Source organism: Pseudomonas sp. NPDC089918 (genome assembly GCF_050280605.1).
GTDB lineage: Bacteria > Pseudomonadota > Gammaproteobacteria > Pseudomonadales > Pseudomonadaceae > Aquipseudomonas.
Genome location: NZ_JBNNVP010000046.1, coordinates 1 through 50,856, shown reverse-complemented (window position 1 = coordinate 50,856; position 50,856 = coordinate 1). Strand labels below are relative to the sequence as shown.

Sequence of the window (50,856 nt, the reverse complement as noted above, 5' to 3'; positions counted from 1 at the left end):
CTCACCGGCCTCGGCGCCTTCACCGTGGTCGGCAATGACCTGAACAACACCCTGCTCGGCAATGCCTCCATCAACACCCTGCAAGGCGGGGCCGGCAATGACTGGCTGGATGGCGGCGTGGGCGCTGACATCCTCAGCGGTGGCAGCGGCGATGACACCTACGTCATCGACAACGCCACCGACAAGGTCATTGAACTGGCCGACGAAGGTCGTGACCTGATCAGGACGGCAGTGAGCTACACCCTGTCGACCAACGTCGAAGACGGCGTGCTGCTCGGCGCCGCCGCGTTGAACCTCACGGGCAACGAACTGGACAATAGCCTCACCGGCAACGCCGCCGCCAACGTCCTCGACGGCAAGGCCGGGGCCGACACCCTGGACGGCGGCCTCGGCGCCGACCTGATGATCGGCGGCACCGGCAACGACACCTACATCGTCGATAACCTCAAGGACGTGGTCACCGAGACCAGCACCCTGGCAAGTGAAATCGACACCGTACGTTCCTCGGTCAGTTGGACCTTGAGTGCCAACGTGGAAAATCTCATCCTTACCGGGACCAATAACCTAAACGGAGTCGGCAACGCCCTGGACAACGTGCTGAACGGCAACAGTGGGAACAACGTGCTCAACGGTGGTACGGGGCTGGATACGCTGAGCGGTGGTGCTGGCGACGACACTTATACCCTCGACCAAGCCGGCGAACTGGTGCTGCTGCAGGAAACTGCCGACCAGGGTCGCGACCTGCTGAACATCACCTATGCCTCGACTCCGACCACCAGCATCATCGACCTCAGCCAAAGCAACCTGCAGAACGTCGAGAACGTGACCCTCACCGGCCTCGGTGCCTTCACCGTTATCGGCAACGACCTGAACAACACCCTGCTCGGCAATGCCTACGTCAACGATTTGCAAGGCGGGGGCGGCAACGACTGGCTGGATGGCGGCGTGGGCGCTGACATCCTCAGCGGCGGCAATGGTGATGACACCTATGTCATTACCGATAACGCCGCTAATGTCACCGAATTGGCCGATGAAGGCCACGACCTGATCCGCACGACGGTGAGCTATATCCTGTCGGCCAACGTCGAAGACAGCGTGCTGCTCGGCGCCGCCGCGTTGAACCTCACGGGTAATGAGCTCGACAACAGCCTGACCGGCAACGCCGCCGCCAACCTCCTCGACGGCAAGACCGGCGCCGACACCCTGGACGGCGGTGCCGGCAACGACACCTACATTGTCGACAATGTCGGCGACACGGTGATCGAACGCGGCACCTTGCTGACCGAGATCGACACGGTACTGTCGTCGATCAGCTATACCTTGGGCAGTAACCTCGAGAACCTGACCCTCTCCGACACTGACCACCTCGATGGTACCGGCAATGCTCTGAACAACCGTCTGATCGGTAACTCCGGCAACAACGTTCTGGATGGCGGAATCGGCGCCGACGTGATGAGCGGCGGCAGCGGCAATGACACCTATATCGTCGACAACCTCAAGGACGTAGTCACCGAGAGCAGCCTCCTGGCGAGCGAAATCGACACCGTGCGCTCCTCGGTCAGCTGGACCCTGGGTGCCAACCTGGAAAACCTCACCCTCACCGGCAGCAATAACCTCAACGGTGTCGGCAACACCCTGAATAACGTACTGACCGGCAATAGCGGCAATAACCAACTCAATGGCGGAGCGGGCAACGACCTGCTCGACGGCGGTGCGGGCAATGACCTACTGGTGGGAGGTCTGGGCGCAGACACCCTCACGGGGGGCTCTGGTGCCGACCGGTTTATTTTCAGTTTGATAAGCGAGCTGGGCAAAGGGGCGAACAGCGATTTCATCACCGACTTCAGCAGCCTGCAGGGTGACAAAATCGACCTGTCGAAACTCGATGCCAATATCCTCACCACCGCGTTCAACGCCTTCACTTTCATTGACTCGAATGCATTCACAGGGGCAGGACAACTGCGTTTCGAAGATCATGTGCTGTACGGCAACGTCAACGGCACGCTGGGTGCAGACTTCGAAATTCAGCTGGTAGGCGTGGACACCTTTAGTGCCAACGATCTGGTGGCATGACAACGGCAGTACAATGAAAACGCCCCGACTTGTTCGGGGCGTTTTCCTTTAAGAGATGCAGTTGTCCCTCAGTTAAGACAGAACGCCCAACTCCTTCGCCCTTGCCACCGCCTGGGTCCTGCGTTCTACCCCCAACTTACTGTTGATATGACTGGCATGGGTTTTCACCGTGTGCAGCGAAATAAATAATTGATCGCTGATTTCCTGGTTCGAACACCCTTGGGCGATCAGTCGCAGAACGGCCAGTTCACGCGTACTGAGCTGTTCGGCAGCTGGCGATGATTCCATCACCGGCCGAGAGGCCATGGCTGGAAGTTTTTCCGAGAGACTTTGCGAAACGGCCGTCGGTGCACAGAGTTGAAGTTGCCCGCGCAGCCAGTCCGAGTGCTCGGTCAGCAATGGATCAAACGGTTGCAGGACGCCTCCGGCGGCCGCTTCCAAAGCCTGGGCCAGCGCCTTGCGCGCCTCGGATTCGCGCCCGCCCGCCAGCAACAGCATGATTTTCTGACTGAGCGCCATCACGCTGAGCATCTGCCGGCCGCTGTGCTGACCGTGTTCATGCAACGCATTCAATCGCCCTTCGGCGAGCATGGGCTGGCCCTTCATCATGTCCAGCACCGCCTGTTGCAGTTCAATGTGCAGCGGCAGTTGCGGATGGAACTCCGGGGGGGCCGCCGGATGCTCGCCGTTGTAAGTCTGACCCAATCGCGTGAGCCAGGCTTCGGCGAGGTCGGTGCGGCCCTGGGCCAGCCAGAGTTCGCATTTGACCAGAGTGATCATCGCCAGGTAGTAAATCGGCGGGACGTCCCAGATGTGCATCAGGCGCTCGGCCTCGGCGAGTTCGGCGAAGGCTTTTGCGAATTCGCCGTTGTGGCCATCCAGCCGTGCGATCACGCAATGGCCGATCAGTACGCTGATGTCGCGACAGGCCCGGGCTTCGCCCAACCCTGCTTGCAAACGTGCCCGCGCAGCTTGGGGTTGCAAGCGCAGAGCCAGCAAAAATCCCTCGTATAAAATCAGCCGCGCGCGCACTGCGTACAGCCGTTGCGGGGATAAGCCTTGCAGGCGTTGCAGCCCCTGGCGGACTTCATCCAGTGAGCGAAGAATCTCCCCACGCGCCTGCAGCACACGGGCGCGGTCGTAATGGGCCAGCGCCTCGAACAATGGATTGCCGACCCGTTGTGCCAGTTCAAGGGACTCACGATTCAGCCCCCGGGCACGCCAGAGGTCGCTGTCGGCAATGGCCAGGTTCGACAATGTAGAGAGGCACATCAGGCGTTGCCCATAGCGTTTGGCCGGCAGGCTCTCCAGCGCTTCGGTGCAATAGCGCAACGTCAGCTCGCGATTGCCTCGGCCCCGGGCGATGATGCCGCTCAGGGCCAGCCATTGCGCCAGCATGGATTTTTGCGCAGTAGCCGACGGCGCCGGCAAGAAGTGGCTCAAATGGCTGGCCAGCTCCTCGGCGGCGTCCAGCTGGCAGGCCAGCCCCAACGCCCAGCTGTAGAGCACGATCAGCCGTGGTGTGCTGATCAGCAAGCTGTCGGGCAGGTCCATTTTCCAGCGCAGCAGCATGCCGACGTTCTGCTCGGCCAGCAGCTGTTCTTCGGAGAGGTTTTGCACCAGATTCGCCGCAACATCCAGATGCCCGGCACGCAACGCCTGCTCCACCGCCTCATCGAGTAACCCTTGAGAGTTGAACCAGCGGCAGGCACGCAGATGCAGGCTGGCCGTCGGCACTATCGCCTGGGCGGTGGGCCGGCTGCGCAGCAGGTCGGAAAACAGGTGGTGATAGCGATACCAGTGACCGTGTTCGTCCAGCGGCACCAGAAACACCTGATGCGCCAGCAGGAAACGCAGGATCTCGGCACTGTCATGGGCTTCGCGCACGGCGTCGCACAACTCGCTGCAAAAGCGCTCTTGGGGCGCGGTCTCGTACAGGAATGACTGCACCTCGGCGGGCAGGCAATCGATCACTTCTTCGAGCAGGTAATCGCGAATCAGCCCTTCCCCACCGTACAGCGATTGGGGCAATGCGCCCTCGCTGCCCGCCTCAGAGGCCGCCAGCAACCAGAAGCGCAGCCCGGCCACCCAGCCTTCACTGCGCTGGATCAAACTCTCCAGCGCCTCGCCACGCAATGAAATGCTGTGCCGATCAAGCAGGCTCAGGGTTTCATCGTGGGTCAGTCGAAGATCCTGTTCATGTAACTCGAGCAGTTGCCGCGACAGTCGCAGGCGTGCCAGATGCCAGTCGGGACGTTGCCGACTGGTGACCATGACCAGCAGACCATCGGGTAAATGATTGAGAAAAAATTGCAGGCAACGATCAAGCACCGGGCCCTGGGCCAGATGATAGTCATCGAGTACCAGTAACAGCGGCGTAGCGGGTGAAAGGTGCACAGCCAGTTCATCGAGCAAACCGTCCAGCCATTCTTCGAAGGCGAACGGCTGATGACGTTGGCGCATTTTCAGCAGCCCCAGCGCCTGGCTGCCCAGTTGCGGAAAATATTCCTGAAGACCTTCGAGCAGGCGCTCAAGAAAACGACCGGGATCACTGTCCCGAGGGCTCAACCCTAGCCACAGGCTTTGCCAGTGACCCGGCAACCCCTGGCAAAACTCCACCGCTAATGAACTCTTGCCGAACCCCGCTGGCGCGCTGACCAGCAATAGCCTGCCACCGAGGCCGGCGCTCAGACGCTCGCACAAACGCGGCCGCAGCACATGGCCGTCGGGCAGCGGAGGCCGGAAAAAGCGTCCGTCCAATGCTGCGACGGCAACGCTTGCAGGGCCCGGAAGTGGGGACAGATCAGTCATGGCCGGCTCTTGTTTGAAAGGCTGATGGCGGCGTTACAGATGTCCGCAGCCTAGCGGTAAACGAAGAGCTATTGAAGGTCATTGCTACAAATGGCTACAAAAAGACTACGAACAGAAGTTGCCAAGCCTGAGGTGCAGTTTTTTCGACAGACCGTGTCGTTCCCTTCGCGAGCAAGCCCGCTCCCACACTGGATCTCCATTGCTCACAGATTTGTATGTCCACCGAAGATCAAATGTGGGAGCTGGCTTGCTCGCGAAAGGGCCATCACAGTCACCGACTGTTTCGCGAGTCCCCCCACGTTAACAAGTGCGCCCTGATACAAAATTCCGATAAAAAAACGCCCCGAACCAGTCGGGGCGTTTTTCGAGGATGCGGCCTCGGGTTACACCGTATTAGCGAACGCCTTCCTGACGCAATGCTGCCGGCGTGAAGTCTGCGGTGCTGGCAGTGAAGCCGAAGTTATATGCCGACTTTTCTTCGTTCTTCATGCCCAGGGCCAGGTAGCGGCCCGATTGCAGGTCGTACAAGGTTTCGAGGGCGTACCACGGCACTTGCTTGTCGTAGTAGTTCTCGGAGTGAGCCTCGGCGACACGCCACAGTTGTCCGCGACCGTCGTAGTGGTCGACCACAGCTGCCTGCCAGGTGTCTTCGTCGATGTAGAAGTCACGTTTGGCGTAAATGTGACGTTGACCTTCCTTCAGGGTCGCGACCACATGCCAGACCCGACGCAGTTCATAGCGAGTCAGGTCCTGATTGATGTGACCGGCCTTGATGATGTCGGCGTACTTCAGTTGTGGTGAATCGAGCTTGTAGCTGTCGGAGGCGATGTACATCTCTTTCTTGCCTTCGAGCTTCCAGTCATAGCGATCCGGCGCACCGTTGTACATGTCCAGGTTGTCGGAGGTACGCAGGCCATCGGCAGCGGTACCCGGCCCGTCATAGGACACTTGCGGCGCACGACGCACACGGCGTTGCCCGGCGTTGTAGACCCACGCCGAACGCGGTTCTTTAACCTGGTCGAGGGTTTCGTGTACCAGCAGCACACCACCGGCCAGACGCGCCGGCGCGGTCACTTTCTGCTTGAAGTAGAACAGGATGTTGCCCGGATTTTTCGGGTCGTAATCCTTCATTTTGTCGCGGAACACGAACTGGTCCTCGAAGTACACCAGGCTGAACGAGCCGTTCGGCTGCGGTGTGGCCTGGGTTATCAGACGGGTCACACTGCCGCCGCGATAACGGGTGATGTGGTTCCAGATGACTTCAACGCCGCTTTTCGGAATCGGGAACGGGATCGCGGTTTCGAAGTTTTCCAGACCGTTGCCACCGGACACCAGGTTAGTGTTGGTGGCGTTCTTCTTGATCGAGGCGAACACTTCGTCCGGCACGGTGGCACCGCGATGGGACGGGTAGACCGGCATCTTGAAGGTTTCCGGGTAGCGCTTGAACATCGCGTACTGACCCGGCGCGAGCTTGTCCTTGTACTGGTCGACGTTTTGCGCGGTGATGGTGAACTGCGGTTTTTCACTCGCGAACGGATCAGACAGAAAACCCTTGCTGTCCACGCTACCGGCGTTTTTCGGCATGGGTTTCCAGGCCGGGATCGAACCGTCGGCGTTACCCGCCATCTCGGCGCCCATCGGGGTCAGGCTCTTGCCCAGCTTGTCCGCTTCGGCCGCAGGAACCGCCGCCATGACACCGGTTGCCAGCAGCGACAGCCCCAGAACGCCAACGTGGAACAGACTCTTTGTTATTTTCATAAATGTGTTCGTCCTGAAAATACAGTGCTTAGAAGTTCACGCCGAAGCTGAGCGCAACGAAGTCGCGATCATCCACGGTGGTGTACTTGCCGTCGAAGAAGTTGGTGTACGCCAGGCTCGCGGTGTAGGTGTTCTGGTATTCGGCGTCGACCCCCAGGCTCACCGCTTTACGACCTTCCTCGAAGTTGCCGCCAGGGCCAGGCGAGTAACCGCTCACGTCATGGGACCAGGCCACGTTCGGCTTGAGGTTCACACCGGCGAACACATCGTTGTAATCCCAGATGGCGCGACCGCGATAACCCCACGACATCGACGTGGTGAAGCCCTCGTCTTCGCAATTACGGCTGCGGTTGTTGGTTGCAGTACCTGCGCCGGCACCGTTGATGGTGCTGGTGTTGAGGATCGCCGAACAGGTGTTGAGGCCGCCGGTAGCCGGCAGTTCACCAGGACCGTAGACCGGGTCACGGCCGTAACGGATTTCGGAGCTGCTTTCCAGGCCGCCAACATGGGTCACGCCCACTTCGCCCACCAGGGTCAGACGGCTGGCGCCCATGACCTGATCGAAGAAGTGCGTCAGCGTGGTCTGGAACTGGGTGATTTCCTTGCGGCGATAGCCGTGCAAATCCTGACCCGGTACACCGGGGAGCAGCGAAGCGTTGGCCAAGGCACCGCCCAATGGGCGTACGCCGGCAAACAGGATATCGGTGGAGTTGAGCTGCACCGGCGCGTTCGGACGGTAGCTGATCTCACCGCTCCATGCCGTACCGGTAGGCAGCGTGGTGGAGAAGCTCAAGCCGTAGAGACGGATGTCTTCCGGGTATTCGACGAAGTACTCGGAATTACCGGCGACCACCAGCGGCCCCAGCGCACGGAACGCCGCCGGCAAAGCTGCCACGCCGTTGTAGATCGATTGCGGAGCTCCCGTGGCGCTGAAGATCGGTGCACGGCTGTGGTAGTTCATGAAGTACGCGCCGAACTCGGTATCGAGCGGATCGAACATGTACTTCAAGGACGCGCCCCACTGGCCGCTGTCCCGCGCATCGCGGTCAGGACCACGACGCACCAGTACACCTTCTTCGTTGACGTCGACGCCCGCGTTGGCCAATGGGCCCAATGCGATGGCCGGAATGGTCGAGCGCTTGTTCAGCACGCGCAGGTTATTGTCGCAACCGTCGGCAATGATGTCCGGCTGGGAGAAGAAGGTGCCGCAGTTATCGACAACCGTCTGGTCCCATTCGAGCTGATAGAACGCTTCAGCCGACAGGTTGTCGGTCAGGCTTTGGGATACATAGAACATGTTGACCGGGATCAGGCCTTCCTTGACCTCGGCGCCAGGACGACGGAACGCGGACACGTCAATCGGGTTGATCGAGTTGATGCCGCCGCCGATGAAAGTACTTTCCCCCCAGCTCACGACCTGCTTGCCCAGACGCACGGAACCCGGCTGATCGGCGATGGCGTAGTTGTGGTAGACGAAGGCGTCGAGGATCTGGCCGCCGGAGGACTTGGCGCCCTCCTTGCGGTTGCTGTCGCTGATGTCTTTGAACTCGCGGCTTTCATCCTTGAGCTCGAAGTCGTACCAGTATTTGCCCCGGACGAAGACACCGGTGTCGCCGTATTTCAATTCAAGGTCATGGATGCCCTTGAAGATCTTCGAGAAGGTTTCGCCGCTCTTGAAGTTGTTGTGACCGTCATCAGACGTCTGGGACAGGCCGTGGCCCCCGTTATTGACGCCGATGAGGTTCTTGTTCGGGCTCTGAGTAGACCAACTGGCTCCGATCGACAGGGATGAGTCGAATTGACCCTCGATCTCACCGACGTTGAAACTGACGCCGAATGCAGGCCCGGCGAGCGAAGAGGCAAGACTGACCGCCAGGGGCAGTTTCGCCCGGCGCCAGAACTGGTTTACTGATGTCATCGACGCTACTCCATGTGCATTATTGTTATGGCTGAGTACTTTTAAAAACGTTGTGGGTGACCGCAAGCCAAGTGGTTCCGACGTCACGCCAAAGTTGCATCGCCCCGTTTTGTGCGCGCGCTCCGTTCTTAAAAATTCCTTGAGCGGACTATAGCCAGCAGGTAGTAGTGCTTGATCCCTCTAAAGTGTGATTTGCAGCTGCCGGCCACTCTGGAACAGTCCTTTCGCCAGTCCGACACATGTCGGCACGGCAAGGATGGCTGAAAATTCGGATTTCACAAGCCAAGCGCTTGCTTGGTGGGTCTGGCGCGCCGTTTTCGGCGCGCCAGATGACGCTTAAAGCGTCGAGAGGAAGGTACTGTTGTTAGCCTGCCATTCGGTGATGTCGACGCGGATGCGCTTCTTGTCGAGTTTGCCGACACTGGTCTTGGGAATTTCAGTAACAATGGCGATTTGGCTCGGGATGGCCCACTTGCTCAGGTGCCCCTGCTCAACGAACGGCTTGAGGTGCTCCTTGAGTTCCTTGGCCCCGATCTCATGCCCTTCCCTGACGACCAACAGCGCAAACGGCCGCTCGCCCCACTGCGGATCGGCGATGCCCACCACTGCTACTTCGCGTACCGCAGGGTGGCGGCTGATCAGGTCTTCCAGGTCCAGGGAGGAGATCCACTCGCCGCCGGTCTTGATCACGTCCTTGATCCGGTCGCGAATGTCGATCACGCCCATGCTGTCCAGGGTCGCCACGTCGCCGGTGTGCAACCAGCCCCCGGCCCAGAGCTCTGCGCCTTTCTGCGGTTCGTTGAAATAGCCCTCGGTGAGCCACGGTGCTCGCAGCACCAGTTCGCCCTGGGTCTCACCATCGGCAGGCAGGAAGTTGCCGTCGGTGTCGACGATCGCCGCCTCGACCAATGGGCCCGGCACACCGGCCTTGATCCGGTAGGTGGTGCGTTCGTCTTCGGTGCCTGCCATCAGCTCATCGTTGAGGTGCGCGCACGATACCAATGGCCCGGTTTCCGACATGCCGTAAGCCGCGGTCAACTGAATGCCTTTGGCTTTGGCTGCTTCATACAGCGCACGGTTGAGCGCACTGCCGCCGATGACGATTTTCCAGCCGCCGAAATCGGTGTTTTGCGCCGCTTTGGCATTGAGGAGCATTTGCAGAATGGTCGGCACGCAATGGGAAAAGGTCACCTTCTCCTTGCGCCACAGTTCCACCAGATACTCGGGGTCGTAACGGCCGGGGTAGACCTGCTTGAGCCCGAGCATGGTTGCTACATACGGCAAGCCCCAGGCATGCACATGGAACATCGGGGTGATCGGCATGTACACATCGTTGGTACCCAGCAGGCGCACGCTGTCGATGGAACCCATGATGGTCGACACGCCCATGGTGTGCAGCACCAGTTGGCGATGGGTGAAATACACGCCTTTGGGGTTACCCGTGGTGCCAGTGGTGTAGAACGTGGTAGCGACCGAGTTTTCGTCGAAGTCTTCAAAGTCGTACTGCGGGCTCGCGGCGGCCAGCAATTGCTCGTACTCGCCAATCAGGTTCGGCAGGTCGGCGGTTTTTTCCGGCAGGTCGGTCAACAGCAGGGTTTTCTCCACTGTGGTCAGGTGCCCGGCAATCGCCTTGTACAGCCCGACGAACTCGCTGTTGACCAGCACGAAGCGGTCCTCGGCGTGGTTCATGGTGTAGAGAATCTGTTCCGGCGACAGGCGCACGTTGATGGTATGGATCACCGCACCGATCATCGGGATGGCAAACATGCATTCCAGATAGCGATGGCTGTCCCAGTCCATCACCGCCACGGTATCCCCGGCCTTTACGCCTGCGGCCGTCAGCACATTGGCCAGCCGCGCGACCCGCTCGATGAGGGTCGGATAGCTGTAGCGCAATTGATCGCGGTAGATGATCTCGCGGGTTTTTTCGTAACGGGCACCGGACATCAGCAGCCGTTTAATCAACAGCGGATACTGGTAAGCGCCCTCGGCTGGGGGGATAACGCGAGTCTGCAACATAAGAGTCCCTTTTCTGACTGCACGGTCTTGGTTTCTAAAGCTAAGCACTCTAGAGCCCTTGAACGCCAGCCAAATCAGCCAAAGGGATGATTTGCACAGCTGTATAAATGCTAGCTTTGCGCCATTACTTGCAGGAATTCATCAGCCGTTACACCGCTTTTCCCACGGCCGCCTCGGATGGTATCCGGGGGAAAACCACTGCTGCCACGAAGGTCAACGCGGCAAAAACCGCCAATATCAGGTAAAGGCCTACAAAACCTTGGCGCGGTTCGACGAACGAAATCAGCGGAATGGCGCTAGCACTGGCACCGAACGATAAACAGTAACGCAGCGCGAAGACTCGGGACTGCCATTGCGGCGCGACGAAGTTGGCGACCATCGCATCATTCACCGTGACCTGGCCAAACACCACGAACATGAACGCCGCGCCCAGCGCTATCACGGCCCAACCGTCGACATAGGCCAACCCGAACAACAGCGGCGCCTGGCACAGCGTCAACACCATAAACGGCCATTTCAGACTGAAATGATGCAAGACCCGACCGATGCTCAACTGCGCCACGGCACCGAAGGCATACGCCAGGCTGACCACGACGCCAAGAGTTTGCGGTGAAGCGAACAAATCGTGCAGGCGCTCCTGAAACAGTTTCGGATAGGTCATGGTCGTGGCGTTGAACACCACACCGCCGGTCGCGGTCGCCAAGGCCAGTACGCCGAACACCATGAACATGGAAATCCGCTGGCCAGCCGCACCTTTGAGCGGCATATGCGGACGCATCGGGATCGGTTCTTCGCGCACCTGAAACACGAAACCGATGCCCAGCACAATCGCCACCACGCCGGGCAAAATGAATGCCGAACGCCAGCCGAACTGCGCCACCAGCAACCCGGTGATCAACGCCGAAAATGCCACGCCGAGGTTGCCCCACATACCGTTGATACCGATTTCCCGGCCGCGATGCTGCGCGTAAGCCACCAGCATCGCGGTGCCTACCGGGTGATAGATCGCGGCGAAAATTCCGATCAGCGTCAGGCCGAGTACCAGCATCGGTGCGCTGCTGCTCACGCCGGTAAAGATTGCCGAGGCGCCAATGCCGAAAAAAAATACCAGCATCATTTTCCGTCGGCTCCAGTGATCCCCCAGCCAACCGGCCGGCAGCGAACAGGCGCCAAAGGCAATGAAACCGCCGAGGGACAGGCCGATCAGCGTTGCGTAGTCCAGCGCGAAGGCCTGGGTCATGCCGAGAATGGCGGCGGGAAAAATCAGCATGAACATGTGATCGATCACATGGGCTGCGTTGATATAGCGGAGGACATTTCTAGTCTGGTTCATCGCGGCACGCTTACGTTGTAGTGAGCGGCTTATGCTAAGTTGGCGAAAAAGAGCATTCCTGACAACAAAGTCATTGGATCTGACATGTTAATCAGCCATTTCCTGCACGGGCCGGTCAGCGCCTATCCGCGAGATTACGCGGACGGCGCTCACCAGGAGCTACATCAACACCGCGAAGCGCAGTTGCTGTACGCCGTTTGCGGCACCATGCGAGTGGTCACGGAGCAAGGTGCCTGGGTCATTCCACCGACCCGAGCCATATGGATTCCGCCATTGGTGGCGCATGAGATTTTCATGTCGGGCGCGGTGCGCATGCGTTCGCTGTTCATTGCCCCCGAACTGTCGCCGTCAACTCTGCAACAGTGCTGTGTGCTGGCCGTCACACCGCTGCTGCGCGAGCTGATCCTGCGCGCGGTGCAAGGTCCGCGACACGCGGAAAACTCACTGATTCAGAAGCTGATGCTGGAAGAGATCGCCAGCCTGGAAAACCTTCCGCTACACATTCCAATGCCCGAAGATCGACGCCTGCTGGGCATCTGCCTGGCGCTGATGCGCGCACCGGAGCATTCCAACACCCTGGAAGACTGGGCACAGCAGGTCGGCGCCAGTTCTCGAACCTTGGCGAGGCTGTTCCAGCAACAACTGAAGATGAACTTCAATGCCTGGCGCCAGCAACTGCGCCTGATGGAAGCCCTGCCGCGCCTGCTCGCCGGGGAAAGCGTGCAGAGCGTGGCGCGCGATCTGGGCTACGGCAGTGCTCGGGCGTTCAGCGCGATGTTTCGCCGTTTGCTCGGGGAAAACCCTCGGGAATACCTGAACGCGCTGAACAAATTGAGCGAGCTCAATCCCCCGTAGACACTCAGCGCGATCAATGCATCTCGGTGAACGCGAGTTTCACGCCGATGGCAATCAGCACCGCGCCCATGGTCCGGTCGAACCAGTGGCCCATGCGGGCGAAACCGGCGCGCACACGTTGTTGGCTGAACAGCATCGCCACCAGGCAGAACCAGACTGCCGTCGCTGCGGCCAGATAAATCCCGTAACCGGCCTGTACCGCCAATGGTGTGTGCGGGTTGATCACCACGGTGAACAGCGACAGGAAAAACAGCGTGGCTTTCGGGTTCAGGCCGTTGGTCACGAAACCCGAAGTGAAGGCGCCCCGTGCGGTGCGCTCGCCGGCTTCCTGGTGCAGATCATCCGCTACCGGTTTGGCCGGTTGCGCGCGCAGGGCCTTGAAGCCGATGTACAGCAGGTACGCGGCGGCGGCCCATTTCAAGGAATTGAACAGCACGATCGACTGGGACACGATCAGCCCGATGCCCAACAACGAATAACCGACGTGCAGGAAAATCGCCGAGCCGACGCCCAGTGCTGTCCAGGTCCCGGCACGGCGACCGTGGGTCACGCTCTCACGCACCACCACGGCAAAGTCCGGGCCGGGGCTGGCGACGGCCAGCAGGTGAATCAGGGCAACGGTCAAGAACTCTGTCCAGTACATGGGGGCTCCTTTTGGGCAGGGCGATCAATAAAAAATTCTGAGGCCGACTTCGCCTCTGTGGCGAGGGAGCTTGCTCCCGTTCGGCTGCGAAGCAGTCGTAAAACCGGATGACACGGTATGTCTGACAATACACGGTCGCCTGGGTTGGGGCCGCTGCGCAGCCCAGCGGGAGCAAGCTCCCTCGCCACAGGTTTGTGCCAGGCCAGACAATGCGTAACTGTTTATTTCATCTGGTAGGCTCGGCAGATTACGCCTTCAGTTCAATGCACAAAAGGTACAGTTGATGACGAACTCTCGCCGCGCCGTTTTCCTCGACCATCCGTCCCTGGACCTCGGCGATCTCGATCTCAGTCCGTTGCGTGATTGCTTCAGCGAATTGGAGTTGTTCGCGCAGACCACGCCTGATCAGGTGATCCAACGCCTCAAAGGCGCCAGCGTCGCCATCAGCAACAAGATTGTGATCGACGCAGCGGCCATGGCGGCCAGCCCCGAATTGAAGCTGATCCTGATCACCGCCACCGGTACCAACAACGTCGACCTCGCCGCCGCTCGCACCCACGGGATCACCGTTTGCAACTGTCAGGGTTACGGCACGCCGTCGGTGGCTCAGCACACGATCATGTTGTTGCTCAATTTGGCGACGCGCCTGGCTGACTATCAAAAAGCCGTCGCCGAAGGTCGCTGGCAACAGGCGAAACAATTCTGCCTGCTTGATTACCCGATCGTCGAACTCGAAGGCAAAACCCTCGGCCTGCTTGGCCACGGTGAACTCGGCAGTGCCGTGGCGCGGTTGGCCGAGGCGTTCGGCATGCGCGTGTTGCTGGGGCAGATTCCGGGGCGCCCTGCCCGACCGGATCGTTTGCCGCTGGATGAACTGCTGCCGCAAATCGACGCCCTGACCCTGCACTGCCCGCTCAACGAACACACTCGCCACTTTATCGGCGCTCGTGAACTGGCCTCGATGAAACCCGGTGCTTTCGTGGTCAACACCGCGCGCGGCGGTTTGATTGACGAACAAGCATTGGCCGACGCCCTGCGCAACGGTCACTTGGGCGGCGCGGCCACCGACGTGTTGAGCGTCGAACCACCCACCGCGGGCAATCCGTTGCTGGCCCAGGATATTCCACGGCTGATCGTCACCCCGCACAACGCCTGGGGCAGTCGCGAGGCGCGGCAAAGAATCGTTGGCCAGTTGACCGAAAACGCCCAAGGCTACTTCAGCGGTCAAGCGCTGCGGGTCGTCAGTTGATAAACTGCGGCACTTTTTTTCCAGGAGCAGAGTATGGATCCGCGCAGTGAAGTACTGCTTCGTCAGGCCGAGTTATTCCAGGGTTCGGTGCTGCTGGCCGGTTTGCCCGCCGATGATTTGCTGGGCCGCTTACCCGATGCCCATGGTTGGTGCTGGCACGCCGGCGATCAAGCAGCGCTGGACGCCCGTTTCGCCGAGCGCAGCCATTTCGGCGTGAATGCGCCGGAGCGCGAGTTCGACAGCGCCGTGGTGTTTCTGCCCAAGGCCAAAGACCTGACCGACTACATCCTCAACGCCCTCGCCTCTCGTTTGGCTGGCCGTGAGTTGTACCTGGTGGGCGAAAAACGTAGTGGTATCGAAGGCGCGGCCAAGCAGTTGAACCCCTTCGGCAAACCCCGCAAGCTCGACAGCGCACGGCATTGCCAGCTCTGGCAAGTCACCGTGGCCAATGCACCAGAAGCCAAGTCGCTGGAAAGCCTGGCCCAGGAATATGAACTGCCACTGGCCGAAGGCCCATTGAAAGTCATCAGCCTGCCGGGCGTATTCAGCCATGGGCGACTGGATCGCGGCAGCGCCCTGTTGCTGGAACATCTGGACAAACTGCCCAGCGGCCACTTGCTGGACTTCGGTTGCGGCGCGGGTGTGTTGGGGGCGGCGGTCAAGCGGCGTTATCCACACAACCAGGTCACCCTGCTCGATGTGGACGCGTTTGCTGCCGCCAGCAGTCGCCTGACCCTGGCCGCCAACGGCCTGGACGCGGAGGTGATGACCGGTGACGGCATCGATGCCGCGCCCATGGGTTTGAGCGCGATTCTGAGCAACCCACCGTTCCATGTCGGCGTACACACCGATTACTTCGCCACCGAGAACTTGCTGCGAAAAGCGGCCAAACATCTGAAAAACGGCGGTGAACTTCGGCTGGTAGCGAACAGCTTCCTGAAGTATCAACCGCTGATCGAAGAGCACTTGGGCGTGTGTGCAATCAAGGCTGAAGGACAAGGTTTCCGAATCTACCGGGCCAAACGCGGCTGAAACCGCTTTTACAAAAGAGGGCTTGTCCCAGAGCGACGAAGATCCTTGTGGGAGCGTGGCTTGCCCGCGAAAAATGCACCGCGATTTTTCAGGTGTTACTCGGCATCGTTCTTCGCGGGCAAGCCTCGCTCCCACAGGTTCTGCAAACTAACTACCGACATTGGGGCTTGCCCAATCGGATTTGCCTAGGCAGAATCCGCTCCGTCCTAGGGGAGTAGTCTCCCACGAGCGCCATGCTCGTCCGGCATACGTCAACATACTTGGTCAAAAGACCATGGCGTATGCGACCCAAGCGTCCGCATCAGACGGATCGCAGGGTTTGACAAGACCTATGACACGAACACCTTACCCGGGGCGGGAAGGCTGTACGTGTCATAGCCGTGTCGACCCGCCCCTTAGGAAAACCCTGATGATGTTGGACTCTCTACTCGTTCCCACCGCAATCGTTGCCTTGGCCGAAATCGGCGACAAGACGCAACTGCTCGCGCTCATTCTTGCTGCCCGCTTTCGCAAACCCTGGCCGATCATCGCCGGCATCGTCGCCGCGACCCTGGCCAACCATGCGGCCGCCGGCGCGGTAGGCGCCTGGTTCGGCAGTTTCTTCTCGAATGCGACGTTGCACTGGATCCTCGCCGCGAGCTTTACCGCCACGGCCCTGTGGACGCTGGTGCCGGACAAGATGGACGAAGACGAAGCCAGCACCGCCCGCAAATTCGGGCCGTTCCTGACCACGCTGATTGCGTTCTTCCTCGCGGAAATGGGCGACAAGACCCAAGTCGCAACCGTGATGCTCGCTGCACAATACCCGGACCTGTGGCTGGTGATCATCGGCACAACCGCCGGGATGTTGATTGCTAACGTGCCGGTGGTACTGGCAGGTAACTTTGCGGCAGACAAACTGCCCTTGACCCTGATCCGTCGCCTGGCGGCGTCGGCATTCCTGATCCTGGCGATTGTTGCGGTGTACAAGGCGATGCAGAGCAGTGGGTGGGTTTGACGCGGTAGGTCGTTAGACCGCGTTATCGTTCTTCGCGAGCAAGCCCGCTCCCACAGTTGATCGCATTCCAATGTGGGAGCGGGCTTGCCCGCGAAGGCGTCAGCGGCATCAACACATATCTATCAGGATTTCGATGCTTTCTCGTACAACGGCATCACCTTCGGAATCGCCGCCTGCAAGGCAGCAATCCGACTGGCCGACGCCGGGTGAGTGCTCAAGAACTCTGGCGGCGCGCCATTCGAGGCTTTGCTCATTTTGTTCCACAGGGTAATCGCCGCGTTCGGGTTGTACCCCGCGCGGGCAGCCAATTCGAGACCGATCAAGTCTGCCTCGTTTTCATTGCCGCGACTGTTGGGCAAGGTCATGCCATATTTCGCCACGGTGTCCGCCAGAGCCAGGCCGCCCTCGCTCAGGCCGAACAACGCACCAGCACCCTGCTTGGCCATTTCGATACCGTAAGCCTTGGACATCGCTTCACGGCCGTGCTCACGCAAGGCGTGAGCGATTTCATGGCCGATGATGGCGGCGATTTCGTCGTCGGTGAGATGCAGGGTGTCGATCAGCCCGGTGTAGAAAAAGATCTTGCCGCCAGGCCCGCAGGAGGCATTCAGCTCGTCGCTCTTGATCAGGTTCACTTCCCATTGCCACTGGGCCGAATCCGGACGGAACACCGGCGCCTGGGCAATCAGGCGACTGGAGATCGCCTGGACGCGCTTGGCATTGTTACTGGTTTTGTCCAGCACGCCTTTGCTGCTCGCCTCCCCGACGGTCTTTTGATAAGACTGGGCGTACATCTGGTTGACCTCAGAGGTCGACAACATGCTGAACATGTATTGCTTGCGCTCAACGCCCACGGCCCCACCGCTAGTGGTGTTGACCGACTGACAACCGGCGAGCAGCAGACCTGCGCTCAGTGCACACAAAACCAATGTCTTATTCATCAAGAAGCTCCCTGGAAACATGCCGCGTATCCTAGGTGGGGATTTGTATCGGCGCCAGATACAACGGACGTGTAGCACGTACATTTCAGACAAAGCCCTTATCACCGTAGGAAAAATCTCACATAACAGTGCCCACCACGGCCGCTCACGGCCAGCAGTGATTCATTTGCGACATCCAGCACTCCAAAACAGCCAATTCGTCATGCGTCGTTCATGACCTTCCAGCTTCCTGCCGATACAGCACCGCAGACGTCCTCTTGCGTGCGGAGCACCCATGAAATTCAAGTCGATCCAGTTTTCCGTTGCCGCCCTGGCCGGCGCCATTGTGCTCAGCGTCGTTGCAGCCCTGGTGCTGTATGCGCTGTTTTCCGGCGCCCGGACCCAAGACATGGTCCAGCAACGGACCCAGGCGCAGTTCGAACAAGTCATCGAACAACGCCTGACCTCGCTGGCGCAAACCCAGGTCAGCCAGATCCAGCGCGAACTCGAAGCACCGCTGCTGATCGCCGGTGGCCTGGTGCGGGTGAACGCGTTGATCGGTACCCCGGGCGCCGATGGTCAGCCACAGTTGAGCCTGAGCCGTGAGCAACTGATCAACTTGATCAAGGAAAACGTGGCCCGCAACCCGAAAATTCTCGGCACCTACATCGGCTGGGAAAAAAACGCACTCGACCACAACGATGCGGCCTACATAGACACTCCAATAGTCGGCATCGACGCCAGCAACGGGCGCTTCCTGCCGTGGTGGTTCCGCAACGAAGACGGCAGCCTGGGCCTGGACAAACTGGTGGACGTCGACGACCAGAAAACCCTGTCCACCGGCGTGCGCGCCAGCGAGTACTACCTGTGCTCCAAAGAAACCAAAAAATCCTGCGTGATCGATCCGGCGCCCTACAAGGTCGGCGACAAGATCGTCATGCTCGCCTCTTTCATTGAACCGATCATGCTCAACGGTGCATTCCAGGGCATCGTCGGCGCCGACCTGTCGGTGAACTTCATCCAGGAAATGCTCCTGGGGGCGAATCAAAAACTGTACAGCGGCGCCGGTGAAATGGTCCTGATCGGCAGTAACGGCCGGATCGTCGCCTACACCAAAGACCCGAGCAAATTCGGCGAAAAGGTCAGCGACATTCTCGACAGCAAGCAGATTGCCAACATGGCCAACCTCAAGCGCGGCGAAGTCACTTACACCGTCGACAAGGCCCAGGGCCGGATCGAGTTGTACCTGCCCTTCGGCATCGGTCAGACCGACGCCCGCTGGACCTTGATGATGCAGCTGCCACTGAATGCGGTGATGGCGGACCTGCAAAAGCTTCAGGGTGATCTGGACGCACAGCGCAAATCCGACACCTTTGGCATGGCCATGGTCGGCCTGTTGATCGCAAGTATCGGTTTGCTGGTGATCTGGCTGGTGGGCCACGGCATTGCTCGCCCGCTCAAGCAAATGGTGGCGATGCTCGACGACATTGCTCAGGGCGAAGGCGACCTGACCCGTCGCCTGACCAGTGACCGCGCCGACGAATTGGGCTCGATCGCCAAAGGCTTCAATACCTTCCTCGCCAAGTTGCAGGCGATGATCACGCAAGTGGTGACGTCGGTGCAGAGCGTCAGTGATTCCTCGGAACACACCGCCGACATCGCCATCCGCACCAACATTGGTGTGCACAAACAAATGGCAGAAATCGATCAGGTCGCGACCGCCGTGCATGAAATGACCGCCACCGCCCAGGATGTCGCGCGCAATGCGACCCAGGCCGCGCAAGCCGCCAGCCATGCGGATCAGGCAGCGGCGCAAGGCATGCAAATCGTCCGGGATACGTCGAATTCAATTGGCGTTTTGGCGGTGGAAATCGGCAAGGCCGTCGGCGTGGTGCAGACCCTGGCCAAGGACAGCGAAAACATCAACGCGATCCTGACGGCCATTCGCGGCATCGCCGAGCAGACCAACCTGCTGGCCTTGAACGCGGCCATCGAAGCCGCCCGTGCCGGTGAGCAGGGTCGTGGGTTTGCAGTGGTGGCCGATGAGGTGCGCAACCTGGCGCAGAAAACCCAGAAGGCCACTGAAGAAATCCAGACCATGATCCAGCACCTGCAACAAGGCACCCGCGATGTGGTGCGGGTCATGGAAGACAGCCAGAACCGTACCGACGAAAGTGTGCAGCACGCGGCGAAAGCGGCCGAGGCGCTGGAAACCATTACTCAGGCGGTGTCGGTGATCAACGACATGAACACCCAGATCGCCAGCGCCGCCGAGGAACAGAGCGCGGTGGCGGACGACATCAACCGTAACGTGATCAATATCGGGCAAGTGGCCAATGAAGTGGCCGGCGGAGCGGATGAATCGAGCGCGGCCAGTGCAGATTTGACCAAGTTGGCGGAACAGCAGCGGCGGTTGATCAATCAGTTCAAGGTTTAGGGTTCAATGATCGTTCCCACGCTCTGCGTGGGAATGCAGCCATGGACGCTCCGCGTCCACTGTGACGCAGAGCGTCACGGGATTCATTCCCACGCGGAGCGTGGGAACGATCATTACGCACTCAACCCGGGGTCAAACACTCCGGCCCATTGAGCTTCGGATCATTCACCAGATTCGCCAGCACCCGCTCGCGCAACGCCGCGGGCTCACTGGCCAGCAACGCCTGCAAGGCATGCAACGGCGTTTCGGGGTCGAGCCAGGCTTGCTGCCCCGCCGCATCGAGAATCAACGGTCGACGCTGACTCGCGGCCGGTTGGGTGATCACCGCCGTACTCAACCACACCTGTTCCTGCACCGGATACGCCTCCCAGATCGCCGCGAAGAACAGCGCCGAGCCCTCCCCCGGGGTCAGCCAGTACGGACGTTTGCGGGTGGTGCCGCGCCATTCATAGAAACCATTGGCCGGTAGCAGGCAACGACGCAAGCGCAAGGCTTCGCGAAACATCGGCTGTTCGGCAACGGTTTCGGCACGGGCATGGGCCGGGGTGCGGGACAGGTCGGTCAGCCACGGCGGCGTCAGTCCCCAGCGGGCTCGGGCCAACTCGCGCTGCCCGTCTGCGCCGGCACGCAGCATCAACACCGAATCGTTGGGGGAAATATTCCACTGGGCCTGCTGATCGGCGGGGAATCCGGGCAGGGCCGCGAAGGCGGGGTTCCAGCGAAACAGGGCATAACGTCCACACATGGGGCAATACGACTCTTGATCAAACGAACGTCAGCCTAACAGACCAGCGTGCCGGGAAAACTCTCCGGCTCATCGCCGGACAGCGGCAGCGCGGCATTGTACGCGGTGATCAGCTCGCGGGCGTATTCGGCCTGATCGTTATCGACCGATAAGCCCAGCAGGCCGAACATCGGCAACTCCCCGGTGCCGCCGATCAAATCCCGGCCCACCAGATGCGCCTCGATACCCTCGCTGGCGAGCATGCCTTGAAGCAGTTCGCCTTCCATCAGGTTTTCCGGTTCGTAGATGCGCTGCATAGACCCTCACTCATTTTCGCTGTGAACTTCGAGCAACCATTCATGACCGTCAGTCTGCAAGACAAAAGTAATGGGACGGCAACACACAGGACAATCTTCGATATAGGTCTGATCGCCACCGGACAAATCCAGAACCGCCTCGGATTCTTCACCGCAATATGGGCATTCATAGCGCTCTGTTTCCAGCATCGCGGTCTCCCAAGTGACTTGTGCGTATAATCGCCGGTCTATTTGCAGGGCTATTTTCGTCTGGCTAACTTTTCAGACCGTGCCCCGTTGGTTTTCGATCAAAACCTTTACTTACCCTAGCCGTTTCTAACAAGAGAGCATGATGGGCGAATTCGATGCCATCCGACCTTACGACGACAGCGAAGTCCCGGCAGTGCTGAACCGGCTGCTCGGCGACAAGGCGTTTCTAGATATCCTCATCCACTTCCGCTTCCCGCGCTATGCCGGTGCCTTCGGCTGGATGCTCAAACCTCTTATAGCGCATCGGCTGCGCCGTGAGTTCGCCGACGTCAACTCGGTGGCCACCTTGCAGGACAAAGTCGAGTTTTACGTCGACCACACCATCGAGCGTGCCACAGACGGTGTGACGTACACCGGCGTGGAGCAATTCAAGTCCGGCAGCGCCTACCTGTTCATCGCCAACCACCGCGACATCGTGATGGACCCGGCCTTCGTCAACTACGCCGTGTACCACGCCGGCCTGCCGACCCCGCGCATTGCCATTGGCGACAACTTGCTGCAAAAGCCTTTTGTCAGCGATTTGATGCGCCTGAACAAGAGCTTCATCGTGCACCGTTCGATCACCGGTCGCCGGGAAAAAATGGCGGCGTATCAGCTGTTGTCGGCGTACATCAACCACTCGATCCGCAACGACTGCGCCTCGATCTGGATCGCCCAGGCTGAAGGCCGGGCCAAGGACGGCGACGACCGCACCGAGTCGGCGATCCTCAAGATGTTCCACATGAGCCGCAAGGACGAGCCGTTCGGCGAAGTCATCCGCTCGCTGAACCTCACCCCGGTGTCGATCAGCTACGAATACGACCCGTGCGACCAGGCCAAGGCGCGCGAGCTGTACATCCGCGCCACCACCGGCAGCTACACCAAGGTGCCGGGCGAGGATGACGTGAGCATCGCCAAAGGCATCACCGGTTACAAAGGCCGGGTCCACGTGAACTTCGCCGCGCCGATCACCGAATTGTTCGAAGATACCAAGCAATTGGCGATCGAAATGGACAAGCAGATTCTTGGCGGTTACCGGTTGTTCCCGGTGCACTACCTGGCCTATGCACAGTGGAAAGACGCCGACCCGCAATTGCCGGTGCCGAAAGCGTCCGAGGTGTTTGCGGCTGACGAACTGGCCAAGGCCCAGGAAGAATGGCAGCGCCGGCTGGAGGCTTGCCCTGAGGAGCATCGTCCGTTTCTGGTGTTGCAATATGCGACGCCGGTGCGCAATCAGTATCGGGTCAAGGCCGGGTTGCCGCTGTAAGGCAATGGCTGGAAATGACAACGGCGCCCTGTGGCGAGGGGGCTTGCCCCCGTTGGGCTGCGAAGCGGCCCCATTTCAGGTTCATGTACGGGGATGGGAGTGCTGCGCACTCCAACGGGGGCAAGCCCCCTCGCCACAGCAAGCTCCCTCGCCACAGGGTCTTGTGTCAGAACTTCAGACGCGAGTACTGATCCACGACACCAGCAACGCCATCCCAAGGCAGGCGAAACCGAAGCGGTAGAAGAAACGGTTCATGCGCAGGGTCGCCCAATCCAGTGTTGGCTCTTCGTTGGGACGACTTTGGCGCTGCGCCTCGATACTGGCCAGGGCGCGCTGTTCGCGGCGACGGGTGGCGTGCAGCAACCAGCTGCCCGGGAAGGCGAACAGCAAGGCCAGCAAATTGATCAATTTGGCGGGATGAGCAGTAAGAAGCGAAATCAATTGCAGCGACATCACAAACCTCAGGCAAACCGGTGTAGCAGACGCCGGACCGACGACCACGGCGCGGATTCTACCGAAACTGCCCCAACCTGCCCCGGCTTTCCGACAAATAACGAAACCATTTAGCCGATTACTGTCCTGTGTCATGGCACCGTCATCTGAATCCGCCAGTCTGTCGCCCCTCGAAACCGACACGGACTCCGTCATGCTCCACGCCGAAAACCAGGACCGCCTCTACCTCATTGCCCAAAGCGACGAACAACAAACCTTAGTCGGCAGCCTCGCCTTCAACGTTCAGGACCGGCATTGGCTGGTGTATTGCGCGCTGGGAGGGCATCAACATGCGGATTTGCCGGAAACGGATTTGCTGACGGGGGTGAGTGTTCTGGATTTTTATTCGGAGGTGGCTTGAGCGTCCTACAAACGCGGTGATTGAAACGGAAGATTCCGACAGGTTTTGAAGGTTGTCGCTCGGAAATGGGGTGGATAGGCTTTGGGGGTCGCTGCACATCAGCGACCGGGCGTCGCAGTCCGTTCAGTTCAGCTCATTTGGTGCATAATCGCCGGCCCAAACCGGAGCGCTTCGGTGCTAGTCGTTTGGTTTAATGGTGGCTGTGCGCGGGATACCTTCGGGTATGCCGGGTTTCCGAATGGCTCGGTCTGCGACCCCGCGTACAGCTGCCTCCTTCAATCGCGTCGCAGCGATCGTGGCAGCTAAACCTTTCATTCGGAGCGTCACCATGTTCAAAGCCACACCCAATCCTCCAGAAACCGACAACGTTTCCCCCTACGAATCCCTCGATTCAAAAAAACTCCACGATGCCGCTAACCGCGCCCTCGATCACTACCTCAACCCATCCGCCCTCAAATCACCCGTGGCCCGCAAGCCGAGCACGATGTATATGGTCGCGCCGGATATCAAAGACGAAGACCTGTTGGCCCACACCTGTGAATCGTTGGCCCAGGCCAGTGTAATGGCGGGTGATTTTGCGGGGTATCTGGAAGGGCCGCACCGGCACACGGCGATGGCGATTCAACAGATCGTCATGCTGGCAGAACTGGCGGTGAATCGGATGCTGGATAACGTCGCCATACCAAAACCTGCGCCGCACAGCTGATCCCCCTGTAGGAGCGAGGCTTGCCCGCGAAGACGGCCTGATATTCAACATTGATGTCGCCTGACACGCCGCCATCGCGAGCAGGCTCGCTCCCACAATTGAATCGTGTATATCTGCAAGGAATTGGTCGGCTGTCAGGCCGCCTTCGCGGGCAAGCCTCGCTCCTACAAAAAGCCAGCGGCGTACACCCGCCCCTCACCACTCAACAGGCCGAGCGTTAGCTCGCCTGCAGCTTTTGATCTGGCTTTTGATCTTGATCTGCCCGCCCCTTCGGGAGGCCTCGTTCCGGTGTTCATCTGGGGATTGGCGCGCAGCGCCGTTCGACGCAGTCGAACCCATCGCATGTAGGTCGTAACGAAGCAGACCGTAGGGCGATGCCCCCAGATGGATACCGGAGCGAAGGAACGCCGAGCCTCAGCGAGGGGCCGGACGCTTGGGGCGAGACCTTTTGGGTACTTTTGGGGCGTTTGCCAAAAGTGCCTCGCCGTAAGGGCGAAACCATTAGCCGCCGTTACCGCAGCAACGGATATGTACACACCCCAACCAAAACATGGTCGGCCCAAAGGCCGCCATCGCAACCAAGACCGCAAAGGACACAAAGGACACAAAGGACACAAAAAAACCCGGCGCCATCACTGACACCGGGTTCTTTAAACAAGCCGCAAACCGTTACTCGGCAAGCACCTGACCAATCGTCGGATCCTTGAACAAGCGGGTCAACGCATCACTCAACACATCACTGACCAGCTTGGTATTGGTTTCCTGATTCGGCGCCATGCCAAAACGCTGATCGAGCGACGCACCGTAGCGACCGCTGTAACGACGGTTGGCATTCTGCACATCCGAACGGAACGTCGCGCCAATCGTTGCTTCAGTCACATACAGGCCTTCCTTGGGCGACTGATACTTCAGCTCGGCCAGGGTTACGGTCAATTGCGGTGCATTCAGCGCATTGGCAGTCGGGGTAAAGCCCAGCAAGCGCACGGCCGCTTCAGCCTGAGCCTGCAACTTCGGCAGAATCTGCGCGCCCTGCACGGTGATTGCACTGGTCTCCGGATACAGGCCACCACGAGTTCCCAAGGTGGGCGATGGACGACCATCCACCACACGCACCACCACCGGCTGGCCACGGCCGACCGGCGCCAGCTGAGCTGTCAGCTTGGGTTCCGGGTTCAGTTGTTGCGGGCTGTGGGCGCAGCCGACGAGGGTCAAACTGGTCACAGTGATCAAACCGAACAACAGGCGTTGCAACATGCTCTTCTCTCCAGAATCAGGCACAAACAGGCCTGCAGTATAGCGGTGCGCCACTGCGGCGAACTAGCTTCGCACAACGATTACTGAAATCTCTGACAAACACGGCGCAGCGCGGTTCCTGTCACACATCTGTCACCGACCTTACACATGCACGTCATGGCTCACTGGCAACCTTCACAGCAGTCACCCCACAAGGTACTTTGCCATGCGTTTTCTCATCTCAATGTTCGCGCCACGTCCACTGCATCGCTGTTTTGCCTTGCTCGACCGCGATGGCCGCTGCCAGGCATTCAAACAGTGCAGCCTGCAGCCCATGGGCGATGGCTGGGTCGAAATCGAAGAAATCCGCCTCAACTGGCTGCACCATCCCCTGCCCGCCAGCGCCCGTGTCAGCCAGCGCCAGCCACGTGCGCGGGCACAACAACTGTTGACCACCTGACCGGACGCCTAATAAAAGTCATTAAACACGACCATTTCCCTGCGTTTCTTAGATACAATCTCCCCCCGATTATAAGGACGTCTCCTGATCGGGCCTCGCAGCATCGTCAATGCCTCGGTATTGACACCCCCGCACCGCCCACAGAGAGCCGCCCACACAGATCGAGTGAAGCTGGCGCGCTTGCTGTTCCCTAAGCAAAAACACCACTTTTCGCGAATCTGCAGAGCTGTCATTACGCTCGGTTACTGAGCTGTTTGCCCGTTTTGCCTGTCATGTATCCCATGGCGGCAATCCATCCGGGCACGGTGCCAGGCTGGGACAGCCCTTTTTTGAGGTTCACGTCTTCAAAAGAGCGTGAAAAAAACGGGTTTTCACAACTTCACAAGAGTGTGGCGAGCAAATGAATAGTTTTGCGTCTGAACATGCACCATTAGCGTCTACAACAGCCCAACGACACAGGACCGAGTATTCCTCGAACACCGGAGCCTGAAGCCTGTCCGCTACGGATTTGGTTGCACAAACGGATGTCTCGACCATAAGTCGAATTGCCAGCCGCGTGCCGAAATGAGTTCATGTGACTCTTGAAGCCAGGCCGCATGCATCCGTCGAAGTTGCGAAAAATTGCGAAGATTCGGACATGGCGATCCTGGCCATGGGTACCTGGGGCATCACTGACACGCCCCGTCACTCCTGGCAGCTATGCCGACAATTTGGTGCTGCAGATTTTGGAGACGCGTTAAATGGCGCATAACGAAGCAGTCGACGTAGTACTGGTTGGGGCCGGCATCATGAGTGCCACCCTTGCTGTACTGCTCAAAGAGCTCGACCCCGCGATCAAGCTGGAAGTCGTCGAGCTGATGGATTCCGGTGCTGCGGAGAGTTCCAATCCGTGGAACAACGCCGGTACCGGTCACGCCGGGCTGTGTGAGCTGAACTACACGCCGCAGGCCGCCGACGGCACCGTCGACATCAAGAAAGCCGTGCATATCAACACCCAGTTCGAGGTGTCGAAGCAGTTCTGGTCCTACCTGACCAAGAAAGGCACATTCGGCTCGTGCAAGTCGTTCATCAGCCCGGTGCCGCACCTGAGCTTCGTGCAGGGCGACGACGGCGTCTCCTTCCTCAAGGAACGTTTCAAGACGCTGAGCAAACACCACGCCTTCTCGGACATGGAATACACCGAAGACAAGACCAAAATGGCCGAGTGGATGCCGTTGATGATGCCGGGCCGCGCGCCTGACGAAGTCCTCGCCGCCACCCGCGTGATGAACGGTACCGACGTCAACTTCGGCGCCCTGACCAATCAATTGCTCACGCACCTGACCAGCGCACCCGATGCCCAGGTCAAGTACTGCAAGCGCGTCACCGGCCTGAAGCGTAACAACGGCGGCTGGACCGTCAGCATCAAGGACGTCAATACCGGCAACAGCCGTGAAGTCGACGCCAAGTTCGTGTTCCTCGGCGCTGGCGGTGCGGCACTGCCGCTGTTGCAAGCCTCGGGCATCGAAGAAAGCAAAGGCTTCGGCGGCTTCCCGATCAGCGGCCAATGGCTGCGTTGCGACAACCCGGAAGTGGTCAAGCACCACCAGGCCAAGGTCTACAGCCAGGCCGCCGTCGGTTCGCCACCGATGTCCGTGCCGCACCTGGACACCCGAGTGGTCGATGGCAAGAAGTCCCTGCTGTTCGGGCCTTACGCCGGTTTCACCACCAAGTTCCTCAAGCATGGCTCGTTCATGGACCTGCCGATGTCAGTCCGCGCCGGCAACATCGGCCCGATGCTGGCCGTGGCCAAAAACAACATGGACCTGACCAAGTACCTGGTCAGCGAAGTGATGCAGTCGATGGAACAGCGCCTGGAATCCCTGCGTCGTTTCTACCCTGAAGCGAAAGCCGAAGACTGGCGCCTGGAAGTGGCCGGTCAACGGGTGCAGATCATCAAGAAAGACCCGAAGAAAGGCGGCGTTCTGCAGTTCGGTACCGAACTGGTCGCAGCCAAGGACGGTTCGCTTGCGGCCCTCCTCGGCGCGTCCCCAGGCGCTTCGGTGACTGTTTCGATCATGCTTGAGCTGATCGAAAAATGCTTCCCGAACAAAGCCTCCGGTGAATGGGCTGCCAAGCTGGCGGAAATCTTCCCGGCTCGGGAAAAAGTCCTGGAAACCGACGCTGCGCTGTATCGCAAGATCAATGCGCACAACAACGTCGCGCTGGAACTGGTTGAAGCCAGTAACGAGACCGAAAGCTACGCTTGATTCGGCCGCATAAAAAACGCCCCGTCCTCATTGAAGGCGGGGCGTTTTTTTATGTGCGATGAAACAAGCTTTGTGGCGAGGGAGCTTGCTCCCGCTTGAGTGCGCAGCGCTCACAAAATCTGCGCCGTTCGCAGAATTTTGGGGCCGCTCCGCAGCCCAGCGGGAGCAAGCTCCCTCGCCACAAATGCCGGTGTGTTGACGTTAACCGCGAGCCTTGTCGATCAACTCGATGTACTCGGCCGCGTTACGCTGATCCTTGATCAGGGCGACGAAGTCATTGCCGTGCTCATCCTTGCCATTCAGGTCATGGCCGACTTCAACAAAGAACGTCAGAAAACGCTCGAAGTCATCGATGCGCAGGCCACGGTAAGCCTTGATCAGTTTGTGCAGCGACGGTGAAGTGGCGTCGACCGGCTCGAAATCGAGGAACAGTTTGATCTGCGCATCGCCGATCTCGTCACCAATCACTTGCTTCTTATCTTTACGCATTGCCGACTCCAGCTCGCAGACATTTCACGGGGCGGGCAGTTTACCCCTGCCCGGGCGTAAGGCTCAACGCGGACGAACGCTGCCAGTGTGCAGATCGGCCCAGATATGGCCGTTGGCGTAGCTGAGGAACTGGCAATACACCGTGTCATTGCGCAACAAATCGATCACCACCCGATATTGGGCCATTGGGTAGAAGAGCGTCAGGGTTTTGCTTTTTTCGTCGTAGATCGGCTTCTTCAGGCTTTTGCTTTCGCCATCGAAGTTGACCAGCACCTGGCTGATGGTCGCGCCCTTGTTCAAGGATTTGCCCTTGAGGCGGATCAGCAATGGCGATGTGACCGGGATCGGCTGTTGGTTGGACTGGCGCTGGCTGCCGATCACCACCGAATACTCGGTGACCTGCAACAGTTGCTGCTGCTCGGGCTCGGCGTCGCGCAGGGTCAGGTCGTCCGGGGGCAAAAACTGTGCGTGCATCGGCGACGGGGCTGCGGCCAGGGGCAGGCTGAGGGTCAGCAACAGGGCGGCGCAGCTGCGGATCAAAAGGCTCATGACAGGCTCCGGGGGCGGGGCCGAGCACTCTAGCATGAGGATCTACCCGGCGAATAACCGATCCAGGTCAATACTCTGGAAGACAAGGCTGGGCATACTGAAAGAGCTTTCAGCCCCATTTCGACAGTGCACCCTCTGTTGTGGAGTACCCATGTCATTCTCCATGCCCCCGTTATTCGCCGCCTGGCGTCAGACTTGGCGCGCAGGTTGTAGCCTCAGACATTTGCGCGGCGATATCAGCGCCGGGGTGACGGTCGGGATTATCGCCATCCCTCTGGCAATGGCCCTGGCGATTGCGGTGGGGGTAGCGCCCCAGCAAGGTCTGTATACGGTGCTGATCGCCGCGCCCCTGATCGCCCTGACGGGAGGCTCGCGCTTCAATGTCAGCGGGCCGACAGCCGCATTCGTGGTGATCCTGCTGCCGATCACCCAACAATATGGTCTGGGTGGCCTGCTGCTTTGCACCATGCTTGCCGGGGTAATCCTGATTGCCTTGGGGCTGATTCGGGCCGGACGGCTGATTCAGTACATCCCTTACCCAGTGACCTTGGGCTTTACCGCGGGGATCGGCATTGTCATCGCTACCCTTCAATTAAAGGATTTGCTGGGCCTGAGTACCACCGGGCATGCCGAACATTACATCGAGCAACTAGGTGCGCTGCTCCAGGCGTTACCCAGCGCCCGCCTGGGGGACGGGATCATCGGTGTTATGTGCCTGGCAGTCCTGATCGTCTGGCCGCGCTTTGTGCCGAGGATTCCGGGGCATCTGGTGGCGCTGGCCGTCGGCGCATTGCTAGGGGTGGCACTGGAAAGCGGCGGGTTACCGGTTGCGACGCTGGGGGAGCGCTTCAGCTATATCGTCGATGGCGTCAGCCATCCCGGCATACCGCCGTTTCTGCCGAGCTTCGACTGGCCGTGGAATCTGCCGGGGCCCTACGGCCAGCCGCTGCACCTGTCTTACGACCTGATCCGCCAATTAATGGCGCCAGCCTTTGCCATCGCCATGCTCGGCGCCATCGAATCATTGTTGTGCGCGGTGGTGGCCGACGGCATGACGGGCAGCAAACACGACCCTAACGCCGAACTTCTGGGTCAAGGCCTGGGCAATCTGGTCGCACCGCTGTTCGGCGGCATTACCGCCACCGCGGCAATCGCCCGCAGCGCCACCAACGTGCGCAGCGGAGCGTTTTCGCCATTGGCGGCGATTATCCACAGTGCGGTGGTGTTGCTGGCGATACTCGCCCTCGCGCCCCTGTTCAGCTACTTGCCGATGGCGGCGCTGGCGGCATTGCTGGTGATGGTGGCGTGGAACATGAGCGAAGCCCGGCACGTCGTACACACCTTGCGCATCGCACCGCGCAGCGATGTGCTGGTCTTGCTGACCTGCCTGAGCCTGACAGTGCTGTTCGACATGGTGCTGGCCGTCGCCGTTGGCCTGCTGCTGGCCGCCGGGTTGTTCATCAAACGCATGAGCGACCTCACGGACACCGCCGAACTGCCTCGCGAGTTCCATCAAGCCTTACAGGATATGCCGGAGCATGTTCGTTGTTATGCGATACGCGGACCGCTGTTTTTCGGTGCTGCGGAAAAAGCCCTGGGTGTACTGCGCAAATTCAGCCCGGAGGTCAAAGTGGTGATTGTCGAGATGAGTGCCGTGCCCATGCTGGACATGACGGCGTTGGCGGCCTTCGACAATATCCTCAGGGATTACCGCACCGACGGCATCGGCCTGATTCTGGTCGGAACCGCTCCACGGGTACGCCTGAAACTCAGGCGCGCGGGCATCCATCGGGAACAGCGACAGTTGGCCTACGTGAATAATCTGGAACAGGCTCGACGCAAAAGCGAACGCTGGCTCGCCGGACAGGGCTGAGCGCGCAGTTCAAGCAAGCTACGCACGCATCCCGATGTGAGGCCTTGCATTCAACTCAACGTGCCTGGCGGCCAATCGCCCCCAGACAGTCATCCTGTTTACATGCCTTTAACGGCAAAAATCCCGTTGGCGTTACGCCAGTAGCCTTTGTAGTCCATGCCGTAACCGAAGATGTAACGGTCGATGCACGGCAGGCCGACGAAATCGGCTTTCAGGTCCGGGCGAGCCTTGCGGTCGTGGTCCTTGTCGATCAGCACGGCGGTGTGCACTTTGCGGGCGCCAGCGTGTTTGCAGAAGTCGATGATCGCGCCCAGGGTGTGACCTTCATCGAGGATGTCGTCGATGATCAGCACGTCACGGTCAATGAACGAGACTTCCGGCTTGGCTTTCCAGAACAGGTCGCCGCCGCTGGTTTCGTTGCGATAACGGGTAGCGTGCAGGTAAGACGCTTCCAGCGGGAAGCTCAGATGGGTCAGCAGCTTGCCGGAAAAAATCAGCCCGCCGTTCATCACACAGAACACCACCGGATTGCTTTCAGCCAGCTGTTCGTTGATTTGCGCACCGACGCGGGCGATGGCCGCCTCGACTTCAGCTTCGGTGTACAGGCAGTCAGCCTCTCGCATGATTTGACGGATATGCTCGAGATCAGCGGACATGGCGCTCTCCAAGGGGGTTTGAGGGGGGGTGGCGGATTCGGAAAAGCGGGCAAAGGTACGCATCAAGCGAGGCCAGATCAAGCGTTTGTGGACTAACGTTCTGTATGTCTATAGGACAACACCCTCGGATAGATTAATCTAGGCCGGTTTTTTTGCCCGCCGCCGGAGCCTTTCCCCATGCCCATCCTTGAGATCCGCCATCCGCTGATCCGTCATAAACTTGGCCTTATGCGCCGCGCCGACATTAGCACGAAGAATTTCCGTGAGCTCGCTCAGGAAGTCGGTGCCCTGCTGACCTATGAAGCCACCAAAGACCTGCCGCTGGAAAGCTATGACATCGAAGGCTGGTGCGGCACGGTGTCAGTCGAGAAAATCGCCGGCAAGAAGATTACCGTGGTGCCGATCCTGCGTGCCGGTATCGGCATGCTCGAAGGCGTGCTCAGCCTGATCCCGGGCGCAAAAGTCAGCGCCGTGGGCGTGGCCCGCAACGAGGAAACCCTCGAAGCCCACACCTACCTTGAGAAACTGGTACCGGAGATCGACGAGCGTCTGGCGATGATCATCGACCCGATGCTCGCCACTGGTGGCTCGATGGTCGCCACTATCGACCTGCTGAAAAAGGCCGGTTGCAAGGACATCCGCGCGATGGTCCTGGTGGCTGCCCCTGAAGGCATCGCCGCTGTAGGCAAAGCTCACCCGGACGTGATGATCTACACCGCCTCCATTGACGAAAAACTCAACGAACACGGTTACATCATCCCTGGCTTGGGCGATGCCGGTGACAAGATCTTCGGTACCAAGCAGAAGGACGCTTGAGCATGCAGCAAGAGTTCAACGATCCGCTCTGGCGCACGGTGCTGTCGGGTGCACAGATGCTGTTCGTGGCCTTTGGCGCGCTGGTGTTGATGCCGTTGATCACCGGCCTCGACCCGAACGTGGCGCTGTTCACCGCAGGCCTGGGGACGATTCTGTTCCAGATCGTCACCGGGCGTCAGGTGCCGGTGTTCCTGGCATCGAGCTTTGCCTTCATCACGCCGATCATTCTCGCCAAGGGCCAGTTTGGCCTGGCGGCGACCATGGGCGGGGTGATGGCGGCCGGTTTCGTCTACACCTTCCTCGGCCTTGCCGTGAAGATCAAAGGCACCGGGTTCATAGACCGTTTGCTGCCACCGGTGGTGATTGGCCCGGTAATCATCTCCATCGGCCTGGCCATGGCGCCGATCGCCGCCAACATGGCGATGGGCAAGGCTGGCGATGGCACTGAACTGATTCCTTACCAGACAGCGATGTTGATCTCGATGCCGGCGCTGCTGACCACCCTGATCGTCGCGGTGTTCGGCAAAGGCATTTTCCGCCTGGTGCCGATCATCTCCGGCGTATTGGTGGGTTTTGCCATGGCGTTCTATTTCGGCGTGGTCGACACCGCGAAGATTGCTGCTGCACCGTGGTTTGCGATTCCACAGTTCACGGCGCCGGAATTCAACTGGCAGGCGATTCTGTTCATCGTTCCGGTAGCCCTGGCCCCGGCCATTGAGCACATCGGCGGCGTGATTGCCGTGGGTAGCGTGACGGGGCGCGATTATTTGAAGAAGCCCGGCCTGCACCGCACATTGCTCGGCGATGGCATTGCCACCACCGCGGCCGGTCTGTTCGGCGGCCCGCCCAACACCACCTATGCCGAAGTGACGGGCGCGGTGATGCTGACCAAAAACTACAACCCGAAAATCATGACCTGGGCGGCAATCTTTGCGATCAGCCTGGCGTTCATCGGCAAGTTCGGCGCCCTGCTGCAAAGCATCCCGGTGCCGGTGATGGGCGGGATTCTCTGCCTGTTGTTCGGTTCGATTGCTGCGGTGGGGATGAACACCATGATTCGCCACAAAATCGACCTGGGCGAAGCACGCAATCTGGTGATTGTTTCGGTGACGCTGGTGTTCGGGATTGGCGGCGTACTGGTCGGCACCGGTACCGGCCCGGACGATTTCGGCCTCAAAGGTATCGCGCTGTGCGCGGTGGTGGCGATTGCGCTGAACCTGTTGCTGCCGGGCCATGACAGCTGGAAGCACAAGAAGGTGGAAGAGCCGTTGTTGTAACAGGCGACTCAATCCCCTGTGGCGAGGGAGCTTGCTCCCGCTTGAGTGCGCAGCACTCACAAAATCTTCATCGACTACGAGAATTTTGGGGCCGCTTCGCGACCCAGCGGGAGCAAGCTCCCTCGCCACAACAAGCCCGCCTTCACCTCAGAGGGTTTTCTTACAGTACCAACGGTGCCCGTTCACACAATGCGTTCAACGCCCGCACCCACTGCGGATCATCATTGAGACACGGCACCAGCACCAACTCCTCCCCTCCCGCTTCGCGGAACTGCTCCTTCCCGCGATCACCGATCTCTTCCAGTGTTTCGATGCAATCGGCAACGAACGCCGGGCACATCACCAGAACTTTCTTCGCACCACTTTTGGCCAACTCATCGAGGCGCGCTTCGGTGTAGGGTTCGATCCACTTGGCTCGCCCCAGACGCGACTGGAACGACACCGACCACTTGTCGTCCGGCAGGTCCAGGCGCCGGGCAAACTCGGAAGCGGTGCGCAGGCATTGGGCGCGGTAGCAGGTGGCTAATACTTCCGGCGAAGCCTTCTGACAGCAATTATCGCTTTTAAAGCAATGATGACCGGTGGGGTCGATCTTGGTCAGGTGCCGTTCCGGCAAACCATGAAAGCTCAGCAGCAGGTGATCGTAATCCTGTTGCAAATATGGCGTAGCGCTGGCCACCAGGGCATCGAGGTATTCCGGCTGATCGTAGAACGGCTGGAGAATCGAGAACTGCACGTCGAGTTTCTTCTCCCGAACCACCCGCTTGGCTTCTTCGATCACCGTGGTCACGGTGCTGTCGGCGAACTGCGGATAGAGCGGCGCCAGGGTGATTTTTTTGTGCCCCTGAGCCGCCATACGAACCAGCATCGACTCAATGGATGGCTCGCCGTAGCGCATCGCCAACTCTACAGGCCCGTGAGTCCACTGCGCGGTCATGGCCCGTTGCAGACGACGGCTGAGCACCACCAGTGGCGAGCCGTCCGCCCACCAGATCGACGCATAAGCGTGGGCCGATTGCTCTGGGCGTTTGATCAGAATCAACGACACCAGCAAACGTCGCACCGGCCATGGCAGGTCGATCACATACGGGTCCATCAGAAATTGATTGAGGTAGCTGCGCACATCCGCCACCGAGGTGGAAGCGGGTGAACCCAGGTTGACCAGAAGCAACGCGTGATCGGTCATGCAACGTCCTATTTCTTAAGGCGGCTGGACACATCGTCCAACGCCGCGCGCAAATCAGTGAACTGGAAAGTGAAGCCCGCTTCCAGCAAGCGAGCCGGCATGGCCTTCTGGCCACCCAGCAGCAACAATGACAATTCGCCCAGGCCCACCTTCAACACGAGGGTTGGCATCGGCATGAACGCCGGACGATGCAACACGCTACCCAACGTTTGGGCGAATTCGCGATTGCGTACCGGCTTGGGCGCGCAGGCATTATATGGACCGCTGGCCTCATTGCGGTGCAGAAGAAAATCAATCAGGGCGATTTGATCCTTGATATGAATCCACGACATCCACTGCCGACCACTGCCCAGAGGCCCGCCCAGCCCCAGTTTGAACGGCAACAACAGCCGCGACAAAAAGCCGCCCTCGGCGGACAGCACCAGCCCGGTACGAATGAGGATCACGCGAATGCCCAAGGCTTCGGCGCGTTGCGCGGTTTCCTCCCAGGCGACGCACAACTGGCTGGCGAAATCATCAATGACCGGTGGAGATTCTTCAGTCAACTCCCGCTCACCGCCGTCGCCGTACCAACCGATCGCGGAGCCAGAAATCAATACCTGCGGTTTCTGCTCGCGGCTTTCGAACCAGGTCAGCAGGGTTTCGGTCAGGGTGATCCGGCTGCTCCACAACAACGCCTTGCGTTTGTGCGTCCAGAGCCGATCGGCAATCGGTGCGCCCGCGAGATTGATAATTGCATCCACCGGTTCTTGACCCAAGTCCTCAAGCCGTGCGATTCCACGTACCTGAGTGCCACAGACTTTGGCGACTTTTGCAGGCGTGCGACTCCAGACCGTCAGGCGATGTCCCTGGCTCAACCAGTGTCGGCAGAGTTGACGTCCTATCAAACCAGTACCGCCGGTCAGCAATATGTGCATGACATCTTCCTCGCGTGGCGTTTTACCCTGATCACTAGTCTATTTTTATAAGCAGGGATCTTTGGTATTGGGCAGGCTCTGTGCTTAACAATAGGCCAAGCTGTCAGAACGAGGACGCTAAAAGTTATACCAAAAAACAATATTGTACAGGTTTGAACCACGGCGTAGTCTGTACAGAAAGGTAAACGAGGCCCCTATGACTGTACCTATCGCAATCATCGGCACCGGCATCGCCGGACTCTCAGCCGCCCAGGCCCTGACGGAGGCCGGGCATGTCGTTCAACTTTTCGATAAAAGCCGCGGCAGTGGCGGACGCATGTCGAGCAAGCGCAGCGATGCGGGTGCTCTGGACATGGGCGCGCAATATTTCACTGCCCGCGACCGTCGCTTCGTCACCGAAGTCCAGCGCTGGCAAGCCAACGGCTGGGTCGCCGTATGGACGCCGCAGCTCTATACCTTTCACGGCGGCCAGCTCAGACCTTCGCCGGATGAACAGACACGCTGGGTCGGCACACCACGCATGAGCGCGATCACGCGCGGCCTGCTCGGTGATCTGGAAGTGCATTTCGCTTGCCGCATCACCGAGGTCTATCGCGGTGAAGAACATTGGCATCTGCAAGACGCCGAGGGCTTCACCCATGGCCCGTTCAGTCATGTTGTGATCGCCACGCCAGCCCCTCAGGCAACCGCGCTGCTGGCGGCCGCACCGAAACTCGCCGGAGCCGCCGCCGGGGTAAAAATGGAACCCACCTGGGCCGTCGCACTGGCGTTCGACACGCCACTGGAAACCGCCATCGAAGGTTGCTTCGTGCAGGACAGTCCGCTGGACTGGCTGGCGCGCAACCGCAGCAAACCAGGACGTGACACCACCCTCGATACTTGGGTGCTGCATGCCACCAGTGCCTGGAGCCGGCAGCATATCGACCTGCCCAAGGAAGCCGTTATCGAGCAATTGCACGGTGCTTTCGCCGAACTGCTGCACGATGCCATGCCTGCTCCGACCTTCAGCCTCGCTCACCGCTGGCTGTACGCCCGGCCGGCCAGCAGCCATGAATGGGGTGCCCTGGCTGATGCTGATCTGGGCCTGTATGTGTGCGGCGACTGGTGCCTGTCTGGGCGTGTCGAAGGTGCCTGGCTCAGTGGTCAGGAAGCAGCCCGCCGGCTGCATGAACACCTGCAGTGAATTGAATCGCTGCTGTCGACATGGGCAGCAGCACCGCAAAAAACCTATACAAAAACTTTGACTTGTACACCTTTGAATCTATGATGAAGTCATGTTGTACAGATCTAATAATCTGTACAGGTCTGGATTCGAGGCGCCCCGATGCCCCCTACAGCCATGAAACCCAAAATCGCCATCAGCGCTTGCCTGATGGGGGCCGAGGTGCGTTACAACGGTGGGCACAAGGCGTCACCTCTGTGCAGCCGCATCCTCTCTGACTATTTCGATTTCGTCCCGGTGTGCCCGGAAGTCGCCATTGGCCTGGGTATCCCTCGCGAGCCGATCCGCCTGGTCGGCAACCCCGAGCACCCGGAGGCTGTCGGCACCGTCCACCCTGAGATCAACGTCACCCGACCTCTGGCCGAGCACGGTCAAAAAATGGCGCTGGAGCTGGATGACATCTGCGGCTATATCTTCATGCAGAAATCCCCTTCGTGCGGGCTGGAACGGGTCAAGGTCTACCACACCAACGGCGCGCCAGTGGACGGCGGTAGCCGTGGTATCTACGCCCAAGCCTTCTGTGCATTGCATCCTGATTTACCGGTGGAAGAAGACGGCCGCCTCAACGACCCGGTGCTGCGGGAAAACTTCCTCACCCGCGTGTTCGCCTACCGCGCCTGGCAGCAATTGCTTCAAACAGGCCTGACCCGGCGCGGCCTCATTGACTTTCACTCGCGCTACAAATACCTGCTGATGGCCCACAACCCGGTGCAATACAAAACCCTGGGCAACTTGTTGGGCAACATGGGGCAAACCGATCCGCAAGTGCTCGGCCCACGCTATTTCAGCGAGCTGATGGCGGCCCTGAAAAAGTGCGCCACACGCCGCACCCACACCAACGTGCTGCAGCACCTCAGCGGTTATCTCAAGCAGGCCATCAGCACTGAAGATAAACAGGAAGTGCAGCACGTCATCGGCCAGTACCGCAGGGGCATCGTGCCGCTGGTGGTGCCATTGATGTTGCTCAAACACTACTTTCGCCAATACCCGGATCCGTACATTGCGCAACAGGTTTACCTGCAACCGCACCCGGAAAACCTCAGCCTGCGAAACGCGATTTAATGAAAAATCCACCGGATTCCAGCGCCAGCGAAGACCTCGGCACTGACTTCAAGAAGGCCTTGGACGCTGGTTGGCTGCCCATTCGTGAAGTGTCCCGGCAGACCGGAGTCAATGCTGTCACCTTGCGCGCCTGGGAACGGCGCTATGGGCTGATTGTGCCCCAGCGTACGCCCAAGGGGCACCGGCTGTTCTGTGCCGAACACGTGCAACGGATCCTGACGATCCTTACCTGGCTCAATCGCGGCGTGGCTGTCAGCCAGGTCAAACAATTGCTCGACACGCCACAGGAGCTTACCGACCCCATCGGGAACGATTGGCTGGTGCTGCGCCAGTCATTGCTGCAAGCGGTCACTCAGCTGGCCGAACGCACCCTCGATGACACGGTAAATCAAGCGATGGCGCTGTATCCGCCACGCACCTTGTGTGAACTATTGCTGATGCCGTTGCTGGCGGAACTGGAGCAACGCTGGCAAGGCCAGTTCGGCGCTCAGATGGAGCGGGTGTTTGTTTTTTCCTGGTTGCGCAGCAAATTCGGCGCGAGGATCTACCATAACAACCGTCAGTTGCGCACCGCGCCGCTGTTGCTGATCAATTACTCGGACCTGCCACTGGAGCCTTATCTGTGGCTCACCGCCTGGCTGATCAGCAGCGTCGATTGTCCGGTAGAAGTCTTCGACTGGCCGCTCCCCGCTGGCGAACTTGCGCTGGCGGTCGATCACCTGCAAGCCCGCGGCGTACTGCTGTATTCCAGCAAAGCCATGAATCTTTCACAGCTGACGAAACTTTTGAATGGCGTCAGCTGCCCAAAAATGATTGCCGGGGCAACGGTGTGCATCCACCACACCGAGTTATCCGCAAGAACCGCCGCCATTGCTGACTTGTCCCTGGCCGAAGACCCATTATCGGCTCATCAGGGCCTGATTCAGCGCGGGCTCATTTAATGGCGTATTTCAATGATCGTGCGGATACCACCATGCAATTGATCTGGCTGCGCAGCGACTTGCGTCTACACGACAACACCGCCCTCTCGGCCGCTGCAGCCCGCGGCCCGAGTGTGGCGGTGTATTTGCTGAGTCCGCAGCAATGGCTGGCGCATGACGACGCGCCGTGCAAAGTGGATTTCTGGCTGCGCAACCTGAGCGAATTACGTCATGCGCTGGGCGCCCTGAACATCCCGCTGCTGATTCGCAAGGCGTCCCGTTGGGATGATGCACCGAAGGTCTTGCTCGAGTTGTGCCAGCAATTGAAGATCGGCGCAGTGCACGTCAACGAAGAGTACGGCATTCATGAAACCCGTCGTGATGCCGCGGTGGCCCAAATCCTGAAAGCCCAAGGCATCGACTTTTACCGCTACCTCGATCAACTGCTGTTCAAGCCTGGCACCGTGCTGACCAGAACCGGCACCTATTTCCAGGTCTTCAGCCAGTTCCGCAAGGTCTGCTACGAACGCTTGCATGCATCATTGCCGAGATTGGTTACCGCCCCCGCCATCCAGGCGCCGCTGGGTATCGCCATTGACGAACCGCCCTCTCGTGTCGAGGGCTTCGACACGCCCAGCGACAGTTTGCGTGCTCTCTGGCCGGCCGGCGAAACTGAAGCCCGACGCCGCCTCGAGACTTTTATCGACACACAGATCGACTATTACCACAGCGAGCGTGATTTCCCGGCAAAACCCGGCACCAGCCAGCTCTCGGCCTATCTCACCGCCGGGGTCATCTCCCCTCGCCAGTGTCTGCACGCCGCGTTGCAAAGCAACCAGGGGGAATTCGAAAGCGGCAAGGTCGGTGCCGTCACCTGGATCAACGAGTTGCTGTGGCGAGAATTCTACAAACACATTCTGGTGGGCTACCCACGGGTTTCCCGGCACCGCGCCTTTCGCCCGGAAACCGAAGCCCTCGCCTGGCGTGACGCCCCGAAAGACCTCAAGGCCTGGCAACAAGGCCGTACCGGCTTGCCGATCATCGATGCCGCCATGCGCCAATTGCTGGAAACCGGCTGGATGCACAACCGTTTGCGCATGGTCGTGGCAATGTTCCTGACCAAAAACCTGCTGATCGACTGGCGTGAAGGCGAGCGTTTCTTCATGCGGCATCTGATTGACGGCGATCTGGCGGCGAACAACGGTGGCTGGCAGTGGAGTTCGTCCACCGGCACCGATTCGGCACCCTACTTTCGCATTTTCAACCCCCTGAGCCAGTCGGAAAAATTCGACGCCGAAGGGGTTTTCATCAAACATTGGTTGCCGCAGATCAACGAAATGAATAAAAAAGACCTGCACAATCCCGCGAGACTCGACGGATTATTCGGTGTGACGGATTATCCATCGCCGATTGTCAACCTGAGCACTTCCCGCGAACGGGCCTTGGCCGCGTTCAAGAACCTGCCGTCGCGACAGGGGTTATCGCCACCGGAATCACCTTGATAGCGCAGTTTTACGTATGAACATGGGATTGAATCAGGAAGATAAAGGAGATTGAGATGAGTCGTACACCTCCAAGGCGATACTGGTTGACCGGCGCCAGCAACGGTATTGGTGCCGCGTTGGCCGAAGAAATACTGAAAAGCGGTGCCCACCTGGCCGTCAGCTCCCGCTCATTGGCGCCATTGAAAGCCTTATCTCAGCGTTATCCCGGGCAAGTGTTGGTGGTTGCCGGTGATTTGACCAACAGCCAACGGGTGCGCGAAATCGGCGAGCAGATTGCCAATGAATGGGGCTCTCTGGACACCATGATTCTCAACGCGGGCACCTGCGAATACGTCGACACCAATCAATTCGACTCATCAGTCATCGAGCACATCGTGCGCACCAACCTGCTTGCCAGCAGCTATTGCATCGAAGCCGCCCGCCCCCTGCTGCGAGCGGGCACTGCGCCGCATCTGGTGGCCCTGGCCAGCTCGGTGACCTACCTGCCTCTGCCACGCGCCGAAGCCTATAGCGATTCAAAGCCCGGATTGCGTCACCTTTTCGAATCCTTGCGCATCGACGTGGCGCCGGAAAACATCGAAATGACCGTAGTCAGCCCAGGACTTATCGATATCCCCCTGAGCAACGAGGTTTCACAACACCTCGATTGGTCGGCGGACAAAGCTGCGCGGTACCTCTTCGACCTGCTCAAGCATCGGCCACTGGAGCTCCCTTTACCGGAACTGCTCATGCCTGTCCTTTGGCCCCTACCGCAAAATCCCGGCCAGAAGGGACTGGAAATCGGCAAACGCATGGAGCGAAGCAATCCGCCAATCGAAGATCTGCCGTGAAGCCCGAGCGTCTGTCAGGCCTTTCACACAGCGCGGTCCCACTGGCTTACACTGCGCGCCATGAAAACTATTCCCCATACGCAAATCGCCGAACCGGCGGTCACCTGCTCGACCTGCGCGGCCTGCTGCTGCCAGCTTGAAGTCATGTTGATCACCGACACCGGCGTGCCCGAGCGTTTTATCGATACCGATGATTGGGGCGGGGAAGTCATGCTGCGACTGGATGACGGCTGGTGCGCCGCGCTGGATCGCGACAGCATGATGTGCACCATCTACGAAAAACGTCCGCTGATTTGCCGGGAGTTCGAAATGGGCGCACCGGAATGCATCACCGAACGCCAGGGGATTGCGACGGCGTATCGGTGAGCGAATACAGCAGGCCATGAAGATCCAATGTGGGAGCGGGCTTGCTCGCGAAAGCGGATTGTCAGTCAACATCAATGTTGAATGTTAAATCGCATTCGCGAGCAAGCCCGCTCCCACATTAAAAGTGCAGTAATGCTTACAACGGCATCGTGTAATGCAGCGAATAACTCTCTACACCATCGTTCGGGCTGCTGATCCCGGCATTGGAATAGTGCGTGGCGCGAATCCCGACTTCATGTCCGCCGGTAAAGCGCAGACCAAACCCGAAACGATCTTCGAACTGAAAGGCCCCGCCAAGTTTGTTGTCTTCGACTTCAGTGTTGGCAAACACCGCGATACCGATACCCGCTTCAACGTAGGGTTTGATGGTCTCACCGGCAAACTCATACACCAGTACCGGCGAGAACGACACACTGTGATTGCTCGACGTTTCATCGCCCTCCCAGTAGGTGTAAGCGCCGCTCCAATAACCGGTCAAGCGACCGATATCACTCTGCAGCCAACTCTTGTCCCAGTCGAATTGCATGCCCAGTCGGTAAGTCATGGTCGAATCGCTGGTCTGGCCGACCCCGAACTCCACCCCTGCTGCCTGCGCGGTAAAACTGTGCCCCATCAATGCGGTCGCAATCGCGGCCAAGCAGAATAGTCGCTTCATTAGAAACATCCTTTTCCGAACAATTTCGTATGGTTTTTATGCTGTCCAACAGACAAAGCTATAGAAGTTGAAGCTTGATCAGAAGTTCAGCTCAATTATTCGTTTCTTTATATTTTTTATCTACAAGTCGAAGCTTTGCACAACACCCGTCGAATGCCACAAAACCGGCAAGATATTTCTGAAATGTTCCGGATCCGCACTCGACCAGAACCGGGTAGCGCGAGCAGGTCCCTCGGCCAGCAACTCACGCTCGGCCAACAATCGTTGAAGCTGCCGTGCCACAGCGGCACCGGTATCGATCAGGCTGATGTTCTGGGGGATCATCTGCTTAAGCAGCGGCTTTAGAAAGGGATAATGCGTGCAGCCAAGAATGATCGTGTCTGCCCCGGCAGCCAGCAGCGGATCGACATACCCCTGCAGCAACTGACGCAATGCCTCGCTGTGCAAATCGCCATTTTCAATCAGCTCCACCAGTCCGGGGCATGGCTGGGTGATGACTCGCACATCGGCGGCGAAACGGTCGAGCAAGGCGGCGAACTTCGCACTCTGTAAAGTGCCGGTGGTGGCGAGTACGCCAACTACACCACTGCGCGTCGCCGCAGCCGCCGGTTTGACCGCGGGCTCCATACCGACGATGGGCCACTCGGGGAAATCGCGCCGCAAGTCCGCAACGCCTGCGACGGTCGCGGTGTTGCAAGCGAGCACCAGTGCCTTGGCGCCCTGCTGCTGAAAGAACTGCGCCATGACACTGCAACGCTGACTGATGAATGCCGGTGATTTCTCACCGTAGGGAATATTCCCGCAATCGCCGAGGTACAAAAGAGACTCGTTGGGCAGCAACTGCTGGATCTCGGCCAGCACAGAAAGTCCACCGACGCCGGAATCGAATACAGCAATCGGCGCTTCACGCATGGCTTGACCCGCAGACGCTGCAGCCTGGATCACGCTTGACCCGCAATTCACGGAAGCGCGTGCCCAAGGCATCGATCAATAACAGGCGCCCCACCAGCGGTTCGCCGAACCCCACCAGCAACTTCAGCGCTTCGAGGGCTTGCAGGCTACCGACCAGGCCCACCAGCGGACCGAGTACGCCGGCCTCGCTGCAAGTCAGCTCGGCTTCGCTGCCGTGCCCGTATAAACAGTGGTAGCAAGGGCTTTCCGGACGACGGGAGTCGAAGACCGACAATTGCCCTTCCAGCCGAATCGCCGCACCGCTGACCAGCGGTTTGCGCGCAGCCACACACGCGGCGTTGACCGCTTCGCGGGTGGAAAAATTATCGGAACAGTCCAGCACCAGATCCACCGCTGCAACGGCCGCCGCCAGGGAGTCTTCATCCAGGGCGGTGCGATGGGCAATAAGCTTAAGCTCGGGATTGATCGCGGTCAGGCGCCGGGTCGCTGAATCGACCTTGCTCAGGCCGACGCTGTCGGTGTCGTGAACGATCTGACGTTGCAGATTGGTCAGATCGACCGTGTCGAAGTCCGCCAGATGCAACTCACCGACACCGGCCGCCGCCAGGTACAGCGCCACCGGCGAGCCAAGACCGCCGAGACCAACAATCAGCACACGGCTTTCCTTGAGTCGTAGCTGGCCGTCGATGTCGACGTGTTGCAGCAGAATCTGCCGGCTATAGCGCAATAATTCCTGATCATTCAGCACGGCAAGCGCCCCAGACTGATGCGTTCGTGACCGCCCAGATCGGTGCGGCTGTGGACCTCTGCAAAGCCGCGGGTCAGCAGCAAATCGCGCACGGCCTCGGCTTGATCGTAACCGTGTTCGAGCATCAACCAGCCACCTGCCTCAAGATGATCCGGTGCCTGATCGACGATCAGACGTAAATCGTCGAGCCCATCGACGCCGGCCACCAGGGCACTGGCCGGTTCGAAGCGCACGTCGCCCTCCGCCAGATGCGGATCGGTCGAAGCAATGTAGGGCGGATTGCTGATGATCAATTGAAAGCGCTGGCCTTCCAAAGCGCTGAACCAATGGCTACTCAGCACTGTGGCGTTGTTCAGGTGCAGCCGCTGGCGATTGCGCTCGGCCAGGGCCACGGCTTCCAGCACGCGATCCACGGCGGTGACTTTCCAGGCCGGACGCTCGCTGGCCAGCGCCAGGGCAATGGCGCCGCTGCCGGTGCCCAAATCGAGCACCAAGGCCTGTGTGGCCGGCAACAGTTCCAGCGCGGTTTCTACCAGCAATTCGGTGTCGGGACGCGGAATCAGCGTGTGAGGCGCGACTTCCAGGTCGAGTTTCCAGAAGCCCTGCTGCCCCAGAATGTAAGCCACCGGCTCACCGCTACGGCGGCGCTGCAGGTACTCGGCAAACTTCAGGGCTGCTTCGCTCGGGACGATACGCTCAGGCCAGGTGTGCAGAAAGCTGCGGGATTTACCCAAGGCAGCCGCCAGCAGCAATTCGGCATCCAGACGCGCGGTGGGCGAGTCGGGCAAATCAGCGGCGCGCAACAAACTGGCAATGATCGTCATTTACTCACCTATCGCTGCCAATTGGTCGGCCTGGTACTCGGCCAACAGCGGTTCGATCACCGCATCCACGCCACCGGCGAGAATTTCGTCGAGCGAATACAGCGTCAGGTTGACCCGGTGGTCGGTGACCCGGCCCTGGGCAAAGTTATAGGTGCGAATACGCTCGGAACGATCGCCGGAACCTACCAGTAATTTACGCTCGCTAGCGATGGCGTTCGCGGCGGCGCTGGTCTGCTGGTCGTTGAGCTTGGCCGACAGCCAGGACATCGCCCGGGCGCGGTTCTTGTGCTGGGAACGTTCTTCCTGGCACTCGACGACAATACCGGACGGCAAGTGCGTGATACGGATTGCCGAATCGGTCTTGTTGACGTGCTGACCACCGGCACCGGAGGAGCGATAGGTGTCGACCCGCAGATCCGCCGGATTGATCTCGATCGCTTCCTGCTCGTCCGGCTCGGGCAACACGGCCACGGTGCAAGCCGAGGTGTGAATGCGGCCCTGGGATTCAGTGGCCGGAACCCGCTGTACGCGATGCGCGCCGGATTCGAATTTCAGCTTGCCGTAAACGTTCTCGCCTTCGACCCGGGCAATGACTTCTTTATAGCCGCCGTGTTCGCCTTCATTCTCCGAGAGAATCTCTACTCGCCAGCCACGTCGCTCGGCGTAACGCGAATACATGCGGAACAGGTCGCCGGAGAAAATCGCTGCTTCGTCACCGCCGGTGCCGGCACGGATTTCGAGGAATACGTTGCGCCCGTCGTTCGGGTCTTTGGGCAGCAGCATGCGTTGCAGTTGGGCTTCGATTTCGATCAGCTGCTCTTTGGCTTCGCGGACTTCTTCCACAGCCATTTCGCGCATGTCCGGATCGCTGTCCTTGAGCAGCGCCTGAGCCCCTTCGAGGTCACCCTGCACTTTAAGCAGCTGTTTATAGGTGCCAACGATCGGCTCGACTTCCGCGTATTCCTTGGAATAGGTACGGAACTTGTTTTGATCGGAAATGACCTCGCCGTCGCCAAGCAGGGCGGTCAATTCCTCGAAACGGTCCTGGAGGATGTCCAGCTTATTGAGCAGTGACGCTTTCATTGCGGTTTCTTATCCGAAAAGCTATCCGATGAGCCCTCACCGAGGGCAAAGAGTTCCTGGGCCATGGCCAGCGCATCGAGGCGGCCTTCGGCAGAGAGCTTTTTCAACTGCACGCTCGGTGCGTGCAAGAGTTTATTGGTCAGGCTGCGGGCCAGTTGCACCAGCACGTCTTCAGCGCTGCTGCCATTGGCGAGCATGCGCTGGGCTTTGTGCAATTCTTCGTCGCGCATGCGCTCGCTTTGTTGACGATAGGCCTTGAGCACATCCACCGCCGCCAGTTCGCGCAGGCGAACCATGAAATCTTCGGCACCGACCGACACCATCTCTTCGGCGGCTTGGGCTGCGCCCTGACGGCTCTTGAGGTTTTCGGCGACCACTTCGTGGAGATCGTCGACGCTATACAGGTAAACGTCGTCCAACTCGCCGACTTCCGGCTCGATATCCCGAGGAACGGCGATATCCACCATGAAAATCGGCTTGTGCTTGCGCAATTTCAAGGCACTTTCCACCGCCCCTTTACCGAGAATCGGCAACTGGCTGGCGGTGGAACTGATGACGATGTCGCTGCGCACCAGTTCTGCCGGGATGTCCGAGAGCAGCACTGCGTGGGCGCCGAACTGCTCGGCCAGGATGCTCGCGCGCTCCAGGGTGCGGTTGGCGACCACGATTCGCTTGACCCCCAGCTCATGCAGATGGCGGGCGACCAGGGTGATAGTCTCACCGGCGCCGATCAGCAAAGCCTGGCTGCGTTGCAAATCACTGAAAATCTGTTTCGCCAGGCTGACCGCGGCAAACGCCACGGACACCGGGTTTTCGCCGATGGCGGTGTCGGTCCGCACCTGTTTGGCCGCATTGAATGTGGCCTGGAACAGCCGCCCGAGCAGCGGACCGATGGTGCCGGCCTCGCGAGCGACAGCGTAGGCCGATTTCATTTGTCCGAGAATCTGCGGTTCACCCAACACCAGCGAATCGAGCCCGGAGGCAACCCGCATCATGTGACGAACTGCCGCATCATCTTCATGCACATAAGCGCACGCACGCAGCTCATCGAGGCTCAAATGATGATAATCGGCCAGCCAGCGCAATATGATGTCAGCCGAAAGGTGATCCTGTTCTATATACAGTTCACTGCGATTGCAGGTGGAGAGGATCGCAGCTTCGCGGCTGTCGGTGAGTCGGCAGAGCTGCTGCAAGGCCTCAACCAGCTGCTCAGGGGTAAAGGCCACGCGCTCGCGGACGTCTACTGAAGCAGTCTTGTGGTTAATACCGAGTGCAAGGAAGGCCATTCAAGGTCGCTGATGGTGACGTGAAGCCGACAATTGTCCTACTTCGACAGAGCCAGAACAACCACTCGATATCTATCGCGCCCGCAAGAGCTGCCAAAGGCTGCGATCCGTTCTCGTTTACAAGGGCGCCGGGCCTGCGGGGATTGCCCGCGCGGGTAAATTGGCCGGGCGGTTATGTTTGACCCAAGGCTTGTGTCATGATGATCCGACCGCAGGTTAGTCGTCCTTTTCCTATATGAATAGATCTTCCGCGTTGCTCCTCGCTTTAGTCTTCCTCAGCGGCTGCCAGGCCTTGGCGCCCGTTTCATCGGACGGTACGCCGCCGGTCGAAGACAGCACTCCGCCCCCTGAAAAGCCCAAGGTTTACAGCTCGTTCAGCGAAGAAACCATCTTCAGCCTGTTGAGCGCCGAACTCGCTGGCCAGCGCAATCGTTACGACATTGCCCTGGACAACTACGTGACCCAGGCCATCAATACCCAGGATCCGGGCATCTCCGAGCGGGCATTTCGCATTGCCGAGTATCTGGGTGCCGATCAGGCTGCCCTCGACACCGCACTGGTCTGGGCCAAAAACGCCCCGGACGATCTCGAGGCGCAACGGGCGGCTGCCGTGCAACTCGCCCGCGCCGGGCGTTACGACGACTCCATGGTCTATATGGAGAAAGTCCTGCAAGGCAAAGGCGACACGCATTTCGATTTCCTCGCCCTGTCCGCAGCCGATACCGACCAAGAAACTCGCAACGGTCTGATGAAAGGTTTTGACCGCTTGCTGCAGCGCCATCCGCACAACAACCAGCTGATTTTTGGCAAGGCCTTGTTGCTGCAACAGGACGGCGATGCCAAGGGCGCCCTGACCCTGCTCGAAGACAATCCGCCTGACGAGGGCGAAATAGCGCCGATCCTGCTGCGCGCGCGCCTGCTGCAAGGGCTCAACCGTGGCGATGAAGCCTTGCCGCTGCTGCAAAAAAGCATCAAGAAGTACCCGGACGACAAACGCCTGCGCCTGACTTACGCGCGCATGCTGGTTGAACAGGACCGCATGGACGACGCCAAGGTCGAGTTCTCGAGCCTGGTGCAGCAATACCCCGAAGACGACGAATTGCGTTATTCCCTGGCACTGGTCTGCCTGGAAGCCAAAGCCTGGGACGAAGCCAAAGGCTACCTGGAAGATTTGATCGCCCGGGAAAGCCATGTCGACTCGGCACACTTGAACCTGGGGCGCATTGCCGAAGAGCGTAACGACCCGCAGGGCGCATTGATTGAATACGCCCAGGTCGGGCCGGGCAACGATTACCTGCCGGCGCAATTGCGTCAGGCCGATATTCTGATGAACAACGGCAAGACCGCCGAAGCCCAAAGCCGTCTGGCAGCGGAGCGCGGCGAGCAACCTGATTACGCGATCCAGTTGTATCTGATCGAAGCCGAAACCTTGTCCGCCAACAAACAGGGCGACAAGGCCTGGAAAGTCTTGCAGCAAGCCCTGCAGCAATACCCGGACGACCTGAATCTGCTGTATACCCGGGCCATGCTGGCAGAAAAACGCAATGACCTGGCGCAGATGGAAAAAGATCTGCGACTGATCATCAAGCGCGATCCGAACAACGCGATGGCGTTGAACGCCCTCGGCTACACCCTGTCCGACCGCACCACACGCTACGCCGAAGCCAAGGCCTTGATCGAACAGGCGCACCAGATCAACCCTGAAGACCCGGCCGTCCTGGACAGCCTCGGATGGGTCAATTTCCGCCTGGGCAACCTCGATGAAGCCGAGCGCTATTTGCGCCAGGCGCTGGAGCGCTTCCCCGATCAGGAAGTTGCCGCGCACCTGGGCGAAGTCCTGTGGGCCAACGGCAAACAACGCGAAGCCAAGCAAATCTGGAGCAAGTTCCTCAAGGAACAACCCGACAGCCCTACCCTGCGCGGCACCATCAAACGCCTGACCGGATCAGAGACTCTTTAAAATTATGTTTTTGCGCCACCTCATTATTTTCAGCTTCATCGCCCTGCTCGCCGGTTGCGCGGGCTTCGTTGCCCGCGAATCGGTCCAGGGTCAAGGCAACAAGGCCCAATGGCGCGAGCACAAACAGCAACTGACCGCCCTCGATGGCTGGCAGATCAACGGCAAAATCGGCATCCGCGCGCCAAAAGATTCGGGCAGCGGCACGTTGTTCTGGCTGCAACGCCAGGATTACTACGACATCCGTCTCTCCGGCCCGCTGGGTCGTGGCGCGGCCCGCTTGACCGGTCGCCCGGGCAAAGTCTCGCTGGAAGTGGCCAATCAGGGCCGCTATGACGCGCCGACCCCGGAAGCCCTGGTTGAAGAACAACTGGGCTGGAAATTGCCGGTATCCCACCTGGCATGGTGGGTTCGCGGGCTCCCGGCCCCGGACAGCAAAAGTCGCCTGACCCTCGACGTCGACAGCCGTCTGGCCAATCTCGAACAGGATGGCTGGCAGGTCGAGTACCTCAGTTATGCCGAGCAAAACGGCTACTGGCTGCCCGAGCGGATCAAACTGCATGGCACCGACCTTGATGTCACGTTGGTGATCAAGGAATGGCAACCACGCAAACTGGGGCAGTGAACATGACTGCGCCACGCCTGACATTGCCCTCGCCCGCCAAGCTCAACTTGATGCTGCACATCCTCGGTCGTCGCGAAGACGGTTACCACGAGTTGCAGACGATTTTTCAGTTCCTCGATTACGGCGATGAAATCACCTTCGCCGTTCGCGACGATGGCGTGATTCGGTTGCACACCGAATTCGCCGACGTCCCTCACGACAGCAACCTGATCGTCAAAGCCGCAAAAAAACTTCAGGCGCAATCCGGTTGTTCGCTGGGTGTCGACATCTGGATCGAAAAAATCCTGCCCATGGGCGGTGGAATCGGTGGCGGCAGTTCGAATGCGGCAACCACGTTGCTGGGCCTCAATCATCTTTGGCAACTGGGTTGGGATGAGGATCGACTGGCCGCGCTGGGCCTTACGCTTGGCGCCGACGTCCCGGTTTTCGTGCGTGGGCACGCGGCTTTCGCCGAGGGTGTGGGGGAAAAACTCACCCCTGTAGAGCCCGAAGAACCGTGGTATCTCGTACTGGTGCCGCAAGTATCTGTAAGTACAGCAGAAATTTTTTCAGATCCACTGTTGACACGTAACACTCCTCCCATTAAAGTGCGCCCCGTTCCCAAGGGAAACAGTCGAAATGACTGCTTGCCGGTGGTAGCAAGGCGTTATCCAGATGTACGTAACGCATTGAATTTGTTAGGTAAATTTACCGAAGCAAAACTCACCGGAACTGGAAGTTGTGTGTTTGGGGGCTTCCCAAGCAAAGCTGAAGCTGATAAAGTCTCGGCCCTTCTGACAGAGACCCTTACAGGGTTTGTAGCAAAAGGAAGCAACGTTTCGATGTTGCATCGCAAGCTGCAAAGTCTGCTCTAAAAGGAATCGGGTACTGGGTACTCGTTGCAACAGATACAGGGGCGTCGCCAAGCGGTAAGGCAGCAGGCCGGCGCTTCGATCATCATGTGCTCGCCGTGCTGCCACAAACAGATCCGCCTGCAGATCCAGAGCCCGGCGCTGCTCAAGCCGATGTTGCAATAC

46 protein-coding genes, 1 pseudogene and 1 riboswitch are annotated in these 50,856 nt (G+C 59.4%); of the genes and pseudogenes, 24 read left to right on the top strand and 23 right to left on the bottom strand.

Going from position 1 to position 50,856, the window contains the following annotated elements; translation table 11 throughout:
- On the top strand, nucleotides 1-2,073 hold a 2,073-nt coding region (locus tag ACQKPC_RS25465), incomplete at its 5' end, for a beta strand repeat-containing protein (RefSeq protein ID WP_427627171.1).
- A gap of 72 nt (nucleotides 2,074-2,145) precedes the next feature.
- Here ACQKPC_RS25465 and ACQKPC_RS25460 read toward each other — a convergent pair.
- The 5 genes from ACQKPC_RS25460 to ACQKPC_RS25440 all read right to left on the bottom strand — a co-directional run bounded on the left by ACQKPC_RS25460 (nucleotide 2,146) and on the right by ACQKPC_RS25440 (nucleotide 11,912).
- Complete coding sequence (locus ACQKPC_RS25460) at nucleotides 2,146-4,884, bottom strand: LuxR C-terminal-related transcriptional regulator (RefSeq protein ID WP_123501251.1); 2,739 nt, start codon at nucleotides 4,882-4,884, stop codon at nucleotides 2,146-2,148.
- Nucleotides 4,885-5,277: 393 nt separating this feature from the next.
- A complete protein-coding gene (locus ACQKPC_RS25455) occupies nucleotides 5,278-6,642 on the bottom strand; it encodes a DUF1329 domain-containing protein (protein ID WP_008072127.1) in 1,365 nt (454 codons plus the stop codon).
- A gap of 28 nt (nucleotides 6,643-6,670) precedes the next feature.
- Nucleotides 6,671-8,560, bottom strand: coding sequence for a DUF1302 domain-containing protein (locus tag ACQKPC_RS25450; protein WP_192345491.1), 1,890 nt, complete (start codon nucleotides 8,558-8,560; stop codon nucleotides 6,671-6,673).
- Between the two features lie 336 nt (nucleotides 8,561-8,896).
- The gene (locus ACQKPC_RS25445; protein WP_427627168.1) at nucleotides 8,897-10,579 is read right to left on the bottom strand and encodes a fatty acid--CoA ligase; all 1,683 of its coding nucleotides are present in this window, start codon (nucleotides 10,577-10,579) and stop codon (nucleotides 8,897-8,899) included.
- Between the two features lie 148 nt (nucleotides 10,580-10,727).
- Nucleotides 10,728-11,912, bottom strand: a complete 1,185-nt coding sequence (locus ACQKPC_RS25440; RefSeq protein ID WP_427627166.1) for an MFS transporter — start codon at nucleotides 11,910-11,912, stop codon at nucleotides 10,728-10,730.
- Between the two features lie 84 nt (nucleotides 11,913-11,996).
- Between ACQKPC_RS25440 and ACQKPC_RS25435 the strand changes: the two genes are divergently transcribed.
- Nucleotides 11,997-12,767: an AraC family transcriptional regulator gene (locus ACQKPC_RS25435; RefSeq protein ID WP_427627164.1), complete on the top strand. Its 771-nt coding sequence runs from the start codon at nucleotides 11,997-11,999 to the stop codon at nucleotides 12,765-12,767.
- Between the two features lie 13 nt (nucleotides 12,768-12,780).
- On the opposite strand, the gene ACQKPC_RS25430 is transcribed toward ACQKPC_RS25435, so the two are convergent.
- Entirely contained in the window at nucleotides 12,781-13,410 is a 630-nt protein-coding gene (locus tag ACQKPC_RS25430; RefSeq protein WP_427627162.1) for a LysE family translocator, read from the bottom strand.
- A 283-nt stretch (nucleotides 13,411-13,693) separates the two neighbouring features.
- Here ACQKPC_RS25430 and ACQKPC_RS25425 point away from each other — a divergent pair, with 283 nt between their 5' ends.
- The 3 genes from ACQKPC_RS25425 (at nucleotide 13,694) to ACQKPC_RS25415 (ending at nucleotide 16,688) form a co-directional block, all read left to right on the top strand.
- The gene (locus ACQKPC_RS25425; protein WP_427627160.1) at nucleotides 13,694-14,659 is read left to right on the top strand and encodes a 2-hydroxyacid dehydrogenase; all 966 of its coding nucleotides are present in this window, start codon (nucleotides 13,694-13,696) and stop codon (nucleotides 14,657-14,659) included.
- Between the two features lie 33 nt (nucleotides 14,660-14,692).
- The gene (locus tag ACQKPC_RS25420; protein WP_427627158.1) at nucleotides 14,693-15,691 is read left to right on the top strand and encodes a methyltransferase; all 999 of its coding nucleotides are present in this window, start codon (nucleotides 14,693-14,695) and stop codon (nucleotides 15,689-15,691) included.
- A gap of 196 nt (nucleotides 15,692-15,887) precedes the next feature.
- A riboswitch (yybP-ykoY riboswitch) is annotated at nucleotides 15,888-16,012 on the top strand.
- 91 nt (nucleotides 16,013-16,103) lie between these two features.
- Nucleotides 16,104-16,688 (top strand): TMEM165/GDT1 family protein, encoded by a 585-nt coding sequence (locus ACQKPC_RS25415; RefSeq protein ID WP_032830419.1) that lies wholly within the window; start codon nucleotides 16,104-16,106, stop codon nucleotides 16,686-16,688.
- Between the two features lie 122 nt (nucleotides 16,689-16,810).
- Here the strand turns inward: ACQKPC_RS25415 and ACQKPC_RS25410 are convergent, their stop codons facing one another.
- Nucleotides 16,811-17,629 carry a M48 family metalloprotease gene (locus ACQKPC_RS25410; protein ID WP_427627156.1) on the bottom strand — a complete coding sequence of 273 codons (819 nt, stop codon included), beginning with the start codon at nucleotides 17,627-17,629 and terminating at the stop codon, nucleotides 16,811-16,813.
- Between the two features lie 274 nt (nucleotides 17,630-17,903).
- Here ACQKPC_RS25410 and ACQKPC_RS25405 point away from each other — a divergent pair.
- Both ACQKPC_RS25405 and ACQKPC_RS25400 read left to right on the top strand, forming a co-directional pair.
- Nucleotides 17,904-19,190 (top strand): annotated as a pseudogene (locus ACQKPC_RS25405) (HAMP domain-containing protein); the annotation flags it as partial.
- A gap of 12 nt (nucleotides 19,191-19,202) precedes the next feature.
- Nucleotides 19,203-20,045 carry a methyl-accepting chemotaxis protein gene (locus tag ACQKPC_RS25400; protein ID WP_390176107.1) on the top strand — a complete coding sequence of 281 codons (843 nt, stop codon included), beginning with the start codon at nucleotides 19,203-19,205 and terminating at the stop codon, nucleotides 20,043-20,045.
- Nucleotides 20,046-20,166: 121 nt separating this feature from the next.
- On the opposite strand, the gene ACQKPC_RS25395 is transcribed toward ACQKPC_RS25400, so the two are convergent.
- From ACQKPC_RS25395 to ACQKPC_RS25385, 3 genes are read right to left on the bottom strand one after another with little or no spacing between them, the layout of a single operon-like run.
- Nucleotides 20,167-20,790, bottom strand: a complete 624-nt coding sequence (locus ACQKPC_RS25395) for an SOS response-associated peptidase (RefSeq protein WP_427627154.1) — start codon at nucleotides 20,788-20,790, stop codon at nucleotides 20,167-20,169.
- A 35-nt stretch (nucleotides 20,791-20,825) separates the two neighbouring features.
- Nucleotides 20,826-21,086, bottom strand: a complete 261-nt coding sequence (locus ACQKPC_RS25390; protein ID WP_427627152.1) for a putative signal transducing protein — start codon at nucleotides 21,084-21,086, stop codon at nucleotides 20,826-20,828.
- A gap of 6 nt (nucleotides 21,087-21,092) precedes the next feature.
- Nucleotides 21,093-21,275: a CPXCG motif-containing cysteine-rich protein gene (locus ACQKPC_RS25385; RefSeq protein WP_007905243.1), complete on the bottom strand. Its 183-nt coding sequence runs from the start codon at nucleotides 21,273-21,275 to the stop codon at nucleotides 21,093-21,095.
- 142 nt (nucleotides 21,276-21,417) lie between these two features.
- On the opposite strand from ACQKPC_RS25385, the gene ACQKPC_RS25380 reads away from it, so the two are divergent.
- Nucleotides 21,418-22,581, top strand: a complete 1,164-nt coding sequence (locus ACQKPC_RS25380) for a 1-acyl-sn-glycerol-3-phosphate acyltransferase (RefSeq protein ID WP_427627150.1) — start codon at nucleotides 21,418-21,420, stop codon at nucleotides 22,579-22,581.
- Nucleotides 22,582-22,755: 174 nt separating this feature from the next.
- Here the strand turns inward: ACQKPC_RS25380 and ACQKPC_RS25375 are convergent, their stop codons facing one another.
- On the bottom strand, nucleotides 22,756-23,034 hold the full coding sequence (locus tag ACQKPC_RS25375; RefSeq protein WP_427627148.1) for a hypothetical protein: 279 nt from the start codon (nucleotides 23,032-23,034) through the stop codon (nucleotides 22,756-22,758).
- 193 nt (nucleotides 23,035-23,227) lie between these two features.
- Between ACQKPC_RS25375 and ACQKPC_RS25370 the strand changes: the two genes are divergently transcribed.
- Nucleotides 23,228-23,434, top strand: a complete 207-nt coding sequence (locus ACQKPC_RS25370; RefSeq protein ID WP_427627146.1) for a hypothetical protein — start codon at nucleotides 23,228-23,230, stop codon at nucleotides 23,432-23,434.
- Between the two features lie 328 nt (nucleotides 23,435-23,762).
- Nucleotides 23,763-24,140, top strand: coding sequence for a DUF6124 family protein (locus ACQKPC_RS25365; RefSeq protein ID WP_183681357.1), 378 nt, complete (start codon nucleotides 23,763-23,765; stop codon nucleotides 24,138-24,140).
- Between the two features lie 669 nt (nucleotides 24,141-24,809).
- Here ACQKPC_RS25365 and ACQKPC_RS25360 read toward each other — a convergent pair.
- The gene (locus tag ACQKPC_RS25360; RefSeq protein ID WP_007905851.1) at nucleotides 24,810-25,394 is read right to left on the bottom strand and encodes a YajG family lipoprotein; all 585 of its coding nucleotides are present in this window, start codon (nucleotides 25,392-25,394) and stop codon (nucleotides 24,810-24,812) included.
- Nucleotides 25,395-25,599: 205 nt separating this feature from the next.
- Between ACQKPC_RS25360 and ACQKPC_RS25355 the strand changes: the two genes are divergently transcribed.
- Both ACQKPC_RS25355 and mqo read left to right on the top strand, forming a co-directional pair.
- The gene (locus tag ACQKPC_RS25355; protein ID WP_008012002.1) at nucleotides 25,600-25,833 is read left to right on the top strand and encodes a hypothetical protein; all 234 of its coding nucleotides are present in this window, start codon (nucleotides 25,600-25,602) and stop codon (nucleotides 25,831-25,833) included.
- Between the two features lie 740 nt (nucleotides 25,834-26,573).
- A complete protein-coding gene (gene mqo, locus ACQKPC_RS25350) occupies nucleotides 26,574-28,082 on the top strand; it encodes a malate dehydrogenase (quinone) (protein WP_427627143.1) in 1,509 nt (502 codons plus the stop codon).
- A 201-nt stretch (nucleotides 28,083-28,283) separates the two neighbouring features.
- Here mqo and ACQKPC_RS25345 read toward each other — a convergent pair whose 3' ends face one another.
- Together ACQKPC_RS25345 and ACQKPC_RS25340 are read right to left on the bottom strand one after the other, a co-directional pair.
- Nucleotides 28,284-28,571: a PA4642 family protein gene (locus tag ACQKPC_RS25345; protein ID WP_427627141.1), complete on the bottom strand. Its 288-nt coding sequence runs from the start codon at nucleotides 28,569-28,571 to the stop codon at nucleotides 28,284-28,286.
- A 63-nt stretch (nucleotides 28,572-28,634) separates the two neighbouring features.
- On the bottom strand, nucleotides 28,635-29,120 hold the full coding sequence (locus tag ACQKPC_RS25340; protein ID WP_427627139.1) for a hypothetical protein: 486 nt from the start codon (nucleotides 29,118-29,120) through the stop codon (nucleotides 28,635-28,637).
- A gap of 151 nt (nucleotides 29,121-29,271) precedes the next feature.
- Here ACQKPC_RS25340 and dauA point away from each other — a divergent pair, with 151 nt between their 5' ends.
- Nucleotides 29,272-30,993: a C4-dicarboxylic acid transporter DauA gene (dauA, locus tag ACQKPC_RS25335; RefSeq protein WP_427627137.1), complete on the top strand. Its 1,722-nt coding sequence runs from the start codon at nucleotides 29,272-29,274 to the stop codon at nucleotides 30,991-30,993.
- Between the two features lie 98 nt (nucleotides 30,994-31,091).
- Here the strand turns inward: dauA and ACQKPC_RS25330 are convergent, their stop codons facing one another.
- Nucleotides 31,092-31,649 carry a hypoxanthine-guanine phosphoribosyltransferase gene (locus ACQKPC_RS25330; protein WP_427627136.1) on the bottom strand — a complete coding sequence of 186 codons (558 nt, stop codon included), beginning with the start codon at nucleotides 31,647-31,649 and terminating at the stop codon, nucleotides 31,092-31,094.
- A 177-nt stretch (nucleotides 31,650-31,826) separates the two neighbouring features.
- Between ACQKPC_RS25330 and upp the strand changes: the two genes are divergently transcribed.
- On the top strand, nucleotides 31,827-32,465 hold the full coding sequence (gene upp, locus ACQKPC_RS25325; RefSeq protein WP_007905839.1) for a uracil phosphoribosyltransferase: 639 nt from the start codon (nucleotides 31,827-31,829) through the stop codon (nucleotides 32,463-32,465).
- A gap of 2 nt (nucleotides 32,466-32,467) precedes the next feature.
- Nucleotides 32,468-33,742 carry a uracil-xanthine permease family protein gene (locus ACQKPC_RS25320; protein WP_427627133.1) on the top strand — a complete coding sequence of 425 codons (1,275 nt, stop codon included), beginning with the start codon at nucleotides 32,468-32,470 and terminating at the stop codon, nucleotides 33,740-33,742.
- 160 nt (nucleotides 33,743-33,902) lie between these two features.
- Here ACQKPC_RS25320 and hemH read toward each other — a convergent pair whose 3' ends face one another.
- Nucleotides 33,903-34,928, bottom strand: coding sequence for a ferrochelatase (gene hemH, locus ACQKPC_RS25315; RefSeq protein WP_427627131.1), 1,026 nt, complete (start codon nucleotides 34,926-34,928; stop codon nucleotides 33,903-33,905).
- Nucleotides 34,929-34,936: 8 nt separating this feature from the next.
- The gene (locus ACQKPC_RS25310) at nucleotides 34,937-35,845 is read right to left on the bottom strand and encodes a TIGR01777 family oxidoreductase (RefSeq protein ID WP_427627129.1); all 909 of its coding nucleotides are present in this window, start codon (nucleotides 35,843-35,845) and stop codon (nucleotides 34,937-34,939) included.
- A gap of 196 nt (nucleotides 35,846-36,041) precedes the next feature.
- On the opposite strand from ACQKPC_RS25310, the gene ACQKPC_RS25305 reads away from it, so the two are divergent.
- The 6 genes from ACQKPC_RS25305 (at nucleotide 36,042) to ACQKPC_RS25280 (ending at nucleotide 41,750) form a co-directional block, all read left to right on the top strand.
- Complete coding sequence (locus ACQKPC_RS25305) at nucleotides 36,042-37,028, top strand: NAD(P)/FAD-dependent oxidoreductase (RefSeq protein ID WP_007905831.1); 987 nt, start codon at nucleotides 36,042-36,044, stop codon at nucleotides 37,026-37,028.
- A gap of 141 nt (nucleotides 37,029-37,169) precedes the next feature.
- Nucleotides 37,170-38,129 carry a YbgA family protein gene (locus tag ACQKPC_RS25300; protein WP_427627127.1) on the top strand — a complete coding sequence of 320 codons (960 nt, stop codon included), beginning with the start codon at nucleotides 37,170-37,172 and terminating at the stop codon, nucleotides 38,127-38,129.
- Entirely contained in the window at nucleotides 38,129-39,070 is a 942-nt protein-coding gene (locus ACQKPC_RS25295) for a MerR family transcriptional regulator (RefSeq protein ID WP_427627125.1), read from the top strand. Before ACQKPC_RS25300 ends, ACQKPC_RS25295 begins: the two co-directional genes overlap by 1 nt.
- Before the next feature lie 32 nt (nucleotides 39,071-39,102).
- On the top strand, nucleotides 39,103-40,551 hold the full coding sequence (gene phrB, locus ACQKPC_RS25290) for a deoxyribodipyrimidine photo-lyase (RefSeq protein WP_427627123.1): 1,449 nt from the start codon (nucleotides 39,103-39,105) through the stop codon (nucleotides 40,549-40,551).
- A 56-nt stretch (nucleotides 40,552-40,607) separates the two neighbouring features.
- The gene (locus ACQKPC_RS25285; protein ID WP_427627121.1) at nucleotides 40,608-41,384 is read left to right on the top strand and encodes an SDR family NAD(P)-dependent oxidoreductase; all 777 of its coding nucleotides are present in this window, start codon (nucleotides 40,608-40,610) and stop codon (nucleotides 41,382-41,384) included.
- A 60-nt stretch (nucleotides 41,385-41,444) separates the two neighbouring features.
- Nucleotides 41,445-41,750, top strand: a complete 306-nt coding sequence (locus tag ACQKPC_RS25280; RefSeq protein WP_063342543.1) for a YkgJ family cysteine cluster protein — start codon at nucleotides 41,445-41,447, stop codon at nucleotides 41,748-41,750.
- 136 nt (nucleotides 41,751-41,886) lie between these two features.
- On the opposite strand, the gene ACQKPC_RS25275 is transcribed toward ACQKPC_RS25280, so the two are convergent.
- From ACQKPC_RS25275 to hemA, 6 genes are all read right to left on the bottom strand, one after another.
- A complete protein-coding gene (locus ACQKPC_RS25275; protein ID WP_427627119.1) occupies nucleotides 41,887-42,405 on the bottom strand; it encodes an acyloxyacyl hydrolase in 519 nt (172 codons plus the stop codon).
- Nucleotides 42,406-42,525: 120 nt separating this feature from the next.
- Nucleotides 42,526-43,317 carry a glutamate racemase gene (murI, locus tag ACQKPC_RS25270; protein ID WP_427627117.1) on the bottom strand — a complete coding sequence of 264 codons (792 nt, stop codon included), beginning with the start codon at nucleotides 43,315-43,317 and terminating at the stop codon, nucleotides 42,526-42,528.
- Entirely contained in the window at nucleotides 43,310-44,065 is a 756-nt protein-coding gene (locus ACQKPC_RS25265) for a molybdopterin-synthase adenylyltransferase MoeB (protein WP_427627115.1), read from the bottom strand. Before ACQKPC_RS25265 ends, murI begins: the two co-directional genes overlap by 8 nt.
- The gene (gene prmC, locus ACQKPC_RS25260; RefSeq protein WP_427627113.1) at nucleotides 44,059-44,889 is read right to left on the bottom strand and encodes a peptide chain release factor N(5)-glutamine methyltransferase; all 831 of its coding nucleotides are present in this window, start codon (nucleotides 44,887-44,889) and stop codon (nucleotides 44,059-44,061) included. The genes ACQKPC_RS25265 and prmC overlap by 7 nt, the downstream gene beginning before the upstream one ends.
- On the bottom strand, nucleotides 44,890-45,972 hold the full coding sequence (gene prfA, locus ACQKPC_RS25255) for a peptide chain release factor 1 (protein ID WP_095051167.1): 1,083 nt from the start codon (nucleotides 45,970-45,972) through the stop codon (nucleotides 44,890-44,892). It abuts the gene before it with no gap.
- A complete protein-coding gene (gene hemA, locus ACQKPC_RS25250; RefSeq protein ID WP_427627110.1) occupies nucleotides 45,969-47,258 on the bottom strand; it encodes a glutamyl-tRNA reductase in 1,290 nt (429 codons plus the stop codon). The genes prfA and hemA overlap by 4 nt, the downstream gene beginning before the upstream one ends.
- A 235-nt stretch (nucleotides 47,259-47,493) precedes the next feature.
- Between hemA and ACQKPC_RS25245 the strand changes: the two genes are divergently transcribed.
- The 3 genes from ACQKPC_RS25245 to ispE are packed head-to-tail and all read left to right on the top strand — an operon-like array spanning nucleotide 47,494 to nucleotide 50,694.
- Nucleotides 47,494-49,218 (top strand): tetratricopeptide repeat protein, encoded by a 1,725-nt coding sequence (locus tag ACQKPC_RS25245; protein ID WP_427627108.1) that lies wholly within the window; start codon nucleotides 47,494-47,496, stop codon nucleotides 49,216-49,218.
- Between the two features lie 4 nt (nucleotides 49,219-49,222).
- Nucleotides 49,223-49,840, top strand: a complete 618-nt coding sequence (gene lolB / locus ACQKPC_RS25240; RefSeq protein WP_427627107.1) for a lipoprotein insertase outer membrane protein LolB — start codon at nucleotides 49,223-49,225, stop codon at nucleotides 49,838-49,840.
- 2 nt (nucleotides 49,841-49,842) lie between these two features.
- Nucleotides 49,843-50,694, top strand: coding sequence for a 4-(cytidine 5'-diphospho)-2-C-methyl-D-erythritol kinase (gene ispE / locus ACQKPC_RS25235; RefSeq protein WP_123501319.1), 852 nt, complete (start codon nucleotides 49,843-49,845; stop codon nucleotides 50,692-50,694).
- The last annotated feature ends 162 nt before the right edge of the window (nucleotides 50,695-50,856 follow it).

What these genes read in the sequence shown, in the direction of transcription:
- ACQKPC_RS25460 (WP_123501251.1), bottom strand. Translation starts at nt 4,884, where the DNA reads ATGACTGATCTGTCCCCACTTCCGGGCCCTGCAAGCGTTGCCGTCGCA.
- ACQKPC_RS25455 (WP_008072127.1), bottom strand. Translation starts at nt 6,642, where the DNA reads ATGAAAATAACAAAGAGTCTGTTCCACGTTGGCGTTCTGGGGCTGTCG.
- ACQKPC_RS25450 (WP_192345491.1), bottom strand. Translation starts at nt 8,560, where the DNA reads ATGACATCAGTAAACCAGTTCTGGCGCCGGGCGAAACTGCCCCTGGCG.
- ACQKPC_RS25445 (WP_427627168.1), bottom strand. Translation starts at nt 10,579, where the DNA reads ATGTTGCAGACTCGCGTTATCCCCCCAGCCGAGGGCGCTTACCAGTAT.
- ACQKPC_RS25440 (WP_427627166.1), bottom strand. Translation starts at nt 11,912, where the DNA reads ATGAACCAGACTAGAAATGTCCTCCGCTATATCAACGCAGCCCATGTG.
- ACQKPC_RS25435 (WP_427627164.1), top strand. Translation starts at nt 11,997, where the DNA reads ATGTTAATCAGCCATTTCCTGCACGGGCCGGTCAGCGCCTATCCGCGA.
- ACQKPC_RS25430 (WP_427627162.1), bottom strand. Translation starts at nt 13,410, where the DNA reads ATGTACTGGACAGAGTTCTTGACCGTTGCCCTGATTCACCTGCTGGCC.
- ACQKPC_RS25425 (WP_427627160.1), top strand. Translation starts at nt 13,694, where the DNA reads ATGACGAACTCTCGCCGCGCCGTTTTCCTCGACCATCCGTCCCTGGAC.
- ACQKPC_RS25420 (WP_427627158.1), top strand. Translation starts at nt 14,693, where the DNA reads ATGGATCCGCGCAGTGAAGTACTGCTTCGTCAGGCCGAGTTATTCCAG.
- ACQKPC_RS25415 (WP_032830419.1), top strand. Translation starts at nt 16,104, where the DNA reads ATGTTGGACTCTCTACTCGTTCCCACCGCAATCGTTGCCTTGGCCGAA.
- ACQKPC_RS25410 (WP_427627156.1), bottom strand. Translation starts at nt 17,629, where the DNA reads ATGAATAAGACATTGGTTTTGTGTGCACTGAGCGCAGGTCTGCTGCTC.
- ACQKPC_RS25400 (WP_390176107.1), top strand. Translation starts at nt 19,203, where the DNA reads ATGATCACGCAAGTGGTGACGTCGGTGCAGAGCGTCAGTGATTCCTCG.
- ACQKPC_RS25395 (WP_427627154.1), bottom strand. Translation starts at nt 20,790, where the DNA reads ATGTGTGGACGTTATGCCCTGTTTCGCTGGAACCCCGCCTTCGCGGCC.
- ACQKPC_RS25390 (WP_427627152.1), bottom strand. Translation starts at nt 21,086, where the DNA reads ATGCAGCGCATCTACGAACCGGAAAACCTGATGGAAGGCGAACTGCTT.
- ACQKPC_RS25385 (WP_007905243.1), bottom strand. Translation starts at nt 21,275, where the DNA reads ATGCTGGAAACAGAGCGCTATGAATGCCCATATTGCGGTGAAGAATCC.
- ACQKPC_RS25380 (WP_427627150.1), top strand. Translation starts at nt 21,418, where the DNA reads ATGGGCGAATTCGATGCCATCCGACCTTACGACGACAGCGAAGTCCCG.
- ACQKPC_RS25375 (WP_427627148.1), bottom strand. Translation starts at nt 23,034, where the DNA reads ATGTCGCTGCAATTGATTTCGCTTCTTACTGCTCATCCCGCCAAATTG.
- ACQKPC_RS25370 (WP_427627146.1), top strand. Translation starts at nt 23,228, where the DNA reads ATGCTCCACGCCGAAAACCAGGACCGCCTCTACCTCATTGCCCAAAGC.
- ACQKPC_RS25365 (WP_183681357.1), top strand. Translation starts at nt 23,763, where the DNA reads ATGTTCAAAGCCACACCCAATCCTCCAGAAACCGACAACGTTTCCCCC.
- ACQKPC_RS25360 (WP_007905851.1), bottom strand. Translation starts at nt 25,394, where the DNA reads ATGTTGCAACGCCTGTTGTTCGGTTTGATCACTGTGACCAGTTTGACC.
- ACQKPC_RS25355 (WP_008012002.1), top strand. Translation starts at nt 25,600, where the DNA reads ATGCGTTTTCTCATCTCAATGTTCGCGCCACGTCCACTGCATCGCTGT.
- mqo (WP_427627143.1), top strand. Translation starts at nt 26,574, where the DNA reads ATGGCGCATAACGAAGCAGTCGACGTAGTACTGGTTGGGGCCGGCATC.
- ACQKPC_RS25345 (WP_427627141.1), bottom strand. Translation starts at nt 28,571, where the DNA reads ATGCGTAAAGATAAGAAGCAAGTGATTGGTGACGAGATCGGCGATGCG.
- ACQKPC_RS25340 (WP_427627139.1), bottom strand. Translation starts at nt 29,120, where the DNA reads ATGAGCCTTTTGATCCGCAGCTGCGCCGCCCTGTTGCTGACCCTCAGC.
- dauA (WP_427627137.1), top strand. Translation starts at nt 29,272, where the DNA reads ATGTCATTCTCCATGCCCCCGTTATTCGCCGCCTGGCGTCAGACTTGG.
- ACQKPC_RS25330 (WP_427627136.1), bottom strand. Translation starts at nt 31,649, where the DNA reads ATGTCCGCTGATCTCGAGCATATCCGTCAAATCATGCGAGAGGCTGAC.
- upp (WP_007905839.1), top strand. Translation starts at nt 31,827, where the DNA reads ATGCCCATCCTTGAGATCCGCCATCCGCTGATCCGTCATAAACTTGGC.
- ACQKPC_RS25320 (WP_427627133.1), top strand. Translation starts at nt 32,468, where the DNA reads ATGCAGCAAGAGTTCAACGATCCGCTCTGGCGCACGGTGCTGTCGGGT.
- hemH (WP_427627131.1), bottom strand. Translation starts at nt 34,928, where the DNA reads ATGACCGATCACGCGTTGCTTCTGGTCAACCTGGGTTCACCCGCTTCC.
- ACQKPC_RS25310 (WP_427627129.1), bottom strand. Translation starts at nt 35,845, where the DNA reads ATGCACATATTGCTGACCGGCGGTACTGGTTTGATAGGACGTCAACTC.
- ACQKPC_RS25305 (WP_007905831.1), top strand. Translation starts at nt 36,042, where the DNA reads ATGACTGTACCTATCGCAATCATCGGCACCGGCATCGCCGGACTCTCA.
- ACQKPC_RS25300 (WP_427627127.1), top strand. Translation starts at nt 37,170, where the DNA reads ATGCCCCCTACAGCCATGAAACCCAAAATCGCCATCAGCGCTTGCCTG.
- ACQKPC_RS25295 (WP_427627125.1), top strand. Translation starts at nt 38,129, where the DNA reads ATGAAAAATCCACCGGATTCCAGCGCCAGCGAAGACCTCGGCACTGAC.
- phrB (WP_427627123.1), top strand. Translation starts at nt 39,103, where the DNA reads ATGCAATTGATCTGGCTGCGCAGCGACTTGCGTCTACACGACAACACC.
- ACQKPC_RS25285 (WP_427627121.1), top strand. Translation starts at nt 40,608, where the DNA reads ATGAGTCGTACACCTCCAAGGCGATACTGGTTGACCGGCGCCAGCAAC.
- ACQKPC_RS25280 (WP_063342543.1), top strand. Translation starts at nt 41,445, where the DNA reads ATGAAAACTATTCCCCATACGCAAATCGCCGAACCGGCGGTCACCTGC.
- ACQKPC_RS25275 (WP_427627119.1), bottom strand. Translation starts at nt 42,405, where the DNA reads ATGAAGCGACTATTCTGCTTGGCCGCGATTGCGACCGCATTGATGGGG.
- murI (WP_427627117.1), bottom strand. Translation starts at nt 43,317, where the DNA reads ATGCGTGAAGCGCCGATTGCTGTATTCGATTCCGGCGTCGGTGGACTT.
- prmC (WP_427627113.1), bottom strand. Translation starts at nt 44,889, where the DNA reads ATGACGATCATTGCCAGTTTGTTGCGCGCCGCTGATTTGCCCGACTCG.
- prfA (WP_095051167.1), bottom strand. Translation starts at nt 45,972, where the DNA reads ATGAAAGCGTCACTGCTCAATAAGCTGGACATCCTCCAGGACCGTTTC.
- hemA (WP_427627110.1), bottom strand. Translation starts at nt 47,258, where the DNA reads ATGGCCTTCCTTGCACTCGGTATTAACCACAAGACTGCTTCAGTAGAC.
- ACQKPC_RS25245 (WP_427627108.1), top strand. Translation starts at nt 47,494, where the DNA reads ATGAATAGATCTTCCGCGTTGCTCCTCGCTTTAGTCTTCCTCAGCGGC.
- lolB (WP_427627107.1), top strand. Translation starts at nt 49,223, where the DNA reads ATGTTTTTGCGCCACCTCATTATTTTCAGCTTCATCGCCCTGCTCGCC.
- ispE (WP_123501319.1), top strand. Translation starts at nt 49,843, where the DNA reads ATGACTGCGCCACGCCTGACATTGCCCTCGCCCGCCAAGCTCAACTTG.